This is a genomic window from Cytobacillus oceanisediminis, assembly GCF_003182355.1.
GTDB classification, from domain to species: Bacteria; Bacillota; Bacilli; order Bacillales; family Cytobacillaceae; genus Cytobacillus; species Cytobacillus oceanisediminis_A.
Genome location: NZ_QGTW01000010.1, coordinates 1 through 57,671, shown reverse-complemented (window position 1 = coordinate 57,671; position 57,671 = coordinate 1). Strand labels below are relative to the sequence as shown.

The following is a 57,671-nucleotide window of genomic DNA, read 5'->3' as shown; positions in this document are numbered from 1 at the left end:
AAGATTTACTGTAACAAGAGCATATTTCGGGTTTTTATAAGGAAAATAACCCGCAAACCATTTATTATGGAGCTGCTTGCCAGCCACTATTCTTCCTGTCTCGGCAGTGCCGGATTTGCCGGCTACCTCATATGGAAGTTCTTTGAACCATTTGCCGGTTCCATCCTCATTGATTACTACCTCTCTGAGAAGCTTTTGAAGTTTCATTGCCGTATAAGGTGCAATCGTTTCTCCGTCCAGCTTTTTCTCCTTAAACTCCAAAAGAGATGTACTGTTTTTATATTCTATTTCTGAAGCAACCCGGACCATGTCCTTCTGTCCGCCCCGCGCTATAGTTGCTATCATATTGGAAACAGCAAGGGGGGTTGCTCTGACTTCATGCTGGCCAATCCCTGTCAGGGCAACAAAATTGCGGTCCTTTTTGGCATCTTCTGATAAAAATACACGGCCCTTTTCTTCGTCCTGAAGCTGCCTGAAGTCATTGAAATGGTATATATCGCCTTGCCAGCCCACAGGCCCCGTCAGCGATAACTTCTTTGCATAATCTTCCAACACTTCAGAATCAATATCTTTTAATTCTTTTGCTACAGTTGCAAATGTATTATTACAGCTTCTCGCAAAGCTATCATTGAAATTTAGCATTCCATGCTGGTACTTAGGGTCTGGCTGCCCATTAATTTTCTTACTGCAATCAAATTGCCTTGCAGGATCATCCAGTCCATGATCAATGGCTGCTGCGGCGACCACAGTCTTGAATACAGACCCCATAATTTGCTGTTTTATCATCTGATTAACCGCTCCGCCGCTTTCTTTATCAAAAGGATTATCTTTATTAACGGATGGACGCGATACCATTGCCAAGACCGTATTCGTCTCAATATCAAGGAGAACAATTCCTCCTTTTTTGATGCCATGCCGATCAGCCAAATTTTCAGCCATCATTTGCAGATCATAATCCAAGGTTGTTTTGATATTGACAGGATAGAAAGGATTAGCAGGCTCTACATATTTCACATTGATGCCAAATAAGGGGCCTCCAGTTGCATCCACATGATAGACAAGCTTAGAAGCACCTTCGGGAAGCAAAAATTCATCGAAGCTCTTCTCCATTCCGGTTATGCCGACCATTGTGTTAATGGATAGCTCTTTATCAGGGTATCTTTCCTTAACGAGATTTTGATTTTCTCCGGTAATTCCGATTAACTGTGCAGCGGGACTCTCTAAAAGGTTGTACTTCTTCTCAACAGCAAAAACTCCTGGAATCTTCAGAGCATTTATTTTCTCCATTTGTTCCTCAGTCAGCTGGAGCGGTTCAGGCTTGCCAAAAGCAAAAGGCTCCTTGGCGTTTTCAACCGAATATCGGAGAGAATATTCCGATGCACCTGTAATTTCCGAAACCCTTTCTATATCCCAATCCATTTTTGCCAGAAACGGAAATAAAATAAGGACAGGAATATTCTTATGAGTTAGGGGCCTGCCGCTGCGATCCAAAAAGTTTCCCCTGCCAGTATCTATGACCATTTCCTGGGATCTCTGGCGAACGCTTGCTTCAAGCAGGTTTATTTCCCTGTCTGTAAAATGTTCAGTTGAAATGAGCTGAAGCTGAATCAGCCTTCCTACAAGCAAACATAAGACCGTAAAACTTATTATAAGCCAGCCAACTGCTCTTTTTCTCCACATAAAAAACACCTCGTCAAAAGTCTTGACGAGGTTTTCTGATTTCAAACTATTCGAATTTAAAAATATTATTTAATGGAGACAATACGTACGTTCATTTCTCCCCCAGGTGTCTGGACGGTTACTTCGTCCCCAACCGTACGGCCAATCAGGCTTTTTGCAATTGGAGAATCATTTGAGATTTTGCCTTCGAAAGGATCTGCCTCTGCACTTCCTACGATTGTATACGTTTCTTCGTCTCCATCTGGAAGTTCAACAAAAGTAACAGAACGGCCAAGTGCAACAGTATCTCCAGCCATTTCTTCCTCTTGGATGATTTTCGCATTGCGGATCATATTTTCAAGTGTTGTAATACGGCCTTCTACAAAAGCCTGCTCTTCTTTAGCAGAATCATACTCAGAGTTTTCGGATAGATCGCCAAAGCTTCTAGCGATTTTTATACGTTCAACCACTTCTTTACGTTTAACTGATTTTAAATACTCAAGTTCCTGCTCAAGCTTTTCTTTACCTGCTTGTGTCATAGGGAAAACTTTTTCTGTAGCCAAAAACCTTCACTCCTTCGAATTACACATTCCTTTACGGTTTGTGTTTCTATAATGTATGTATTTCTTTATATCAAAATTTTAGGAAAATGAATAGGAGCGCGTCCTCGGTTAAAGGGCGCGCATGTAATCTTTTTTCGGCTTTGTTAAGTTTGCCTGTTAATCTCCGCTCCAGGGGCTCAGCGACCCGCGGGCGATCCGGGAGCCTCCTCAGCGCATTCGCGACTGCGGGGTCTCCTTTAACTCGCTTCTCCCGCTGGAGTCTCGCCCCTTCCGCTCTTATCAACAAGGTGCCAAAATCAGCAAAAAGCTTTAACACTGCCTGATTTTAAAAATAATGAATCCTATTGAACATTTTCTATGCTATTGTTTCATAAAAATGACTTTTGTTCAAGAATTGTTTGAATTTTTGTGACCATTAAATCGATCGCGACATAATTATGTCCGCCTTCAGGGATAATGATATCCGCATATCTTTTCGTTGGTTCAATAAATTGATTATGCATCGGACGGACCACATTTACATATTGCTCAATGACTGAGTCCATCGTACGTCCGCGCTCTTTAATATCTCTAAAAAGGCGGCGGATAATCCGCAGATCAGCGTCCGTATCGACATATAATTTAATATCCATCAAGTTACGGAGCCTTTCATCCTCCAGGACAAGGATCCCTTCAAGGATAATGACATCCTTTGGCTCGACTTTAATTACTTCTTCGGATCTTGTATGCATTGCATAATCATATACAGGCTTGTTTATCGGTTCATACCTCAGCAGGCTTTCAACATGCTCTATCAGCAAATCATTATCAAATGCAAGCGGATGGTCATAATTAGTCTTCAATCTTTCTTCAAAGGGCAGATGCGTCTGGTCTTTATAATAATAATCCTGTTCGATCATCAAGATAGAATGCCCTTTAAAGCGATCGTAAATCGATTTTGTTACACTCGTTTTTCCGGAGCCGGAACCGCCGGCTACCCCAATTACAACGGGTTTGCGTTTCATTCGGTTAGAGCTCCTTTCGCATCATGTTGTTAGGGTATACCGGCTTTTCAACCTTGAATTGAACTATTTGGAGCGGGTGGCGTGCTGCATCCAATACATTGCCTTTTTCATCCCAGATTTTATCGATGACTTGTGTAAAGTTCTCAATTTCCGGACCAAAAAACTCGACTTCCTGCCCAGGTTTAAAATTATTTCGCTGCTGAAGAGTAACCATCTGCGTCTCTGAGTTGTAGTCCAGGACTAAACCAACGAAATCAAAATTCGTCTTTTTGCTATGATTTCCAAACATTTGCTCTTTATACCCTGGAACCCCTTCAAAGAAGGCAGGAGCAGTTTCACGATTAGCACACTTATCCAATTCTTCAAGCCATTCCTGCTTAATTTTAAAGTTTTCAGGATCTGCACAATAGGCATCAATAACTTTCCTGTAAACACTCACAACCGTTGCAATATAATGGATGGATTTCATGCGCCCTTCAATTTTCAGGCTGTCGATTCCCAGTTCGATCATGCGGGGAATGGATTCGATTAACTTTAAATCTTTAGGGCTCATGGCGAAAGGAGCATCCCCTTCCCTGTATAAAGGAACCTCGTTTTCTCCCTCCAGCTGATACAAATCATAATCCCAGCGGCATGACTGGCAGCAGCCGCCCCGGTTAGAATCACGGGCTGTCATATGGTTGCTGAGCGTACAGCGTCCTGAATAGGCTATACACATTGCACCATGGATGAAAGTTTCGATTTCAATATCAACCTTTTCCTTCATTTCTTTGATTTCTTCTGCACTTGTTTCACGAGCAAGAACGACACGCTCCAAGCCTTCTTCTTTCCAGAACTGGACAGCTTTCCAGTTGGACAAGGATTGCTGCGTGCTTAAATGCACTTCGATTTCAGGAGCAACACGGCGGCATGTTTCAATAATTAGCGGATCCGCTACAATAATTCCTGCAACTCCCGCTTCTTTAAGTCCGAGAAGGTAACCCTCCAGGCCATCAATATTTTCGTTATGTGCAAAAATATTTGTTGTAACATAAATCTTTGCTCCATATTTTTTGGCGAACTCAACGCCTTCTTTCATTTCCTCGAAAGTGAAATTGCCGGCGTTTGAACGCAGCCCGTATTCCTGCCCGCCAATAAACACAGCGTCGGCACCATAGTGCACGGCAATTTTCAGCTTCTCAAGGTTTCCTGCCGGAGCAAGCAATTCAGGCTTCTTTACAATAACCCTTTTACCATTGACAATTTCGGAAATAGTATCTTTTACCGCTGTCATAAAGCTGCCTCCTCTTTCTTATAGTTTTATTTAAATTACTATCGCTGTCCAGCTAGCAGATTAATATACTGTTTCTTTGAAGAAGAACCCTGTATCAAGCGGGCGGTTGGCCGGCTGAATCTTTTCAATTTCTGCTAAAAGATCATCTTTTATTTCATCATATTGATCCGGGTCTTCGGCACATGTTTCGATTGCTTTTCTATATAGTTTTGTAACTTCAATAATATATCCGGGACTCTTTAATACCCCATCAATTTTAAAGGAATCAATGCCTGCTTCCATCATATCCTGCAGTTCATCAATAATGCAGATATCATTTGGGCTCATAATATGAGTGCCATTTTCGTCCTCGAAAATCGGATATTTATTTTCACGTTCTTTATCATGAAGGAACATATTCTGTTCCTGTTTGCGATTCTCTACTTCCATTGCCTTACCCTGATATTCATAATAATTCCCAAGAAGTGAACGCTTGGATTGGAACATTGCTGTCATACCGTGAACCTGCACTTCAATTTCAACTTCAGCATTTTCTTTTATTTCAATGATGGCATCCATGTTAATTTCCCGTGCAAGAATAGCACGGGTTGCACCTTTTCGGCCCCAGTAGTTGCATGTATACCAGTTTGTTGCCGTTGTTTCAGTATTCCAATGCAGTTTCATGTCAGGTGCTGCTGAACGGGCAGCCATTAATACAGCTGGATCTCCAAAGATAATCGCATCAGCCTTTATGTCTTTTAAAAAGCTGATATATCCCTCAAGCTCTGGCACTTTATCATTGTGAAATAAAGCATTCATGGCTACATATACTTTTTTACCATGTCCATGTGCGATTTCTACAGCTTTTTTAACATCTTCTCTTGAAAACTCACCTGCTAGCCGCAAGCCGTATCGCTGTTCTCCAACCACAAAGGCGTCGGCACCTGCAGAAGCCAATGGAAGAATATCTTCAACACTCGTTGGTGTTACTAACAGTTCAGGTTTTTTCATTTCTTTCACCTCTTTTTACTAATTGCCACTCCGTCCCCTACTGGCAGTATGACTGTGTAGTATTCAGGATGACTCATTAACCATTTATTAAAACCATCAATCTTTTTTACCAGATTTCGGATTCGCTTATTTTCGATTTCCGGCTCACACACAAGGCCCTTAAAAAGGACATTATCTGTAATAATCATCCCATCCTTGGCCAGATAGCGGGAATACATTTCAAAAAAGCGCTGATATTGACCTTTTGCCGCATCAATAAACATGGCATCATATAACCCATGTTTCTTAACGTCTTCCTCGACTTCCAGAGCATCTCCTTTTATAATCAGGATTTGCCCATTTTTACCCGACTCATTTATATACTGCTCGGCAAGCTGATAGCGTTCAGCATCCCGTTCAATCGTGACAATTTTACTTTCAGGCAGCGCATATGCCATTCTGAGTGCTGAATAGCCAATTGCTGTGCCTACTTCTAAAATCGTTTTTGGCTTTTGTATGCGCAAAAGCTGAAGCATCGCCTCTATTCCCGCCAGCTCCATAATTGGCACATTATGTTCTCTGGCATAGTGCTCCATTTTGCTTAACAATTCCGGCCTTTCCGGTATTATTTCCTCTATATATGCATGCAGCTTATCATTCATCAAGCTGGCATCACCTCAATCCGTTATGGATTTTAATATATTATCAGCGAAGGGGAACCCGTTCTTCCTTTTAAGCGGGCGCTCTACGCTTTTCGATTTAGACATGAAAAAATAGCGTTCACAGATAGGATGTCAAAATGCGCAGTCCTGCATTCCGGCTGCCTGAGCCTTGATCCATGCTTGTCCGTGATTCACGCTATTGCAATGCTCTATTAAAACACCTGATCTATTTTACCATAATTAAAAGGGGAATGCTATATTTCAGCGTTCCCCTTTTTTTGCATCTTAATTGTTAGTAATATGCTGTGATTTCTTTTGATTATGTTCATCAAGTGTCTTAGAGAATAAGACATCTCCTGTAGAGGTGGCAAGAAAGTATAAGTAATCCGTTTCGGCCGGCAGCAATGCTGCTTCAATAGATGAAGCCCCGGCATTTGCAATAGGTCCTGGTGTCAGGCCTGGATACTTATAAGTGTTGTATGGAGAGTCAATCTCCAAGTCTTTATATAGAACCCTTGATTTGTGTTCTCCCTGGGCATAAAGGACAGTTGGGTCTGTCTGCAGCGGCATGCCCGTTTCTATACGATTATAAAACACACTGGCAATCTGATCGCGGTCAACTTTTTCTGTTGCTTCTTCCTCGATCAGCGATGCCATTGTCAATAATTTATGTGGAGTGAATTCCTGCTCTTCCATGTCGCCACGGTATTTATTGATGACTGATTGTGTTTTATCAAGCATTACTTTTACAACTTCTTCTAATGTCGTGTCTTCTTTATAGAAAGGGTATGTTGCAGGAAATAGATATCCCTCCAAAGGATATTTAACGTTTTCTGCAAGAATTTCTTCTGTGAGCAAATCGGGATATTCAGCCATTAAAGATTCCACAAAAGCCTTATCATTAAGCTTCTTGAAGACATCTTCAGGCTTCTGGTCAAGTTTTTCGCCAATTATGCCGGCTATCTGCTCAAGCTGTTTCCCTTCTGGAATGGTGATCTTAAAGACCATATCCTTTATGACTTTCCCTGTTTTTAAACTATCCAGAATTTCCGGCATAGTCATGGAAGGTTTCAATTCATATTCTCCAGCCATGAATCCTGCTTCATTTTTAAATTTCACATAATATTTAAAGACACGGGCATCTTTTATGATTCCATTTTCCTCGAGAATATTAGCGATTCCTGTAACAGAGGAACCTATGGGAATCTCCACTTTCTTTTGCTGATCGCTTTCCGGATCAACAGGCTTTAAAGCAGAATTAATATAAAAATAACCTCCGCCGATAATAGCAACAGCTGAAATAAATAAAATAATGGCAACAATCAGGACAATTTTCCGGACAACTTTCGCTTCACTTTGTCGCTCTATCATTTTCTCGCGGATGACTTCCTTCTTTCCTTTTTTCTCTTCTGTCGACATTACAATTCCCCTCCGTTCCATAGACGTTGGCTCTTATCTGCAAAAGACAGGCTACATCCTTATCTCTTATATTTTCCAGTAAAAATCAGCCGGTATGCTTGCCAACAGGCCTAAGAAAAACTGCGTATAGTTCTCTTTGTTTTCTATACATCTCGGATTATTATACTATATTTTCTTTTTGAAGTCGCAGGATACAACAAAAAACCACACAATTCGCCAATTTTTTCCACGAGTATTATATAAATTCACCTTAAATAAAAATAAACTTGCCTGTTGATTTTCTCTCCAGCGTACGCTTTCCGCGGGCGGTCCAGGAGCCTCCTTCACCAAATGACACGCATACGGTGTCTCCCTTTTCCTGCGGGGCATTGAACCATCATCTTCTAATAAACACCGTACGAAGGAAATGCGAATGCGTTTTCGCGATAGTCACCAAATCACAAAGTGCAAAAATCAACGTTAAGCTTTACCATAGCCAAAAAAAAACTGGCCCGCAGGCCAGTTTTTTAGTCTTCTTGCTCTTCAAGGAATGTGTTAAGCATTTCTTCAATCAAGTCCCATTCCTCTTCTGTTTCGATTGGCTGCAATTCTCCGTCCTTGCTGTCTTCGCTTGGACTGAAAGCAGATGCGTGGATTTCGATTTCTTCGTCATCATTTTCATCTGCCCCAACTGGATAGTAAAGGACGTATGATTTTCCGAATTCGTCAGAATCAAACGTGAACAATACTTCACACAGCTGTTCGTTGCCTTCTTCATCAATTACTGTAATGTTGTTGTCTCCGTGGTTCATTCTTTTCACCTCATTAAATTTGGCTATTTAAAAAGCCTTGTAAAATCATGACGGCTGCCATTTTATCAATGACCTTTTTCCGTTTTTTGCGGCTGACATCAGCTTCAAGCAAAACTCTTTCAGCTGCCATAGTTGATAAGCGCTCGTCCCATAGCACAACTGGCAGGCCAAATTGTTTTTCCAGCTCTGAAGCATAGAACTCGCTTGCCTCTCCGCGTGGACCAATGGTTCCATTCATGTTTTTAGGCAAGCCGACGACAATTTTACTGACTTCATGCTCTTTTATTATTTCACCAATTCTTTCAAAACCAAACTTTTTTTCTTCTTCGTTGATTTTGATGGTTTCCAAGCCCTGCGCTGTCCATCCCAGCGCATCACTTAGAGCGACACCGACTGTTTTAGAGCCGACATCCAATCCCATAGTCCGCATGTTTATCCCTCACGCTGCTGTTTTAAGTATGATTTAACCAATTCTTCGATGATCTCGTCCCGTTCGAGCTTGCGGATAATATTACGTGCATCCTTATGGCGGGGAATGTAGGCTGGATCCCCGGACAACAGGTAACCGACAATTTGGTTAATCGGGTTATACCCTTTTTCCTGAAGTGCGCCATAAACCTGAAAAAGGACTTCATTCACATCTTGTTCGATTGGTTCTTCAGGAAAATTGAACCTCATTGTTTTATCAAATGAGCTCATTTCTTACACCTCGCTTTTCTGTATGAAGGGTTAGACTAGCCTAATTCCACCGGATTTGTTTCCACGACTGCATTGTCCGGTGCCCAGCTTGTCAGCTATTTAAACATCCATGCCTCTTCATAACGGTTTGGCCTGTTGAAGCCGCTTGAAAATACAGAGCGATCATTAATGATTTTGTCCTGACAGGAAAACATAGTGAAGAACAAGCTGTCATTTCCTGATTTTGAACAATCTCTCATGGTTACCTACATTTTACACTACTTTTCCGGGATATCAAATGGATTTAACCCATTCTTCTACAAATTGCAGTGCACTTTCAAGTTTTTCAGGATCTTTGCCGCCAGCTTGAGCCATATCAGGACGGCCTCCCCCGCCTCCGCCACATCGGGTAGCCACTTCTTTAACGGCTTTGCCGGCATGGAAGCCTTTCTTAATCAGGTCCTCTGTTACTCCTGCAATGATATTCACTTTGCCCTCATTTACGGTGCCCAATACAACTACCGCTGATCCCAGTTTTTGTTTTAAATCATCAGCCATATTCCGAAGGCTGTTCATATCCGCTGCCTGCACCTTTTCAGCAAGAACAGTTATGCCATTGATTTCCCTGGCTTTTGATACAAGGCTTCCTGCTTCAATATTACCCAATTTTGCTGCTAATGATTCGTTCTCACGCTGAAGCTGTTTAATTTCTCCCAGCAATACGTCAATTCTAGAAGACAAATCTTTTGGATTTGTTTTAAGTTTACCAGAAGCATCTTTCAAAATATTGATCTGGTCATTCATCAGCCTGTATGCAGCTTCACCTGTTACTGCCTCAATTCTGCGTGTACCTGCTCCAATTCCGCTTTCTGATTGAATCTTAAACAATCCGATTGCCGCTGTATTAGGAACATGGCATCCTCCGCAAAGCTCAAGGCTGTAATCTCCTACCTGTACAACACGGACAATTTTTCCGTACTTCTCACCGAATAGAGCCATTGCTCCCATTGCCTTTGCTTCTTCGATCCCTTTGTAAGCAATATCTACATCAAGGCTTTGCCAAATTTGCTCATTAACGATTGCCTCAATTTTTTCAAGCTCTTGTGCCGTAATTTGGCCAAAATGAGAGAAGTCAAAGCGCAGACGGTCCGGACCAACCAGTGAACCTGCCTGGTTTACATGGCTGCCCAAGACATCCTTTAAAGCCTGATGAAGCAAATGGGTAGCTGTATGATTCTTAATTACCTTAGAACGTATTTGCTCATTAACGGAAGCATACACGGATGCAGAAGTTTTTAAGGTACCTTCTTGAACTACTGCCCTATGAAGATTTTGACCGTTTGGAGCTTTTTGAACATCCTTTATGGCAACTCTTAGACCCTCTGCTTCAAGAGTTCCCTGGTCGGCAATCTGTCCGCCGCTCTCTGCGTAAAATGGCGTTACGTCAAGAATAAGCTGAACTTCTTCCCCTGCCTGTACTTCTTTTATTAATTGGCCATCAACAATAATTGCTGCCACTTTGGCTTCTGTTTGAAGCTTGTCATATCCTACGAACTTACTTTCCGTTTTCAATTCTCCTAAAACGCCGCCTTGAACTTGCATGGAATCTACATCCTGCCGTGCAGAACGCGCGCGTTCACGCTGTCTTTCCATTTCCTTTTCAAAACCTTCATGGTCGACCTTCATTCCTTCTTCCTCTGCATATTCCTCTGTCAGTTCAACCGGGAATCCGTAAGTATCATAGAGGCGGAAAACATCTTCACCTTGAATGGTGTCGTTTCCTTTTTCCTTTTCTTTCTTTATAACAGTTGAAAGAATGGCCAATCCTTCATGAAGTGTTTCATGGAAACGCTCTTCTTCGTTCTTGATTACCTTCTGGATGAACTCTGTTTTTTCTTTTACTTCCGGATAATAGTCATGCATGATTTCACCTACTACAGGAACGAGCTCAAACATGAATGGTTCATTAATATTTATTTGCTTTGCATAACGTACTGCCCGGCGCAACAGTCTCCGCAATACATACCCGCGCCCTTCGTTTGAAGGCAGTGCACCGTCTCCGACTGCAAAGGCTACAGTACGGATATGGTCGGCAATTACTTTAAATGCAACATCTGTTTCTTTTCCTGCACCATATTTTTTGCCGGAGATTTCCTCTGTTCCGCGGATTATCGGCATAAATAGGTCTGTATCAAAGTTAGTTGGCACATTTTGAACAACTGATGCCATACGTTCAAGCCCCATGCCTGTATCAATATTTTTCTTTGGAAGAGGCGTATAAGTACCATCAGGATTATGGTTAAATTCCGAAAACACAAGGTTCCAGACCTCTAAATAGCGTTCATTTTCCCCGCCAGGATATAATTCGGGATCCTCAGGGTTATCTCCGTATTCAGGTCCGCGATCATAGAAAATCTCTGTATTTGGACCGCTTGGACCTTCACCGATATCCCAAAAGTTTCCTTCCAGGCGGATAATTCTCTCTTCTGGCACTCCAACCTTTTCCTGCCATATTTTAAAGGCTTCATCATCTTCCGGGTGAATCGTGACAGAAAGTTTTTCTTCATCAAATCCAACCCAATTTTTATCCGTCAGGAACTCCCATGCCCAAATGATTGCTTCCTCTTTAAAATAGTCGCCAATCGAGAAATTCCCGAGCATTTCAAAGAAGGTATGATGTCTAGCTGTCTTGCCGACATTTTCAATATCGTTTGTACGGATTGACTTTTGCGCATTTGTAATCCTTGGATTTTCAGGAATAACACGCCCGTCAAAATACTTTTTAAGGGTAGCTACCCCACTGTTTATCCAAAGCAGGGAAGGGTCATCATGCGGAACAAGTGATGCGCTGGGTTCAACAGCATGGCCTTTCTCCTTGAAAAAGTCTAAAAACATTCGGCGTATTTCTGCACCTGATAATTGTTTCATATGATCCATCCTCCTAAAAATTATGTACTGGTTTTTGCACATGCCTTGAAAAAAGGCAACAAAAAAAGCCCTAATCCCTGGACAGGGACGAGAGCTTGCTCGCGGTACCACCCTGATTATGGAAAAAAGCGCATGTACCCTGCAGGCTCAGTGCTTCTGTTCCATCTCTCAGATCCTTAACGCGGATAAACGGCAGGTATTAACTGCACTCAGGATTAGCTTTCTGTTATCCTTCATCTGGGAATTCTTTCAGCCTGGGGAACTCCCTCTCTTGTGTGAATGCAAAAACTTATTCGCAAACACGCAGATGGTCTATAACATACTGATTCCGTCTACACATTTTCAATAAATAAAATTACTTATAGACGCATTATAGCGACTTTACAGGAACCTTGTCAATACAGCCATTAAGATCCTGTAATATTGGGTTCCGGCCTCTTGGAAAAATGTTTTCTTGCATGTATGAGACTTACTTTCAAGACAGCTAATATCGGGACGGCAATAATCAGCCCCAGTATCCCTCCTGCCTCTCCCCCCGCCAGCAAAGCCAGCATGATCAAAAGCGGATGCATATGAAGGCTCTTGCCCACAATTAATGGCGATAGTATATTTCCTTCAAGAAATTGCAGGACAATAATAATTCCCACAGTAATCACAATCATTTTAACAGATAGTGTCGTCGCGATGATGACAGCCGGTACTGCTCCAATAATAGGTCCGAAATATGGGATAATATTGGTTACCCCAATAATTAAGCCGAGCAGAAGCGGATAACGCATGCCAAAAACCCAAAAAAGCAGGGAAGAAATCGTTCCTATTGCTGCACATACCAATAGCTGCCCCCTGATATAACTTCCAAGGGATTTATCAATATCCCTCAAGAATAATACCCCTTCCTTTCTCCAACTCCTTGGCGTCAAATACCAGACCGCCTTCTTCATAATCGTAAAGTCCTTTAGCAGGTAAAAGGAGATAAAGGGAATTACAGCAATAATCACAGCATAATTTAATATATTAAGCAAAGAATTGATAACTCTTGAAAGCAGACTATCCAATGCCCCTTCCACAGCAAAAATCCCATCATCAATCCGGGTTTGAATTCCATCCGGCCATGTTGAAGTCTTTTCCTGTATGACATCGATCCATCCCCGGTATTGATTCGCAAACTGGGGAGCATTTTCTGCAAGATCCCTTAATTGATGGATAATGGCTGGTATTCCTTTATATAAAGAAAAGCCCGCACCCCCAAAAAACAAAAAATAAATAATAAAAACGGCTATTCCTCTATGGAGACCTGTTTCATGAAGTTTCTCCACTACAGGATGCAAAAGATATGTAATAAAGGCTGCAATAATAAAAGGGATAATAACCGACAAAAGGATGTTCAGAACAGGCATCCATAAAGCCTGGAGCTTTAAAAAAACAAATATGACAATAAGCAAGAGAAGCAGAAATCCAAGCCGGTAAAACCATTTCAATCGAATATCCAATAGGGTCCGCCTCCTTGTTTTTATTGTGAGAGCATCTTGGGAAATTATGCATAAGGACTGCCAAAAGCTATAATAACCAAAAAAGCTGGCCCTCGTTTCCGGCGGACCAGCCTAAAATTTAAATTTAGTTTAGAATAAGGCTCTCGTTATTCTTTTTTGCATTCGTTTCATCTGTCGCCCAGACATCAGGTTATTTTTTTGAGCATAATTATAAGCAGCCATGCCTGCACCTATTAACATTGCAGAGGTTAACATTCTGTTCAATCGTCTCACCTCTTTCGTCCAGATTCACGAAAGATACCGGCGCTCATTTTCTTCAAACAAATCATCAAGGGAGCTAAGTGTTCCGTCTTCCTCAACTTGATGGGTATTGATGACTCCTTTAGACAAGGAAAGTTCAATAAAGCAATTCCAGCAATAGAATTGATTAATACCGATTTTCCCGATATCCTTGCTTTGGCAATTTGGACATTTTAGCATGGAAAAGACACCTCACTATTTTACATTTACAATGATGGCATCCTTTCCAATTGCAGGCGGTTCATCGGTTTTTATAACACGTTTTCCTTCCATAACATCTGAAAAGAAGCCATCCGACAGTTCATACCCTACAATCGTCCCCAATTCTTCCATAAAATATACATCCTCCAGTAATCCAAGCCGTTCCCCTTCTCTGCTCATCATCATTTTTCCTGTTAAACGGTTATGGCTTTCAAATGTATATTCTTCAATTTTGGGAATTGCCCTGAGAACAGAGGAATCTTCAATCATCACGCCATCCCAGCCAAATGAGGTTACGTCCTTGATCCCAATCAGATAGTTTTTTTTCAATAGAGCGCCCTTTCGCAGAAGTAAACCCTTTACTTGCCCATTGCCTGAAATGGATAAATCACAAACTTCGCCTATCTTATTGCCTGTTTTTACATCAAAAACAGGCATCCCTTTTAATAAAGAAAATGTCCGCAAGGAATGTCCCACCTTCCCGAACATTTATAGTTTTCACTGTCCTTTAAAAAACATAACGGAAAACCATTGCCATAAGAGCCAAAAAGTTTTTTGGACCATGTGAATCAGGCTTCATAGGTTTTTAGCGGCCATTATATCTGGGTTTGTTAAATCGATCGTTCCGTTCTCTTCCGTCCGAAAGTTCTTCGGAGAACTCATATTCCTGCTGTTTCGGCTGATTATACCGCTTTACTCCATGGAGATTGAGAAGCGAGCTTCTTTTTTTCTTTTCCACAATAATCATTTCTCCTTTTTTGGTTTCTATTGTTAAAGTACAGAACTATACTGTTCTTCTATTGCCAGGGCTCAATTTTGCTTCCCCGCCGGAAGCATGGTTTTTCTCGTTTGTTTTTTCCTGCCTAGTATTCGAAACAAGATTGGATGCTTCCAGTTCTTCCGATGCCATATTATTATTTGGTGCTGCTTCTTCATTCCATTTGCCCATAACTGTACCCCTCCAACTGATGGTATATAAAAAAGAACAGCCTGTATTTAGACTGTTCCTTTTTAGCTATATTCTGTTTCCATAAAATCATACGGTGTTATATTTCCCATTCCGATCATGGGGTCGGTTTGAAGCAGTCTTTTTTCGAGTGTGAGTGTTTCCTCTAATGAAGCATCCCCGGCTTCATCCTTTTGAAACCCACCCTCTGCTGGGATTGCTTCTCTAAGCTTCTCGGAAAGAGTTGTTAGGCGCGCTTGTTCTTCTGCCCGCTCAACACCAATTTTCAATGCTTCCTCTTCACCGCATAGAATTAAAAATTGCTTGCTGCGGGTGATCGCAGTATAGAGCAGGTTTCTTCTCAGCATCCGATAATAACTTTTAACAACGGGCAGAATAACAATCGGGAATTCACTCCCCTGGGATTTATGAACAGAGCAGCAGTATGCATGTGTGATTTGGTTTAAATCCTGCCTGGTGTATGTAGCTTCTGCACCATCAAAGGAAACAACAACCATATCCTGTTTTTCCGTATTTTCTTTTGCATAAAAGATTGAAACAATTTCACCCATATCTCCATTGAAGACGTTATTCTCCGGCTGGTTAACGAGTTGAAGGACTTTATCGCCAATGCGGTATTTAACATCGCCAAACGCAAGCTCCTTCCTCGTTCCGTCCGGATTGGGGTTAAGGATCTCCTGCAATATTTCATTAAGTTTATCAATGCCTGCAGGCCCTCTATACATAGGGGCAAGCACTTGTATATCCCTTGATGAATAGCCTTTTTTCTTGGCATTTAAAACGACCTTTTCAACAACATCCGAAATTTGGCCCGGGTGGCATTTAATAAATGAACGGTCAGCCTGCTGTGCGGAAATATTCACAGGCAGCTTGCCTTTTTTCATTTCATGGGCAAGCTCGATGATTGACGAGCCTTCCGCCTGGCGGTAAATATCGGTTAAACGGACGGTTGGAATACATTTCGAGCGGAGGAGGTCCTTCAACACCTGGCCAGGTCCAACTGAAGGAAGCTGATCCTCATCGCCTACCAGGATCACCTGCATATTTTCAGGCAAAGCTTTGAAAAGCTGGTTGGCAAGCCATACATCGACCATTGAAGTTTCATCAACAATTAATATCTTTCCTTCCAAAGGGCTTTCTTCATGGCGGTCGAAACACTCTGTCCCATTCCAGCCCAGCAGCCGGTGAATTGTTACAGCAGGCAGACCCGTAGACTCTGCCATTCGTTTTGCAGCCCGGCCAGTAGGGGCAGCCAGCAGGAACGGGAATGGCTCTTCTTTTTTATAATCCTTCGGCTCCAGCGAACAGCCATGCAATTCAGCATAAAGTTCAACAATCCCTTTGATGACCGTTGTTTTTCCGGTACCTGGACCCCCTGTTAGAATCAGCATTGGGGACATTAGGGCTGTTTGGATCGCTTCTTTTTGGGTCGGTGCATATTGGACGCGAAGACGCTCTTCCAAGTTGCCTAGGGCCAGCAGAAACTCCGACTCCGGAAACTGTTCATCATACTGTGTTTGCTTAAGGATGCGTTTAATATTTGTTACAAGGCCTTTCTCCGAAAAATAAAGGGATGGAAGATATAATTTTTGCCCTTCAGCCTTTATTTTTCCTTCTTCTTCAAGCTTAATCAGTTCATTAGAAATTTCTCTATATTCAATCGAGTCCCGCTTATTTTCTTCCAGCAGTTTTTTCACGCTTTGCAGCAGAACCTTTGCTTCCACAAAAACATGGCCTGCTTGCATGCTTTCCATTTCAAGTATGTACAGACAAGCTGCTTTAATCCGATCAGGGTGGCTGCCCGCAATGCCCAGCTGATAGCCAAGTTCGTCTGCCCGCCCAAACCCGACACCTTCAATATCCTCTACAAGTCTATATGGATTGTTTTGTACAACTTCAATCGTTGATTCTTTATAAACCTGATAAATCCGCATAGATAGCTGAGGGCCGAATCCATATTGATTTAGTGAAATCATGGCTTGTTCAAGGCCTTGATGCTCCATTAGCGTCTCGTAAAGCAATTTAGCTTTATCAGGTGATAGCTTGGGAACCTGATCAAGAAGGGAAGGCTGGTTTAGGATCCGGGAAATGGCATCTTCTCCAAGTGTCTCAACGATTTGCTCTGCTGTTTTCTTTCCGATTCCTTTAAATAGTTCACTTGATAAATAATTGGCCACACCCTGTTTTGTTTGGGGAAGGTCTTTCCGGTAATGGCTTGCGTGAAATTGGACGCCGAATTTTGGATGATCTTTGAATTCACCGTAGAAAATATAGGTTTCATGCTCATGCATCTTTGGAAGATAGCCGGTAATAACCGCCTCTTTTTCCTCATACGATTCATTTGTTTCATCAACCCGAATTCGCAAAACCGTATATAAATTTTGCTCATTATGAAATATGGTGACAAGATGTCTGCCTTTTATAAATTTTCCCTGTTCGGCAAAAAGATCCATGGAGTCCTGCTTTTCCATCATTTATCCCCTCCCCTTAAGCAAATCTATCTTATTTCGATTCGGTATCGCCTTTTTCAATAAGCTTTTTCCCATAACCAGCCAAAACATGGTCCGGCTGAATCTCAAGTGCCTTATTGAAGTGGGCAAGCGCTTCTTCTTCCAGTTCCTTAAAACCATATGCTACACCAAGGTTATAAAAGGCATCTGCATGTTCTGGCTCTATTTCAATGCACTTTTTCATTTGCTTAATGGCTTCATCAATATAATTTAATTGCGCGAGGCATAAGCCATATTGAAAATGGGCTTCCGCATCGTTTTCATTCAATTCTGCACTTCGCTGCAAATAGGGTAAAGCCAGTTTTCCCTGATCGAGTGCCGCAAGCGCCATCCCGAGCATGAAAAAGTTATCCCCAGTTTCCAGCCCTTTTTTCATAGCTGTTTCAAACATTTTTTTTGCCTCGTCAAATTGCTGCATTTCATAATAAAGGTTACCTGCGCTATAATAAGCAGCTCCGGCATTTTCATCAAGGCCTATTGCTTTTTCATAAAACTTCAGGGCCTTTTCATTCTCTCCTACAGCGGATAGCACGTTTCCAAAATTAATATACGAGACCGGATCCGAAGGATTTTCCTCGATCGCTTCCATAAAAATCTTCGCTGCTTCTTCCCATTTTCCTTCTTGCATATATTGAATACCGATTTGGTTTTTATCCATGATTGATCACTCCATTCAAATGAAAGTATAGCATATTTTTGACTGCTCTTTTACAAGCGGAGTATACCAAAATTAAACCCCGACTCTGTGAAAAAGAATCGGGGCATTTAATCTTTTACAGCTTTTTCAGCAAGCAATGCTTACCCAACATAATCCAGCTGTTTTCCATCCTTATATATTTCGTCAATTGTACCGCCTCCAAGGCACTCATCGCCGTTATAGAAGACAACAGCCTGTCCAGGAGTTACGGCTCTGATTGGCTCGTCAAAAATTACTCTAACCTTGCCGCCTTCCAGAATTTCAACTTTTACCTTGCTATCATCCTGGCGGTATCTAAACTTCGCTGTACATTCAAAGGCTTGTGGCTTTTCAGCATTTGATACCCAGCTATTATTAACAGCAACAATGGAATCAGAGTAAAGCTTGTCGTTATGGAAGCCTTGTCCCACATAAAGAACATTGCGCTTCAGATCTTTCCCGATTGCGAACCATGGCTCACCTGCCCCGCCGATGCCAAGGCCGTGGCGCTGCCCGATCGTATAATACATCAGGCCATCATGCTTGCCGACAACTTCTCCGTCCATCGTCTCCATATTTCCAGGCTGCGCAGGCAAGTAATTTCCTAGAAACTCCTTGAAATTGCGCTCGCCTATAAAACAGATACCTGTACTATCTTTTTTGGCTGCTGTTGCCAAACCGGCTTCCTTTGCCAATTCGCGTACTTTTGATTTTTCAATATCGCCAATTGGAAACATAACTTTCTCAAGCTGTTCCTGTGTTAACTGGTTCAGGAAATACGTTTGGTCTTTGTTTTCGTCAAGGCCTCTAAGCATCTTATGCTCACCGTCCCTGAATTCTACACGGGCATAATGCCCGGTAGCCAAATAATCAGCTCCAAGGTTCATGGCATGCTCAAGGAATGCCTTAAACTTAATTTCCTTATTGCACATAACATCAGGGTTCGGCGTCCTTCCTGCTTTATATTCCTCAAGGAAATATGTAAACACCTTATCCCAATATTGCTTTTCAAAATTAACTGCATAATAAGGAATGCCAATTTGGTTGCAAACCCGGATTACATCGTTATAATCTTCTGTGGCTGTACAAACGCCGTTTTCGTCGGTATCATCCCAGTTTTTCATAAAAATGCCTATTACATCATACCCTTGCTCCTTTAAAAGAAGGGCTGCAACAGAAGAATCAACGCCCCCGGACATTCCAACCACAACTCGTGTATCCTTCGGTTCTTTTTGCATCTATATTTCACCTCAATTCCTTAAGAAAGAACATGCATGAACCAGATCACTAAATGCCATGCATTTGTTTTTCTCAACTATATCATCTATTTAGCCAGCCGCTTTACGATTTTGGCTGTATCTTCCGCTGCTCTGCCGACTTGATCATTTGTGTTAAAAAGACCAAAGCTGAAACGGATAGAATTTTGCAGCTTCTCTGACCCTTTTCCAAACATGCTTACAAGAACATGAGATGGATCTATGGATCCCGCTGTGCAAGCAGATCCGCTTGATGCTGCTATTCCTGACAAATCAAGATTCACAAGCATAGCTTCCACGTTTGTTCCGGGAAAGCTTAAGTTTAGAACATGGGGCAGAGAATAATCAAGCGATCCGTTTTGCTCAAATTCCACTTCTTCCTGTTTAAGCTTATTCATAAATAACATTTTATAAGCCTTGTATTCTTCCCGTTTGGAATCTATTTCCTGCTGCGAAATTTGTACCGCTTCCTGGAAGCCTGCAATCGAAGGAACATTTTCTGTCCCTGCCCGGCGCTTCCTCTCCTGTTCTCCTCCATACAGCCGGGAAGAAAGCTTTACATCCGGATGGGCATACAAAAAGCCAATTCCTTTTGGCCCATTAATTTTATGTGCGGATACAGACAGCAAATCAATTCCCAATTCATTGACATCAATTCTTTCAAGACCATAAGCCTGCACTGCATCCGTATGGAATTTTGCAGGATGGCCAGCCAGCAATTCTCCAATTTCCTTAATTGGCTGGATCGTGCCTACCTCATTATTCCCATACATGATCGTCACAAGTATTGTTTCATCCCTTAAAGCTTTGGAAACATTCTCTGCAGCAACTCGCCCATCTTGATCCACAGGCAAATACGTTACTTCATAGCCTTGCTTCTCAAGCTGTTCGCATGCATGCAAAACTGCATGGTGTTCAATTTGTGTTGTGATGATATGCTTCCCTTTTTGCCGATACGATTCCGCTACTCCGAAAATAGCATGATTATCGGCTTCCGTTCCGCCGCTCGTAAAAATAATTTCATTAGCCTTTGCACCAATGCTTTTGGCTAAATCTGCACGCGCCTCATCAATGATGTGGCGTGCACTCCGTCCAAAAAAGTGGATGCTTGACGGATTGCCGAACTCGGTTTTCATCACCTCTGTCATCCGGTCTATCACTCCCGGGTGCATGGGAGATGTTGCTGCATGGTCAAGGTAAATTCGTTCCAATCTATTTCACCTACTTATTTTCGTCCTGCTACTTGCATTTTTCCTATAATAATAGGAATTATTCTCATTATCAGCCGAATTCTTTAAGACGCTGCCAATCTGGCTGTTTTGTTTTGATTTTATTAAATATAAGCTCTGTTACACCTGCCTGTTGAGTTCCGCCCAAATCAGCATGGTGCCAAAATCAGCAATAAGATTTAACTAGCCTAAATATAAAACATATAAGCATCCGATTCGCCTGCGTCTGTATGGCTCGCAAGATCTTCAAGAGTCGTGTTATCGAGCACATCTTTAACCGCATCGCGAATGCGCATCCAAAGCTCTCTCTTTGCAGGCTCTTCATCTTCAATGCCTTCTACCGGACTGATAGGCCCTTCCAGAACCCTGATAATGTCACCCGCTGTTATTTTTGTTGGGTCATTTCCCAAAATATAGCCTCCATAAGCTCCGCGGATACTTTTAACAAGCCCGGCGTTTCGAAGCGGAGCAATGAGCTGCTCCAGGTAATGCTCAGACAAGTCATTTGTTTGGGCAATAGATTTCAAGGAGGTAGGACCCTCTCCATGTTTTTTTGCTAATTCAATCATAATGGTTAACCCATAACGGCCTTTAGTGGATATTTTCATCAACTGGCACCTCTATTCTTTTCTTTCAACATTCGATTTATATAGATTTCCCTATCATCTTTAAGCTTTGCCAAAAATCGGTCGGTTAAAGCCTGGCACTGCGGCAAAGCAACCCCAACAATCGGGCCAACCAATAAGCTGAGCACAACAGTGCCCCAAAAAACAGGCCCGCCAAGCTGCCATCCAATGACCAAAACGATAACCTCCATTAAGGCTCTCACATTCCTGACCTTCCAGCCAGTCTTTGCAGTTAACGCGATCATCAGGCTATCCCGAGGGCCTGCACCCAGCTGTGCTGAGATATACAGCCCCATTCCATAACAGTATGTGACAATTCCGAATGAAAACATGGCTATCTTACCGCCCCATGCATTCGGTGTATGCATAAATGGCAATAGTAAATATAAGTCAATAAATAACCCAATGAGCACCATATTCAAAAAAGCCCCAACCTGTGGAAATTCTTTTAAAATGAGTGCGGCAATCGTTAAAATCAAGATCCCTACAACGATTGACCAGCTTCCAATTGTCAGCCCAAGCTGGTAGTACAATCCGACATGGAGTACATCCCAGGGAGTTGCCCCTATATCAGCCATAATTAATAAAACAATCCCAAGGCTCATGACGAGCAGCCCGATTAAATACACCAAAAACCTTGGGCCAATCTGCCCTTTATTTTTCAGAACCATGTGCCTTACGCTCCCCGCCGGACATGTATATAAAATTTTTTTCCTTAGTAATATTATAGACTTTTGACATTATAGCATATTTTAGGGGGAAAAGGGGCGGGAGTGCACTGACCGGGCATTATTACACCCCTAAGGCTATATTCATTTTGCAGTGAGATATATTATGGTATCTTAAATTATAAAGCGAAAGAGCTCACCAGCTATTTTGCCTGCTGAGTATTAAAGAATGAATAGGTTAAAAGCCTGTTAAAAGTTGGAGTGATTACTTTGAGCATTAAGCCTCTCGCATTTCGCATGCGGCCGAGAACGATTGAGGAAATCATTGGACAGGAGCATCTTGTTTCTGAAGGGAAAATCATATATCGAATGGTACAGGCCAAACAGCTGTCCTCCATGATCCTATATGGACCGCCGGGAATTGGAAAAACCTCCATTGCGAGCGCCATAGCAGGAAGTACAAAATATGCTTTCCGAACATTAAATGCTGTTACCAACAATAAAAAGGATATGGAGGTTGTTGCAGCTGAGGCAAAAATGTCGGGCAAGGTTATTCTTTTGCTGGATGAAGTCCATAGGCTGGATAAAGGAAAACAGGATTTCCTGCTTCCCCATCTCGAAAACGGCAGCATCACGTTAATTGGAGCCACTACAAGCAACCCATATCATGCCATAAATCCGGCGATAAGAAGCAGATGCCAAATTTTTGAACTGAAGCCGTTATCAGTTGAAAATATAAAAGAAGCGCTGACAAGAGCATTAAAGGATAAAGAGCGAGGCCTTGGCGATAGAGATACCGTGATAACCGACGAAGCTTTAACCCATCTTGCAACTGTATCCAATGGCGATGTCAGAAGCTCGCTAAATGCTTTGGAACTTGCTGTTATGTCTACAAAAGCTGATGAAGACGGCATTATAAGAATTGATTTGTCTATTGCTGAAGAGTGCATTCAGCGTAAAAGCTTCACCCATGATAAAGATGGAGATGCCCATTATGATGTATTATCCGGTTTCCAAAAATCCATCAGGGGAAGCGATGTTAATGCGGCCTTGCATTATCTAGGCAGATTAATTGAAGCCGGCGACCTCCAGAGCATCGGCAGACGCCTGCTTGTCATTGCCTATGAAGATATTGGACTCGCCTCACCGCAAGCTGGAGCCAGGACCCTGGCAGCCATTAAAACAGCGGAAAGGATCGGTTTTCCGGAAGCTAGAATTCCGCTCGCCAATGCTGTGATAGAACTTTGCCTTTCCCCTAAATCCAATTCGGCCTATAAAGCATTGGATGCAGCCCTTGCAGACATTCGGGCAGGAAAAAGCGGTGAAGTCCCTGACCACCTAAAGGATGCACACTATAAAGGTGCAAAAGAACTTGGAAGAGGCATTGATTATCTATACCCGCATGACTATGAAACCGGCTGGGTCAAGCAGCAATACCTGCCTGACAGAATTAAAAACAAAATATATTACCAGCCTAAGAAAACAGGAAAATTTGAGCAGGCTTTAGCTGCAGTATATGATAAGCTTTTAAAATCTTAGGTTCTGTTAAACTTGCCTGTTGATTTCCGCTCCAGGCACTCAGCGAACCGCGGGCGAACCAGGAGCCTCCTCGGCGACATGCGCCTGCGGGATCTCCCTTTGATCCGCACTCCCGCAGGAGTCTCGCATCTTCCGCTCCAATCAACAGGGTGCTAAAATCAACATTTAGCTTTAACACAGCCAAATCATAAAAAGAGTCTGGCGGACGCCAGACCCTTTTTTGGATGTATATATCATTTTCCTGATAAAATTGGTTTTTACTTAAGAATTGAATGAAATACTTAATTATTTTTGCAGGCAGGTCAAATTAAATAATCTTTCAAGCGAATAAATGGGAGAAGAGTATAAAAAGCTTTGATTGAACACTCACTTCTTGCAGTTAATGAAACTTATCATCAACTCCGCCAATGTATCTTCTACTCACTACAAATATCATCAACTTAACCAAAAAAACATTTTATCGAGTCAGGATTTTTGCTGGCATCACATACCTGCCTCTCAATAGGTCCAAATCGTTAATACAGCATTCCCTTTCTTTTACGCAGCGACATCCCTCTTTTTAAACACATAAAAAGCAAGAGCCTGGAAAAACAGAAAATATATGAAAATCATCATGATCGAAAAGCCTAGTGTCATACCTTGTACCATAGGAACTCCTTCAAAATATTGCAAAAGATCAGTATTGGCAAATAGGCTATACTTTGCCCAGTCAAATTTCATTGAAATCAGCCTTGTAACCTGACCTCCCATAAACATAAGAAATAAGGAAAGTCCAATCGCAAGTGAACTGTTTCTAAAAACAGCTGAAATCATAAAGGCCATCGTTGCAAGCATAAGCATATTAATTGATTTCAGGCCGTAGAAGATAATCAAATGAATAGCCATGCTTTGTTCTTTAACGGTACCATTGTAATAGTTCAAATAAGGCGCTGCTTTCTCCGGCATTCCAAAAAGAAGCACCCCAAGAATCGCTGAATACGCAAAGAGGATGAACAGCGTCATTAAACCGAAAAGTACAACAGTTATATACTTTGACGCCAGGATCTTCCCCCTTTTTATCGGCCTGATTAATAATAGCTTAATGGTTCCCCAATTAAACTCACTCGCAACGATTCCGCCGGCGATGATAATTGTAAACAAACCTGCAAATTCAATAAGCTGTGAGGTATCTGTCACAAATCCCCAAATTGAGTAATCCTGGTTAGGGGAAATGTCATTCTCTATCCTGTATTCATTAATGGCTATTTCTCTTTGATATTGTTCCTTCATTTCTCTGGGAGCCATTTCCCCCATTTCATCAAGCTGCTTTTGATAGCTTTCATTTTGTGTTTGCAGCCCTCTTTTCCATTCGGAATTATCCGGGACTGTCCCACCGCTTTCCTGATATTTGATAAATGCACCGGCAACAGTCGTCATGATTAAGAGCATGCCTAACATAACATATGTGCCTGAACGCCTAAATATTTTCATCCATTCATTTTGTATTAGCCTAAGCATTGCCGGCATCCTCCTTGTATTCCGTTACTTCCAGGAAGCGATCCTCAAGTGTTCTAGCTACTTCACGGACAGCAAATATATTAATATCTGCTTGAACAAAATTCTTAATCAGGTTCGGTATATCATCACGGACAAGAGGCAGAAGCACACTATTTTCTGTTAGCTGGACAGAAATGTGAGGCTGTGCACCTTTTAATAAACTGACGGCTTTCTCAGGATGGTCCACTTCTATTTCATAAATCTTTTCTTCTCCCTGTACAAAATCATTGATGTGCTGAACATCAATCAGCTTTCCATTTTGAATAATGCCGATCCGATCACACATCATTTCCATCTCGGATAATAAATGGCTTGATACGATGACTGCCATATCACGTTCCCTTGCCAGCATCCTTAAGTGATCCCGAATCTCTCTTATTCCAGCTGGATCCAGCCCATTTGTAGGTTCATCCAATATAAGGATTTTAGGATCATGCAATAAACATTGTGCCAATCCAAGCCTCTGTCTCATACCAAGAGAGTAGGTCCTAACCTTATCATGTATACGATCAGTCAGACCCACCAGCTCAACCGTCTCTTCTATCTTCTCCTTAGTAACTCCTTTTGACAGCCGTGCATAATGGACGAGATTCTGATAACCCGACAAAAACTTATACATTTCAGGATTCTCTACAATCGCTCCTATATGAGAAATTGCTTTTTCAAAATCAGTTTTGATGCTGCTTCCAAGTATTTTAATATCACCTGATGTAATGCCTATCAAGCCAACCATCATGCGAATGGTTGTCGTTTTACCGGCACCGTTGGGACCCAGGAACCCAAATACCTCACCTTTTTTCACTTCAAAACTGACAGAATTAATTATCGTCCTCCTTTTAATTACTTTTGTAACATCCTGTATTTCCACGAGGGTATCCATTTATATTCTCCTCTCACTCTTTAAAGTTCGGCTTTTCAGATCACTTTAATATAGGGAAAATCACTTCATTTTACTCTATTTGCTATTTTACCTTTCACCTTCTGAGAATGGAATATTTTCATTTATAAGGGTGACGATAAGCCTATAGTTATAATCGTATTTTCGAGGTGGTGAATGGAATGAAGGAACGGAAAGACTTATGGAAACCAGAGGAGGATAAGTTTTTAAAAGAAACGGTCCTTGAGTATACATCCAATGGCGATTCTAAAGCATCAGCTTTCAAAAAAGCGAGCAGTGAACTCGGACGGACAGTTTCGGCATGCCAATATCGCTGGAACGCTGTATTAAAAAGAGAAAGTTCTTTACCAGCAGCTGAAGTTGATTCAAGCGGCAATACGGTCAAGCAGTCAAGCAATGATTTCAAAACTGCTCCCCTTACAAGCTTGGACCAAGTCATTCGCTTCTTAAAGAATTTTGCAAAAACACAGCCCGATTCTGAACTGCTTAAACAAAATAAACTGCTGAATGAAGAACATGCCCAATTAAAGTTGTTGAATGAACAGTTAAAAATCAACCTTGATGATAAGAGAAAAGCATTTGAAAAAGAGCTTCTGCAATACGAAGAGATGACCGGGATCCTGAAAGAAGCCGATCATTTGCTTAAACAAGAGGGTATAGAGGATAAAAGAGCTGTTCATTAAAAGAGCTGGATATTTTCAGGGGGAATGTTCCGAGGGATCGTTTTCTTTTCGGGCGTGAATTTCTGGATTCATTCCAAGGTGGCTTTATTTGCTGGCTGAGTTCAACAATTTTAGGCGCGGATTTTTTCCTTTGCGGGCGGATCTTTCCTTTTTACGCGCGTCGGCTTCGTTTGTGCGCGGAGATCAGCAAGCTAGGCGTGGGCTCTTCCTACTTACGCCCGGGTTATCCCTTTTACGCGCTAGTTTCTGGTCATTACGCGCGGATACTATGTTTGTGAGCAAGATCAAAAAATTTAGACGCAGACTCTTCCTGCTTGCGTATGGGGTTATCCTTTTTATGCACGTTTACGTGCGCAAGCTGCTTCGGTTATGTCCAGCAACTATCATGTGCCCTATTGGTTTAGCCTCCAAAACTCCATACTAAAACTCTAGCCCTTCACAAAAAGACCGGCTTACCCAGCCGGTCTTTTTCAGTCATTCACACGTGAAATTTTAATATCCCTTAATAGCTGTCTTACTACATAGCTCGCCATGATTAGTCCAGCGACAGATGGGACAAATGCGTTTGAAGATGGAGGCATCTTTGCTTTTCTGATTTCGGCATCATCTTTTCCGACTGTTTTACGGACATCTTCTCGGATGACGATTGGGCTTTCATCTGAGAATACAACCGGGATTCCTTTGCGGATTCCTTCTTTTCGCAAGCGTGTCCGGATGACCTTCGCAATTGGGTCAGTATGCGTTTTAAATATATCAGCAACCTGGAACCTCGTTGGATCCATTTTGTTTGCAGCACCCATGCTGGAAATCATCGGAATATTCCTATTCAGACATTCTCTAATTAAATGAATTTTGTAAGAAATCGTATCAGATGCGTCTACCACAAAATCCAAGCCATAATCAAAGAATTGCTCATAGGTTTCCTCAGTATAAAACATTTTCAGAGCAATCACTTCACAGTCAGGATTAATATCCATAATTCTTTCCTTCATCAATTCAACTTTTGGTTTTCCTACGGTTGATAACAAAGCGATGACCTGCCGGTTAACATTTGTAATATCCACATCATCTTTGTCTACAAGCACAAGCCGGCCAACCCCGGAACGGGCTAGTGCTTCAGCTGCAAAGGAACCTACCCCTCCGATTCCAAGGACAGCAACCGTACTGTCTTTCATAATTTCAAGGCCTTCCTTGCCAATAGCCAATTCATTTCTTGAAAATTGGTGAAGCATTTATATCAACTCCATAACAAGTTATTAAAAAGTAAAGCATTCATTATCTATTACCCGATAATGAATATATCATACTTCAATATTAAAACAAGTAGTTCTATAGGATTAATAATGATAAAATAACCCAAATTTAGTCATCAAGTTATATGACTAGGTAATAAAAGTCACATCTTTTTTTAAAATTTAATGCTAAGATGCCCTCAGACGTACTAATAAAATTTAGAAAAGAGGTTGAACAATGAATCTGCCACAATTACAAATCGGCCATATGAAGCCCAGGGTTCCCATTCTTCAAGGAGGCATGGGGGTAGGCATCTCTCTTAGCGGACTTGCATCAGCAGTTGCGAATGCGGGAGGAATTGGAATTATCTCCGGTACTGGCATTTCCACAGAAGAATTAAGAATGCATATAAAAAAGGCCCGGAACCAATTAAAAACGGAGGCTGGCTATATAGGTGTAAATGTGCTATTCGCCATGAATGATTTTGCAGAAAAAATGAAAGCCGCATTGGAAGAAAAAGTCGATTTCATTATTTCGGGCGCAGGTATCTCACGTGACATGTATACATGGGGAAAGGAATATGAAGTGCCGGTCATTTCGATTGTTTCTTCTGCAAAGCTTGCACGGCTTTCGGAAAGGCTGGGTGCATCGGCTGTGGTAGTGGAAGGGCACGAGGCAGGCGGACATTTGGGAACAGACAAGCCATTATTTGATATTCTGCCAGAGGTTGTTAAAGCAGTAAATATCCCCGTCATTGCAGCCGGTGGTATTTTAACAGGAAAGGATCTTGCAAAAGCCCTGGATATGGGAGCTTCCGGTGTACAAATAGGAACGCGGTTTGTTGCAAGCGAGGAATGTGATGCCCCATTATCATTTAAAGAAAGATATGTAAGTGCCCAGGAAGGCGATACTGTACTGGTAAAGACCACTGTGGGACTGCAGGGAAGAGCCATAAAAAACAAGTTTACAAATCTTATCGCCGGTACAGATAAACTGAAAATACACAAATGCCATGATTGTTTAAAAAACTGCTCATACCGTTTTTGTACACTGGATTCACTGCTAAAATCCGTTGGCGGCGACGTAGAAAACGGCCTGGTTTTTGCCGGCTCCCGCGTTGCGGAAATTAAAGAAATTCTCCCAGTTCAGGATATTATAAATAATATTGCCTCTGAGTTTCGCAAAGCAAAATCGTAGAGATTAAAAGCCTGCCACTTCGGCAGGCTTTTAGAATACACAAAAAATCCATGCAGTCGATGCATGGATTTTAAATCGTATGTATTAAAGAGTCCCAATCGTGCCGTCGCTATTGATGCCCTCGTTTTGAACCCGCACTCAGCAGGTGGGTGTCCTGTTTCCTGCGTTTGTAAGTCCTCATCCATGAGGCATTTACGCTGCTGGAAAACTCCGGACTCCCGAAGGAATAATGTTGGTCAAAATTTCAGGTTTTACAACGAACACATCAGGACTCTTTATTTATTATTTGTCTTGATCATACCATATGGCCTCTGCTTTTTCAAGCTGGAAAAGCTGAGCAAACACCCTCCCCTTATCCATTTTTTTCCTCAACTTACGGAAAATAAATCGAAAATCAGGAGCATCTTCCCAGTTTATTTTTCTGGAAAGTTTATTATTTATTTACTTGTCTGGATTGTGTAGGACATTACTCACTTTTTTTAAAATTAAGTGCCAAATTCAGCTCATTAAGCTGAGCTTTACTTACTTCACCTGGCGCGTCTGTAAGGATACAGCTTGCACTAGCTGTTTTCGGGAAGGCAATGGTATCGCGAAGATTTGTTCTGCCTGCCAGCAGCATAACAAGTCTATCCAAGCCAAGGGCAATTCCTCCATGTGGAGGGGTTCCGTATTCAAAAGCTTCCAGCAGGAATCCAAATTGTTCAACTGCTTCTTCCTTAGAGAACCCGAGAATACTGAACATTTTCTCTTGTACTTCTCTTTCAAAAATACGCAAGGAACCTCCGCCTAGCTCGTATCCATTTAATACAAGGTCATATGCCTGAGCGCGGACCTGGGAAGGATCTTTATCAAGCAACTCCAAATCCTCTCTAGCCGGCATAGTAAACGGATGGTGGGCTGCATAATAGCGCCCTTCTTCCTCATCGTACTCAAGGAGCGGCCAGTCGGTAACCCAAAGGAAGTTAAACTTGCTATGGTCAATAAGATCAAGCTCTTTTCCCAGCTTTAACCTTAAAGCGCCAAGTGCATCTGCCACAACATTTATCTTATCTGCCACAAATAACAAAAGGTCACCAGGTTCTACAGATAAAGCAGCGTAAAACGCCTTCTGTTCTTCCTCAGTCACGAATTTAGCAATCGGTCCTTTTAATCCGTCTTCTTCTGCCTTTAGCCAGGCAAGCCCTTTTGCTCCATAAACGGCAACAAATTCTGTCAAAGCATCAATATCTTTTCGTGAATACTTGCCTGCGGCATTTTTTACATTAATCGCTTTTACTTGTCCGCCTGAAGATACTGCTCCTGCAAATACTTTAAAGCTCGACTCTTTTACGATTTCTGATAGGTCGGTTAGTTCCATTCCAAAGCGGGTATCCGGCTTGTCGGAACCAAAACGGTCCATTGCATCTTGATAGGACATGCGAGGGAATGGCAATTGCACATCCATGCCTTTGACTTCTTTCATGATCTTTTTCATCATGTTTTCCATTAAGCCTATGATTTCATCCTGGCTCATGAAGCTCATTTCGATGTCGACCTGAGTAAATTCAGGCTGGCGGTCTGCGCGCAAATCTTCATCCCGGAAGCATCGCGCAATTTGATAGTAACGTTCAAATCCTCCAACCATTAAAAGCTGTTTAAAGATTTGCGGAGATTGTGGCAATGCATAAAATTCCCCCGGATGCACCCGGCTTGGAACTAAATAATCACGTGCGCCTTCCGGTGTGCTTTTTGTTAAGATAGGTGTTTCGACATCAAGGAATTCTTCGCTATCCAGGAAATCCCTCATTGCTTTTGTTACCTGATGACGCATCTTAAAGGTATCAAACATTACTGGCCTTCTTAAATCCAAGTAACGGTATTTAAGCCGGACATCTTCCGAAACATCTGCCTTATTATCAATCACGAAAGGAGGTGTTTTTGCTTCATTAATAATGGTGATTTTCTCAGCTTGGATTTCAATGCGGCCTGTTTTAAGGTTCTCATTGAAAGTGCCTTCTTCACGTGCAATAACTTTCCCCTCTATATCAAGCACAAATTCATTTCTTACTTTTTCCGCTGCTGCAAGTGCCTCTGGTGAAACCTCTGGATTGAACACAACCTGAACGATCCCTGTACGGTCGCGAAGATCGATAAAAATAAGTCCGCCCAAATCGCGGCGTTTTTGTACCCATCCTTTTAAGTTAACTTTTTCTCCAATTGCCTCTTCTGTTACTTCCCCGCAAAAATACGTTCGCCCAAACATTCTTATTCCTCCCATACTGTTCTTAAGACGCTGAATTTTATGATTTATAAAGCCCTGTAAATTTCTCTATAAATGAATCAAGTTCAACCTCTGTTTGTTCACCTGATTCCATTGATTTTACATTGATTTTATTAGCTTTTAGCTCATCCTCGCCCAAAACTGCAACGAACTTCGCATTGGCACGATCTGCAGCTTTAAACTGAGCCTTTATTTTCCGGTCCAGATAATCTCTTTCAGCAGAGAATCCCGCTATCCGGAGCTTTTGCAGAAGGCCAACTGTATAATCCTTCGCTTCTTCGCCCAAAGATACAAGGTAGCAATCAACCCCCTTATTTAGTGGAAGCTCTACCTTCTCGGCTTCAAGTGCTGCAATAAACCGCTCAATACTCAAGGCAAACCCAATCCCTGGCGCTTCCGGACCGCCGATTTCCTCTGTAAGGCCATTGTAACGTCCGCCGCCGCATAGAGTCGTGATTGCCCCAAAGCCTTCTGAATCGCTCATGATTTCAAATGCGGTATGATTATAATAATCCAGTCCTCGAACGAGATTAGGGTCGACATTGAAGTCAATGCCGAGGTTCTGCAAATATTTTTGGACCTTTTCAAAATAAGCCTTGGAATCATCGTTTAAATAATCAATGATTGAGGGCGCTGATGTCATCAGTTCATGATCACGGTCCTGCTTGCAGTCCAGGATGCGCATTGGATTTTTCTCAAGGCGATTCTGGCAATCGGAGCAAAACTCTCCGATTCGAGGCTGAAAATGATTTATTAATGCTTCCCTGTGTGCAGTCCTGCTTTCTTTATCGCCAAGGCTATTTACGATCAATTTCAGCTTCTTTAAGCCCATGCTCTGATATAGTGACATAGCAAGTGCAATGACCTCTGCATCAATTGCAGGATCGGCACTCCCAATAGCTTCTACACCGAATTGTACAAACTGGCGGAAACGCCCTGCCTGCGGCCGTTCATAGCGGAACATCGGCCCCATATAATAAAGCTTTACAGGCTGGTTCGCATCACCATGCATCTTATGTTCCACAAACGATCTGACAGTTGAGGCTGTTCCCTCTGGCCGAAGTGTGAGACTGCGCCCTCCGCGATCTTCAAAGGTATACATTTCTTTCTGGACGATATCGGTTGTATCACCCACACTGCGCAAAAATAATTCTGTATGTTCAAAAATTGGCGTCCTGATTTCACGGTATTGAAACCTTTCACAAAGCTCTCTGGCTTTATCTTCAATCAGCTGCCATTTTTCTACTTCCCCTGGAAGAATATCCTGAGTTCCTCTCGGTATTCGAATTGACATAAAAATTTCCTCCTAATGCAAAAATGATAAAATTTATGTATTTAAGGAATGCGTTCAAAAAGGAACAAAATAGAACCTGATTGCTATTTCCCCAGGACTTTTTGAACATCCTCAAAAATAAGGCTCTGTTAAATTTGCCTGTTGATTTCCGCTCCAGGTACTCAGCGAACGCGGGCGGTCCGACGCTCCCCGGTGCATTCGCACCTGTGGGGTCTCCCGTTAACACGCTTCTCCCGCATGACATTGAATAAGCTTCCTCGAATAAACACCGCACGAAGGAAATGTGTCAGCATTTCCGAGGATCTCGCACCTTCCACTCCAATCAACAGGGTGCTAAAATCAACAATAAGCTTTAACACAGCTAAAAATAAAAAAACTCCCGCCTCCTTGTATATAAATACAAGGGACGAGAGTTTGGAATTCCCGTGGTGCCACCCTAGTTGAAGACCTATTAAAAGGACTTCCTCTTTTACAGTTAACGCCTGTTAACGTTCAGCTCCTACTAGAGGCAATGCCTGTTTCAGAGAGAAACCTACGAAGTGTTCTTTCGTTAAATCATCATGTGAAAATGCTTTCAGCCAGCGGCATCTTCTCTCTATTCATGTGGGGTTTAACTACTCTTCTCCATCAATGGTTTATCGAAAAGCGGAAGCGCCTTGATAAGGGGCGGCAAGCATAAGACAAGCCAGCAGGAAGGTTGTACTTTACCATCTTGCTGGATTGACTGATGACCTCGAACCCCTAGGCGCTGCAGCTAAACATTTAATTGTTATATGTCATTTTATTTATATTATAATACGGAGCATCTTCATCAATGTCAAGACTGAATTATATTAAGAGCGCTCCAGCTTCTTTTTCAGCTTTCGGACATCCTTCAGAGTTAAACCAAACTCAGAGGCAAGCTCAATCATATTCGAGCTTTGCTCTTTCTGGATAAAATCATGGAAATCAACTCCAAAAAGCTGATTTTCCCCTGATTGAGCCGACATTCCTTTATCTCCAAATCTCATAGCATTCACCCTTTGTTATGTAGTCTGCTATATTCTTTCCATTTATAAAAGAAATGTTTCATAATCCGGCAAATTTAATCTCTGCTAAAATTGCCGACTTAAAAACCGATAAAAAAAAGGAATTAATACTCGAAGCAGAAGTAATTTTAGGAGCAGGAAAAACATGATTAGTACCAAAGATATCTTGACTATCAGAGTCTTGTTTGTTTTTCTTTTAGATAAGGAAAAGTAAAAAAGTTTTTGATAGTAACTGAAATTATTGCGAAAGGAGGAAATGTATTGCAGAAAAGGAGATCAATCATTCTGGCAATTTGCATTATCCTTATGTCTGGATTAATACAGCTGGAAGAACCGGTAAAGGCCGAGGGAACAGCTGTAACGATCAGCACTCATAATCTAAATGTTCGTCAAGGCCCTGGCTTAAGTTACCCTATTTTAGGACAGGCCCAAAAAGACGACCGATTTAACATACTTTCCCAAAAGGGAGAGTGGATTGAAATCGGTTTTCAAGGAAAAAAAGGCTGGGTAGCCAGCTGGCTCGTTTCCTTAAATGCTTCCAGCCAGGGAACTCCAGCAATGGACGGAAATAGTTCACAAGCATTGGTCACAACAGATGGCCTAAGGGTGCGAAAAGGCCCTGGTACCGGTTATGCTGTTTTGGGAACAGTACATAAAGGAGCTGCCTATAAGATACAAGATAGTAAAGGCAGCTGGATTAAGCTCCAAACACCCTATGGGGATGGATGGGTTTCCAGTGAATACGTCCAGGTCAGCAGCAAAAAGAAAAATACTTCAAATGTCAGCACCGGCAAAACCGGGAAAATTACTGCAAACTCGCTTAATATCAGAAGCAAACCTTCGCTTCAGGGCAGTGTAATCGGGAAGCTTAATACTGGAGACATCGTAACAGTTACTTCGCAAAATGGCAGCTGGACGGAAATTTCATTTTCAGGAAATACCGGCTGGATCAGCAGCCAATATATTAAGGTGCAAAGCTCCCAATCAGGGGGAAGCAATACGAAACAGCCTAATACCGGTCAAACAGGCACGGTTACCGCTACGGCTTTGACAGTCAGAAATAAAGGTTCATTAAACGGGAAACCTATAGGTTCTGTTTCAAAAAGGCAATCCTTTACCATTCTTGAGGAAATGAACAATTGGTCAAAAATAGAGTATCAATCCGGATCTTACGGCTGGGTAGCAAGCTGGTTTCTTGAGAAAACAGCAGCGGAAAAATCCAGTTCTGCCCAGCATCCTGTAAACGGGAGTACTGCAGTTATTTTACATAATGGATCAAACATCAGAAAAAGCGCCAGCACCCAATCTTCTGTCATCCACAGGGCAAATAAAGGAGATAGCTTCGATATTATCAGACTGCAAAATGATTGGTACGAACTAAGTCTTCCAAACGGCGAAACCGGTTTTGTGGCCGGATGGATTGTATCTGTGAATGGTTCGGCTCCTAAAGTGGAGAAGCCGGGTGCAGAAATGCATTTAAAAAATAAAACTATCGTCCTGGATCCAGGCCATGGCGGCAGAGATAACGGGACTACAGGAGCTAGAGGAACACTTGAAAAGACCCTAACGCTAAGAACGGCACAACTGCTCTACGATAAATTAAGGGCTGCAGGAGCGAATGTCATTCTTACCAGAAACAGTGATTCTTATCTTCCTCTTCCCTCAAGAGTAGGTGTCTCCCACTACTATAATGCCGATGCTTTCATCAGCATCCATTATGATAGTATCGCGGATCGTACTGTAAGGGGAATGACAACCTATTATCATCATTCCTTTCAAAAGAATCTGGCAGCCAATATCCATTCCAATGTAACCTCCTTGACAAACTTAAGGGATCGGGGTTACCGGTTGGGAGACTATCACGTGATAAGAGAAAATAAGCGTAATGCTGTGCTTCTGGAGCTTGGTTACTTGAGTAACCCTGCCGAAGAAATCCTTATCACGTCAGGTCAATATCAACAATCTGTTGCTGCAGGAATTTATCAGGGACTTGCACGTTATTTTAAAAATTAGAACTAAAAGCCCCGGCCAAATTGGCCGGGGCTTTTGCTGTAAAAAAAACAGCTCTATGAAAGAGCTGCTGAAATTAACGCAGTCTACTGGGCAATAAGCCTCCATACTAAACGTAAAGCAATCCAAATTCAAAGGGAGGGAGCACTGCCAGTTTTGACAAAATCGGTTCAACTAGCAATCAGTTTAAAAGACGCAATGATTACAGTTTCAGCTTATTTGCTTTCAAGAATCAAAGTAACAGGGCCGTCGTTGGTCAGCTTAACATCCATCATGGCGCCGAATTCTCCGGTTTCTACCCTCAGGCCTTTTTCTTCTAAGAACCTGTTAAATGCTTCATAAATGATTATAGCATGATCGGGCTTTGCCGCTTCCATAAAATTCGGGCGGCGGCCTTTCCGGCAATCACCATATAATGTGAATTGGGAGACTGAAAGGATTTCACCCTCCAGATCCAGAAGGGATAAGTTCATTTTCCCATTCTCATCTTCAAAGACACGGAGATTGGCAATTTTATCAGCTAAAAAAGCGGCATCTTCTTCACTATCTTCATGGGTGACTCCAACGAGCAAAACAAACCCTTTTTCGATGCTCCCAACGGTTTTGCCGCCAACTGTTACGCTGGCTTTTTTGCTTCGCTGCACTACAACACGCATGCTATCTGCTCCCCCTAGTTCATTATTCTTCTAACGGCATATATGTCAGGGATTTGTTTAATCCGATCAACAACCTTTTGCAGGTGGCTAACATTGTGAATCGCGATAGACATATTGATCGTAGCCGCTTTATTGCGGTCAGATCGTCCAGATACAGCAGATATATTGGTTTTTGTCTCATTTACTGCCTGCAATACTTCATTTAATAATCCCCGGCGGTCATATCCGGTAATCTCAATTTCAACATTATATTCTTTCCGGTCATTTAATGCAGTTTCCCACTCTACCGGTATTAGCCTTTGTTTCGCATCAACTGTATCGATATTTGGGCAATCAGCACGGTGGACGGACACCCCTCTGCCCTTTGTAATAAATCCGACAATTTCATCCCCCGGAACCGGATTGCAGCATCGGGAAAGGCGAATCAGCAGGTTATCAATGCCTGATACCCTGACGCCGGATTCGCGTTTTTTTGCAGACGGGAACGTCTTCAGCTCGGAAACAGCATTTGTAATACCAGAGGTTTGTTCAAGATCGCGTTTTTTGCGCCATTTCTCGGTAAGCCTATTTGCAACCTGCAGAGCTGTTACCCCGTTATAGCCAACAGCAGCGTACATATCTTCCTCGCTGGCAAAATTGAACTTTTCAGCAATCTTTTTAACATTATCAGGTGTTAAAATCTCCTTCAAATCAAAATCCATATTTCGGATTTCTCTTTCAACAAGCTCTTTCCCTTTTTCTACATTTTCTTCTTTTCTTTGCTTTTTAAAGAAGGTCCTGATTCTGTTTTTAGCCTGGGTTGTCTGTGCAAGCTTAAGCCAGTCCTGACTAGGTCCGTAGGAATGCTTCGATGTCAATATTTCGATGATATCGCCTGTTTTCAGCTTATAATCAAGAGTTACCATCTTGCCATTCACTTTGGCGCCAATCGTCTTATTTCCTATCTCCGAGTGGATTCGATAAGCAAAATCGATCGGCACTGAGCCAGATGGAAGCTCAATGACATCCCCTTTCGGAGTAAATACAAAGACCATATCCGAAAATAAATCGATCTTCAGTGATTCCATAAACTCTTCAGCATTTACTGCGTCATCCTGGAATTCCAGTATTTCGCGGAACCAGGTCAGCTTTTCCTCAAAGGAAGATCCTTCATTTACTCTTTTGCCTTCTTTATAAGCCCAATGAGCAGCAATACCAAATTCTGCAATTCTGTGCATATCAAAAGTACGGATTTGAACTTCAAGAGGATCGCCTTTCGGGCCAATAACCGTAGTATGAAGAGATTGATACATGTTCTGCTTAGGCATGGCAATATAATCTTTAAAACGGCCGGGCATAGGCTTCCAGCATGTATGGATAATGCCAAGCACTGCATAGCAGTCTTTTATGCTGTTCACAACAATACGGACTGCCAGCAAATCATAAATCTCATTGAATTGCTTGTTTTGAAGGGCCATTTTACGGTAAATGCTATAAATATGTTTGGGACGGCCTGATATTTCGGCTTTAATAGAAACTTCAGCCATCCTGCCCCGCATGACATTAATAACATCATCCAAATATTCTTCACGTTCCGCTCTTTTCTTCTTCATCAGATTAACGATCCGGTAGTATTGCTGCGGATTTAAATATCTAAGAGCTGTATCTTCCAGCTCCCATTTAATTTTTGAAATTCCCAGCCTGTGGGCCAGGGGAGCGAAAATCTCAAGCGTCTCATTGGAAATGCGGCGCTGCTTTTCAGCCGGCAAATGTTTAAGAGTCCTCATATTATGAAGGCGATCTGCGAGCTTAATCAAAATAACACGAATATCCTGCGCCATCGCTACAAACATTTTCCGATGGTTTTCAGCCTGCTGCTCTTCCTGGGATTTATATTTAATTTTTCCTAGCTTTGTTACTCCATCGACAAGCATTGCCACTTCGGCATTGAAGGCTTCCTTAATATCCTCTAATGAGACTTCGGTATCTTCAACCACATCGTGAAGAAAACCGGCTGCGACCGTAGATGGATCCATCTCCAAATCTGCCAGAATCCCGGCCACTTGAATGGGATGGATAATATAAGGCTCACCGGATTTTCTATATTGTTCACGGTGGGCATGCTTGGCAAACTCGTATGCTTTATTTACAAGCTCTGCATGCTCATCGTTTAAATATTCTTTTGCCCTGTCGATGACTTGCTCGGCGGTCAGAACTTGATCGTTCGCCATGGAATCACCTTTATCTCACTAAATTTTATGCAAATGCATAATGCTTTTTCTCTTAAAAAAAATTATATAAAAAAATTTTATAATTAATAAAAAATTAATGATTGCTACTATTATCGAAAAAAAAAGTGCAGATGTAAAGGGATAGACTGTTATTTTTATGGGAATAGCAAAAATTTTGTCGTATTTTGTTGGAAATTCTTTTTATATTTCCATTATTGGCAATGAAAGCCCTTTATATTGGGCATTAAAAATTAAATTAAATTAAAAAGAGCGCCCGTTTCGTCCGGCGCTCTCCTGAAGTATAATTGGATGGTTTTAATATTGCATTAATGTCAGGATATCGTAGTTATCCAGTTTTTTACGGCCATCTAAGTATGTTAATTCGATTAGGAATGCAATCCCTGCTACCACTCCGCCAAGCTCTTCGACAAGCTTAATTGTTGCATCAATCGTTCCGCCTGTTGCCAGCAGGTCATCAGTGATCAAAACTCTTTGTCCAGGTTTGATTGCATCTTTATGAATAGTTAACACATCTTTGCCGTATTCAAGGCCATAGTTTACCTTGACCGTTTCGCGCGGAAGCTTGCCTTCCTTACGAACAGGCGCAAATCCCACTCCCAAAGAATAGGCTACCGGACAGCCAATAATGAAACCGCGGGCTTCTGGCCCGACAACCAGGTCGATTTGTTTTTCACGTGCATATTCAACAATCTGGTCAGTCGCATATTTATAAGCATCGCCATTATCCATTAATGTTGTAATATCTTTAAACTTAATTCCTGGCTTTGGCCAGTCCTCAACAATTGTTACAAACTGTTTTAAGTCCATTTTTCTTCCTTTGCCTCCTCAAATTTAACAGCCCCTTGCATAATTTCATCAAACCAGTCTTTGAGCTGCTGAAAGGATGAATAGAGCAAATCGCTCTCAAGAGTATATTGTGCCTGTTTTTGCTGATAAGTTCGTGAATCAGCCAAATCACGTTTATTCGATGTATTGGTTAAGGATATAACACCATTGTTTATTTTAACAAAATCCAATTCAAAAAACACTTGTGACATAAAATCTACCGTTTCTCTGCTCCATCCCTTATGCTTGGCAATATCATTGCCATACCGCTTTATATCAATGGGCCCCTTTTTAGCAAGCAAAGCAAAATACCATTTAAAATGGTCCCTGGTCGGCAAAGTACTAAAATAATCGCTGTCTTCTTTATAAAAATGCGCATAAATTCTAGCAGGAATTTTACCCGAGAATAAATTGGACAGCACTTCTTTTGAAGGAGGCAAGTCTGCCAAAACAATATTTGCATGATCCAGCTCTATAGAAGAAGCTTCCTCTATAGAATTTATTTTGACCATTTTATGGCCGGCATATGTCCTAAATTTGGGAATGTTTTCATCATTGAAGAAGATCCATATTGTGTTTTGCTCAGGAATAACGCTTTGAAGCCTTTCAAGCCGCTTTACACTGCGTATGTCGAACAGCTGCCAAGAGTGTACTGCCATATCCTGCAAAAAGATTTGCGGCTTTTTGTTATTATTCCATTCATTAATCGATAACTCACCAATAACAGATAGCTTGGAATAAGGTGAAATGTGTTCATATAAATGCCCGAGTCCAAAGCCAATCCCATCTAGGGAAGAGCCTTCGTTCTCAATTGTTACTTTAATATGATTCTGTTCGGAACCGATTTTTCTTATGCCAGCAATATTTGCATCTTTAATCATAACTTTCGGCTTGGGGTTTCCCATGCCATATGGAGAAAGCAATTGCATTTCTTCAATTGAGGACAGACTGATATCTTTGAGATCAATGACCCCATCCAGCGTTGTTACCGGGATAAAGTCTTCTTCTGTAAGCTGGTCATTTGCAAGTTTATTCAGCCTGCTGCGAAGCTCATCAACTGAGTTAAGTTCCAGCGTCATCCCGGCAGCCATAGGATGCCCTCCAAAATGGGGAAGAATATCCCGGCATTCAGATAGATTTTTAAATAAATCAAAACCTTCTATGCTTCGGGCAGATCCCTTTGCCTGCCCTTTTTCAGAATCAAAGCTAAGGACGATTGTAGGCCGATAGAACTTTTCTACAAGCTTGGAGGCTACAATTCCGATAACTCCAGCATTCCATCCTTCCTTGCCTACAACAATCACAGAATTTTCGCTGATTGGAAATTTGGTTTCAACTTCATTAATAGCTTGTTCTGCGATATCATTGACAATAGCTTGTCTTTCTTTATTTAACTGTTCAATTTCCTCGGCAATTGTTTGAGCTTCATAAGGATCATCAGTCAATAGCAAGTCGACTGCAGGGTCTGCGCTTTCCAGCCTGCCAACTGCGTTAAGGCGCGGTGCAATCGAGAAGCCGATGGTTTCTTCCGTAATGGCGGGAAGCTCTACCCCTGCTACTTTAAATAAGGCATTTAATCCAATATTTTGAGTCGAATTAAGCTTTCGAATCCCTCGCTTGGCAATCAGCCTGTTTTCCCCTTTAAGTGAAACAAGGTCAGCAATTGTACCTATGGCAGCGATTTCCAAAAGGTGGGCTGGCATTTCCCCATATAACGCATGAGCAAGCTTAAATGCTACTCCAACACCTGCCAATTCCCGAAAAGGGTACTTGCTCTCAGGATGTTTCGGATGGATGATCGCCAATGCTTCAGGAAGCACTGGCCCGGGCTCATGATGGTCCGTTATGATTAGGTCCATTCCCAGCTCTTTTGCGGCTCTCGCTTCATTAACTGCTGATATCCCTGTATCTACCGTTATAATTAAACCAATGCCTGTCTCAGCGGCATGTGTAAAGGCTGGTATATTAGGCCCATAGCCTTCGGTAAAACGATTCGGTATGTAGAATTGGACATTGGCCCCCAGGTCCTTTAGTGCCATCATCATGACAGAGGTACTTGTAACGCCGTCCGCATCATAATCACCAAATATTAAAATTGGCTCCTGTTTGTCAATCGCTTCTTTTATTCGGGAGACAGCTATTTTCATATCTGTCATTAAAAAAGGATCATGAAATTCCTGGTCTTTATCCAATAAAAAATACCGTGCTGATTCAACGGTATCCATTCCGCGATTTATTAATAACGACGCAACAAGAGGAGCAATATTCAATTCTTTAGCAAGCTGCTGTACTTTGTCTTCCTGTGTTTGCCGAACAATCCATCGCGTTCTTGAATGTAACATACGTTCACCCCTCAGCTTATTAATTATACAAGAGGGGGACTGGCGTTTCAATAAAAGAAAATCGTGATATTCCATACATTTTTGGAAAAAGAAAAGTGGGAGGGGAAAGTGTGGATTGGGCCTGTTGCGGCTCAGCTGGACTATTTCTTCAGGAACTGCAGGCTAGTCCTCTATAAATACTATAAAAAAGTATACTTTACTTCAAAAATCGTAAAAATCTCTAAAAGAATTGCAAAAGCAATAAAGCATTCACTCACTGAAATTAACATGTTTATTTATTGAAATCATCAACTTTAGAAGAAATATCAACAACTTCCATAGTATCTCATCAAGTTTGGTTATATATCAATAACCTTTAAAATATATCATCAGCTTCCCCAATTTAATGGCCACTAAAATTCTAAAAAGGGCTTGAACTAATAGTCCAGGCCCTCCCCTCAACTAATGAATATCCCTGTCCAATTCTTTTTCCAATTTTTCTTTGCGGCTATCTTCCGGTTTGTCCTGTCCCGCTTTTAGTTTGTCATTTTCTCTTTTAAGCAATTTCACTTGCCTTTGCAAGGAGTACATGCGAACAATGCCGACTGAGCCGACAATGAGTCCGCCCATCAAAACTGAACTTAAGATCACCAGAATTAATGGCCATTGGCTTTCCCCAAATAAATAATTTACAGTTACATCATCGACATTGATGACTGCAAATACTGCTACTATTAAGGCAAATAAAAAACCAAATAATAAAGCCCATTGAAATTTCATAATCCTCTCCCCTTACATTTGTCTCTAGGTTACCCCTCTTCGCTATACGGGTTAATATGGACAAAGACATTTTGGACATTTTCGAGCTCAAGCAATTTGCGTTTAACCTCTTTGCCAACCCGGTGGCCATCCTCTACACTCATATTAGGGTTAACAGACACTTTGATATCAACAATCACATAGTGACCGTGTTCTCTTGCATGCAATTCGTCTATTCTTTTTACATGGTTTACAGATTCGGCAGTTTTGCGCATCTCAATCGTCTCTTCCTCATGGAGGACATGATCAAGAGTGCTGTGTATTGACTCTTTGCCAAGATGCCATGCCATTTTAATAACCATGAGCGAAACAATAATCCCAGCTACAGGGTCTGCATATTCCAGCCATCCAATACCCATTTTTCCGCCTATGACAGCACTGCCAATCCCTATTAGGGCTGCGATAGAAGAATAAACATCCGACCGATGCTCATAGGCATTTACAATTAAAGCATCGCTATTTAACTTCTTTCCCAAATTGAACTTATACCGAAACATCGCTTCCTTTACAATTATTGAAATTATAACCGCAACAATCGCAATGGTCTTAGGCGGTTCAATCGGTGAAAAAAATGCTTCAAATGATGATCTGCCTATTTCTATCCCTACCAGGAACAATAAAACGGCAACGATTATGGCTGCGATCATTTCAGCCTTTCCATGCCCATATGGATGGTCCTCATCAGGCGGCTGCTTTGCGGCCCTTAATCCCAAATAAACGGCAAAGGAACCTGCGACATCCGAGGCAGAATGTACAGCATCCGCTACCAATGCCTTACTTCCCGAATAAACACCAATTCCCCATTTGAGAGCAGCAAGCGCAATATTGCCAACGATGCCAATCATCGCAGCAAATTCAGCTTTCTTAAAACGATCATTTTTTTCCAACGTTAAACTTCCTTCCTCCCTGGACTTGTTGTTAGTTTATCCTATTTTACGGAATCATTAACCTTTTTTGCTAAACAGCAGCCCTAAAATGCTTCTATTTTGCCAGCTTTAAATTGTATATATCACTAATCCGCATAAGCAAAAACCCCAGGTTTTTAGCCTGAGGTTTTTCTAATGAAGATATTAAACTTGCGGTTCGTCACTGATTTTCCTTTTTTCTTTAACAGTTTTAATAACGCCTTTTTTCTTCAGTTCTTTACCTTTCCAAACGGCCCATAATTGTGCTGCAAGGAATATGGATGAATACGTACCGGCAATCAAACCGATAAGGAGCGCAAAGGAGAAATTTCTGATCGACTCACTTCCAAAAATAAGCAAGGCCACAACGGCAATTACAACCGTCAATACTGTATTAATGGAACGGCCAAGCGTTTGACGCAGGCTTCGGTTTACAACATCAGCAATATCCTCAAATGTCTTGAGCTTTTTCTTTTTCTGCATATTTTCCCGCATCCGGTCAAAGGTAACGATTGTATCATTAATCGAATAACCAACGACGGTCAATACTGCGGCAATAAATGTTAAATCCACTTCCATCCTCGTAAAACTAAAGACAGCGATGATAAAGAATGCATCATGGAGTAAAGCTATAACCGCCGCGATCGCCATGTAAATTTCAAAGCGGATAGTAACATAGATTATAATGCCAACTGATGCTATTACTAACGCGATTAGCGCATTTTTGGCAAGTTCTTTTCCGACAGTAGGAGAAACCGTGCTGACATTTGGTTCGGCACCGAACTCTTCCTTGAAGTGTGACTTCATATCAGCAATCTCGTCTTTTGTAAGGACATCCTTTATTCTGGCTACCCCAATTTCTTTGTCGTTCCCGGAAATGACAATATCATCTGTTACAAGACCAACTTGAGACAGTTGTGTTTGCACTTCTTCTTTAGTCAAAGAATCATTTGCAAGCAATTCAATACGTGTTCCGCTTGAAAAGTCAATTCCAAGATTCAAACGAAAAACAGCAAGAATGATTATTCCAGCAGCAATCAAAGCTCCAGAAATAATAAAGAATTTTTTTCGGTGTGCAACAAAGTCGAACTTATCATACTTTGTAGGCAAATCAAGTGTGTCAAAGTTCTCAGCAATATCCTTCATTTCGTTTTTCTTGACACCAAACCATCCTGGCTTATTATTTAAGAATTTGCTATTTACCCATAATCCAAGCAATAACCTTGATCCATATACAGCTGTGATAAAGCTTGCCAGAATACTAATAATAAGCATGGTTGCAAACCCCTTTACAGAGCTTGTCCCATAAAGGAATAATACGGTAGCGGCAAGTATGGTTGTGATATTGGCATCAAAAATTGTAGAAAGGGAATTTTTTCCTCCAGCTTGGAAAGCTGATTTAATCGTCCTTCCCACTTTCATTTCTTCCTTGATTCTCTCGTATGTGATGATATTCGCATCGACAGCCATACCCACCCCTAAAATAAGTGCGGCGATACCTGGCAAAGTCAATACCCCATTCATCCAGTCAAATATAAGTAAGATGAGATAAATATAAAATGATAGTGTGATTGTTGCGATAAGTCCTGGGAAACGATATACAGCAATCATGTAAAGGAATATAATGGCTATTCCAATTATACCGGCAAGAATGGTCTTATCCATTGCCTGTTCCCCAAATTTTGCGCCAACCGATGTGGAATATACTTCATCAAGCTGTACAGGCAGAGAACCAGCATTCAATAAGTCTGACAGCGTTTGAGCTTCATCAATAGTAAAGTTTCCGACAATGGAAACCGTATCCTGGTTAAAAATTTGACTTACTTGTGGTGCAGATAAATATTTTGGATCTTCTTTCCCGGCTTCAGCTTGGAAGGAATCTTTGCCTTCCTCAAAATCAAGCCAAATAACAAGCAAGTTATTAGGAGGTCCCATATTGACAATTTTTTCGGTTACTTCTTTAAATTTGCTTGCACTTTTCAGTTTCAAGGAAACACTAGGTTTGCCATTTTCGTCAAAGGTTTGCTTTGCTCCGCCTTCTGCAAGGTCGGATCCATCCATCATCTTCTGGTCATTTACGTCCCTGAACGAAAGATTTGCTTCCGTGGAAAGGATCTCCCGGGCCTTGTTTTGATCCGTTACTCCTGCAAGCTGTACCCGGATTCTATTATCACCCTCAATTTGGATATTGGGTTCACTGACCCCAAGGACATTTATCCGTCTATCCAGAGCTTCAGCAGTACTTGCTAAAACTTCTTTATCAATCTTTTGGCCATCTTCAGCAGGAGAAACTTCATAGAGCACCTCAAAGCCACCCTGCAAATCAAGGCCAAGCTTAATATTTTTTAAAATGTTGTTTGTCGTTGCCCCTGCCAAACTTCCTATCAATACAACAATGAGGAAGAAAGCAACGATACGGCTGCGCTTTACCATTATGTATAAATCCTCCTTAGCTACTCGCCCGCTACAGGCATATAAAGTGAAACTCAATCATTGGGGGGCTTACTGCCCGTTAATGCAGGATAAAATGAAACTGGTATCATAGCAATTTTGCCATTATGTTTTTGTAGAACGGGCTTACAAAGACAATCGCATTACAAACTTAATGCAACCAGGCATTCAAAAGACTCCCTCGTTTCCAGCCAGGGCCTTCTTTCGCCATAATCGTTCACACTTGCATATATGTGTTTATAGTTAGATTGATTGTTCAGGCCATTAAACTCCACGTTTAATTATGAAACAGATTGCAAAACCTGTCAATTTGTCTTAGTTTATGTTAAAAATTGAAAAAATATGGAACATCCAAATTATTTCAAAAGTTCTCTTCTGTCTTCTTCGCTATCCAAAGCAAAGCCCGTCCCTTTAAAAGCTTCAATTGTAGCATAATGGATGTATTCACTTACTTTTACAGCCATTATCTCCTCAACAATTTTGAATAGCCTGACATTTCCGTTTGGTTTTTTCCACTTTTTCTTGATAAGGTATTCCCATAGCTCCTGCTCTGTCACTTTTTCATAGCCAAGCAGTCGAAATTCATCTAATTTACTCTCCAACGCTGGCTTTACTTCAGTCCGAAAATAATCATATTCATGGCCGATCTTCATTTTCAGCCGCCTCCCCGCCAATTTCTTTCTATTGAACTCACGGAAATTATCCTAGCTTGTCATGCTCTGTCCACTCTCTTGCATATAGTTAATTGTATATGATATCACCCATTTTGAGAAGGCAGGGAGTTGAATGTCCAAATTTCTGAAAGGTACCATGATCCTGCTGGCTGCAGGCCTGGTGACCAGGGTCTTGGGATTTATAAACCGGATTGTTATTGCCCGCTCTATAGGCGAGGAAGGCGTCGGCCTTTATATGATGGCTTTTCCTACAATGATACTTGTTGTCACCATTACTCAGCTCGGGCTGCCGGTAGCAATTTCAAAAAATGTTGCCGAAGCGGAGGCACGGGGAGACACAGCAAAAATAAAGAAAATATTAGTTGTATCATTAGCAACTACTATCTCACTTTCTGTTATTTTCACTCCAGCTTTAATTCTGCTCGCTCCACTTTTATCAGAAACGCTATTTACCGATAACCGCACTCATTTGCCCTTGATGGCCATAGCGCCAATTGTACCGATCATTGCCATTTCCTCTGTAATAAGGGGATATTTCCAGGGCAGGCAGAATATGAAGCCGGCTGCATATTCCCAGGTCATCGAACAAATCGTAAGAATCAGCCTGATTGCCCTTATGACAAAGGCATTTCTGCCATATGGGATTGAGTATGCAGCCGCGGGAGCTATGTTAGCAGCTGTTATAGGGGAGCTTGCATCTTTAATTTATTTATTGACCACTTTTAAACTAAAAAAGAAATTTAGAGTAAGGAAACAATTTTTTAAATATGTTCAGTCCGGCAAAAGTACATTTAACGAATTGATGACCGTTGCCCTTCCGACAACCGGAAGCAGAATGATCGGTTCTGTCGCCTGGTTTTTTGAGCCGATCGTTGTTTCCCAGAGCCTTTCCATAGCCGGTGTAGCTGCAATAACTGCTACGAAGCAATATGGTGCGCTAACTGGTTTCGCTATGCCGCTTCTCATGCTTCCTTCTTTTATTACTTACTCTCTGTCAACCTCTCTTGTTCCGGCAATAAGTGAGGCGAACTCTAAAAATAATATGAGCCTTATTGAATATAGACTTCAGCAGGCACTTCGGTTTGCATTCATTACAGGGGGATTGGCAGTTGTGGTTCTGTATGTCCTTTCCGATCAATTGATGGAGGTTATGTATGGTTCCTCAAGAGGTTCACATTTTATTAAATTAATGGCTCCATTCTTTCTTTTTTATTATTACCAAGGACCTCTTCAGGCTACCTTGCAGGCATTAAACCTTGCGAGAGCAGCTATGATCAACAGCTTGATTGGCGCAATCGTAAAAACAGCTGTCATATTTCTGCTGGCGAGCCAGCCTGCATTCGGCATTAACGGAGTAGCAATGGGAATCCTGGTAGGGACAGTTCTGGTTACGATGCTTCATTTTGCAACCGTTCTAAAAGCGATATCTTTTACATTTTATGTTAGAGACTATTTAAAAGCGTTTGTTGCAATGGGTTTATCAGGAGGCTTAGGCTTCTGGCTCCTAAGTGAAATACTTCCTCAAACCATGAATACAGCTATAAGGGTTATTCTTATTTCAGCTGCCATTGTTGCCCTTTATTTATTGCTATTGTTAATTTTTGGATTAATTAAAAAGAATGAGCTTATTCGGATTCCATTGGTTGGAAAATTACTTTCAAAATTCGCATTTAGATAATGATAATTTCTGTACATCAATGGCCAGCTCAAAGATATTGGTTCACACCTTTTGGGCTGGCCATTTTAATGTGTAAAATTAATTATTTGCGGTGGTCAAGCAAGTCTACATAAAATTGGCCATTTTCAAAGCTGCAGAACGAGATCTTGGATATCTCTTTATACCCTTGCTTTCTTAGCTCTTGCCGCAGCCAAAAGTCGCTCTTGTTAATTTTTTCGAGATTTGTTTTTTGAACAGTGCCATCAATAATCAGTGGTATTGTAATGCCGCCGACTTGACTGTCTTTTTTTTCAAACACGGACAAAGTTCCAGACGATTCAAGAATGGCAAATTCGACATCAGAGATTTTGGCAATATCTTTCTCCCTTAGCTGGAGCAGCAGGTCATCAAAATTATATCTTTGCTTTCTCATCGCATTTTCATCTATTTTTCCCTTGTTAATAATGATGGTTGGCTTACCATCAACCACATCGCGGAATGTTTTGCTTTTAAGAGAAAAAATGGCGAGTATAATCTGTACAATCATCAAAAGGAGCATTGGCAAAACATTTTTTAGGATTTGTGAATCAGGATTTTCAATTGCCACTACCGCGAGCTCTGCTATCATGATATAAACCACCAAATCCAAAATGCTAAGCTCCCCAATCTCCCTTTTGCCCATTAATCTAAATATAAGGAGAATTATTGCATATAGAAATAATGTCCTTATAACAATTATTAAATATTCTTCCACTACCACAGCACCCCTTTTGATGCAATCTGTATTATTCTTTCGCACCGGCCGATTATTTATGAGACTTTTTTCTAAATCCCTTACACTGCTTAAACGTTGTAATTTTTAGATTCTAAATTTTCTTTGTGTGAATATGCTTGTACTAGGGAAAAAGCTGGACAGCCGTGGGGCTTAGAGGCTATTCCGATTTATTTTCAGAAGGGAGAGGGTCAATATAGAGGAGTCAAAGAATTTTGGAAGTGCCGTGCTCTATGGGATCATTGCGATTTTTGCAATCGCCATCGCCGGCAGCCTTATTTTTTCGCTGCTGCTTCGTTTTACATCACTTCAGGAGTCATCCTTACAGTATATTATTACAGCTGTATCATTTGTTTCCCTTTTTGCGGGCGGGTTCATTTCCGGCGGAAAAGGAAAGCAAAAAGGCTGGCTGCTTGGAGGCCTGACCGGCCTTATTTACTCGGTGATTATTTTCCTTTTTCAATATTTGGGGCATGATAGTCTATTTTCGATGGAACAAATGATTTACCATACGTGTTTCATGCTCACGGCCATGATGGGCGGAATTCTTGGTGTAAATCTTAATTCCAAAAGAACAGCATAAAAAAGAAGGTCCGCAGTGGACCTTCTTTTTTGATTTCTTGTGTTGTCTAGTTTCAGCGCCTATCCCCTCTAGGTCACAAGTTTGTCTTGTGCTTGTTCCGAAGGCGCTTACGTATTTCTAATTAAGATTTAGCTAATGCATCTCCTGTTGATTGCGTCACTTCGCGAATTGCTGCGCGATCGTATGTAAGACGGCTGCCGTCACCGCATTTAATGACTACTTTGTCTTCGTCGATGGCATCAACGAATCCATGAAGGCCGCCGATAGTTACCACCTTATCTCCCTTTTTCAAATCGTTCTGCATTTGCTGAACTGCCTTTTGGCGTTTCTGCTGAGGACGAATTAACAGGAAATAGAATAAAACAAACATCAGCAATAATGGTCCTAGTGTTCCCAATAACTCCATTGTTTTCCCCCCTTTCAATGGTTGTCCGCTTATAGAAAAATAAGCAATTTAGCTCATTTTCCATCTAATTGAACACTCACTTTTTAAATATTGGCTCTGATAAACTTGAATGTTGATTTCCGCTGCAGGCACTCAGCTAACCGCGGCATCGTGCGCCTGCGGATTCTCCCTTGGGTACGTTTTCCCGCGGGACATTGAACCAGCACCCTCGAATAAACACCGCACGAAAAAATGTGAATGCATTTTCAAGGAGTCTCACGCCTTCCGCTCTAATCAACACAGTACTAAATCAAATAATTAGCTTTAACCAAAGCTTAATTATTAAAAGTTTTTCGCATTTGGTTTATTGAATCCATACCGCTCGAAAAACTCTTCTCTGAAGTCACCAAGTCGATCTTCTCTGATCGCTTGTCTGACCTGCTCCATTAATTTTAACAGAAAATAAAGATTATGGTAAGTTGTAAGTCTAATTCCGAATGTTTCATCACAGCGGATTAAGTGCCTTATATATGCCCGGCTGTAATTTCGGCATGTATAGCAATTGCAGTTCTCATCAATTGGTCCAAAATCTCTGGCATACTTCGCATTTTTTACGACTAAGCGGCCATTGCTTGTCATCAATGTTCCATTCCTTGCAATGCGTGTAGGAAGTACACAGTCAAACATATCTATACCTCTGATCGAACCATCAATTAAAGAGTCCGGAGAGCCTACTCCCATCAGATATCTTGGCTTATCAGCAGGCAAAAGGGGTGTTGTGAACTCCAGCACACGGTTCATGATATCCTTAGGCTCCCCTACTGATAACCCTCCTACAGCATATCCAGGGAAATCAAGCGAGGTTAAGTCTTTCGCGCTTTGCTTGCGGAGTTCCTCATATTCTCCTCCCTGCACAATTCCAAACAGACCCTGATCATTAGGACGCTTGTGAGCTTTTAAGCAGCGTTCAGCCCAGCGTGAAGTTCTCTCAACAGACTTCTGCATATATTCATATGAAGCTGGATAAGGTGGGCATTCATCAAACGCCATCATAATATCAGAGCCTAGCGAATTTTGAATATCCATTGCTTTTTCCGGAGAAAGAAACAGCTTGTCTCCATTCAAGTGATTGCGGAAATGAACCCCCTCTTCTTCGATCTTGCGGAATTCACTCAAGCTGAATACCTGAAACCCTCCGGAATCCGTCAGGATCGCACGGTCCCAATTCATAAACTTATGGAGACCGCCAGCCTCCTCAACGATTTCCTGCCCCGGGCGCAGCCAAAGATGATAAGTATTGCTCAGAATAATGCCTGCCCCCATTTCCACCAATTCTTCAGGGGACATGGTTTTTACTGTAGCAAGTGTACCAACCGGCATGAAAACCGGTGTTTCAAAAGATCCATGCGGTGTATGAACACGGCCCAGACGGGCACCAGTTTGCTTGCATGTCTTAATTAATTCATAACGAATTGCAGTCAAGTTGTATGTTCTCCTTCCATGTGAAAAGCGGAAAGCCCCGGCTTGACGCCGGTAGCGCTCGCAGCTTAACAGTTATCGAAGTTCAAATAGTAATTTCTTCCCTTAGTTACAAAATCAGCATTGCATCTCCAAAACTGAAAAAACGGTAGCGCTCCTCTACAGCCTTATTATAGGCATTCAATACATTTTCCCTGCCGGCAAGCGCGCTTACCAGCATGATAAGCGTCGATTTTGGCAAATGGAAGTTGGTAATCATGCCGTCAATAGCTTTAAATTTATAGCCAGGGTAGATGAAAATATCCGTCCAGCCGCTCGCTTCTTCAAATCGGCCATTATAGGCAGAGGCTATTGTCTCCAATGTCCTTGTGGAGGTAGTGCCCACACTGATAATCCTCCCGCCCTGCTCGCGCACCTCATTTAACAGCCTTGCTGTACCTTCTGTTACTTGATAAAATTCTGCATGCATCTCATGCTCATTTAAGTCCTCCACACTGACAGGCCTGAATGTTCCAAGTCCAACGTGCAAAGTAATGAAAGCAACGTGCACACCCATTTCTTTGATTTCATCAAGCAGCTGTTCAGTAAAATGAAGACCTGCCGTCGGCGCTGCCGCAGACCCGCGTTCGCGGGCAAAAACTGTCTGATAACGCTCCCGGTCATCAAGCTGTTCCTTGATATATGGAGGCAAAGGCATTTCCCCTAATTGCTCAAGCACTTCATAGAAAATCCCTTCATATCTAAACTCCAGAATCCTGCCGCCATGGTCAGAAGTTCCCGTGCAAACAGCAGTCAAACTGCCATTGCCGAACGTGATCTCTGTTCCTTCTTTTACCCTCTTGGCTGGCTTTACCAGCGTTTCCCAGGCATCGCCTTCAAGCTGCTTGAGAAGGAGCACCTCTATCTTTGCACCTGTTCCTGTTTTTTCGCCGAACAGCCTGGCAGGAAGTACTCTTGTGTCATTCAATACGAGGCAATCTCCTGCCTTTAGATGATTTTTTAAATCTTTAAAAACGCCGTGCTGTATATCACCGGTCTTTTTATCAAGGACCATCAGCCTGCTGCTTGTCCGATCAGCCAAAGGCGTCTGTGCGATTAATTCCTCCGGCAAATGAAAATCAAATAAATCTACTTTCATGATGTCACCCTATCTGTTATTCATACTTAGAGCTACCGGAACCTGCCAAGAAAATAAAAGATGGCAGATAAAACAACACTGAGCAATATCGACGTCACTATAGGAAAATAAAAAGTCGTATTGCCTTTCTTTATTACAATATCCCCCGGCAGCTTGCCAATATTAAAAAATTGGCTTAAAAATCCGATTGCAAAAATAATTGCACCAATTATCATCAGCCATTTACCACTCATGTCCAGCTCCAGCTCCTTCTAAACGAGTGGCTTCCGCTTTTCTTTTCCCGCTCAATCAGCAGGCACCTCCATTTGAAAATGGCGGTACACCAGATCCGTTACGACTCTGCCTCTAGGTGTCCGCTGAAGAAAACCAATCTGCAATAAATATGGTTCGTATACGTCCTCAATTGTATGTGCTTCTTCCCCAATCGTAGCTGCAATCGTTTCAAGGCCTACAGGGCCTCCACGGAATTTTTCAATAATCCCTCTTAATAATTTATGGTCAATATGGTCGAGACCTAAACGGTCAACCTGCAAAAGCTCCAATGCTTCTTTGGCAAGCTGTTCATCAACAGTGCCATCTGCCTTAACCTGAGCAAAATCCCTGATTCTGCGAAGAAGCCTGTTTGCAATTCTCGGCGTGCCTCTTGACCGTCTCGCCACCTCTATGGCAGCTTTCCCATCTATGCCTGTATCCAAAACTTCAGCCGTACGTACAACAATGTCCGTAAGCTGCTCCTCTGTATAGTATTCAAGCCTGCTAAGAACTCCAAAACGGTCCCTTAATGGAGCAGATAGTGAGCCCGCCCTTGTGGTTGCGCCAACAAGAGTGAATGGAGGCAGGTCAAGCCTTACGGACCTAGCACTTGGCCCTTTTCCTATAACAATATCCAGGCAAAAATCCTCCATGGCCGGATAAAGAACTTCTTCAATGGAACGGGGCAGACGATGGATTTCATCAATAAACAGGACGTCACCTGGTTCCAATGCAGTCAGGATTGCCGCCAAGTCTCCCGGCCTTTCAATGGCAGGTCCAGCAGTAGTCCTAATATTCACACCCATTTCATTCGCGATAATGGCTGCAAGTGTGGTTTTTCCCAATCCTGGAGGGCCATATAAAAGAACATGATCTAAAGTTTCCTCGCGAATCCTGGCTGCCTTAATAAAAATCTCGAGGTTTTCCTTTACTTTATCCTGTCCGATATATTGTTTAAGTGATTGCGGGCGCAGACTCTGTTCAAAGGAAATATCTTGAATATCTGCCTCGCCGGATATGATCCGCTCTTCCATTCTTATCTCACCTTCTTTATGTATCAGCATAAGGCAAACGGGCCGGTTCCGAACTTTTGATTTGAATCAAAAAAATAAACGCTTTATTTTAAAAGTTTCTGAAGCGCCTTCTTTATGTACTGGTCTGTTGCAAGCTTTTCCTTTTTCAGATCTGGTGTTATTTTTTTCAGTTCCTTATCTGAGTACCCCAGCGCTTTCAGTGCCAGCAGAGCTTCTTCAAGATCGGCTGCAGCTCCGCTTTGCTCTGGCTGGATTTTATCTGCCGAAAATAAATTCGGGAAAAAGTCAGGTACAATATCGGGAAGTTTTCCCTTTAGATCGAGAATCATTTGCCTTGCCGTTTTCTTTCCAACTCCAGGAAACTTAACAAGAAATGCTTCATCTTCATTTTCAATCGCCTGGACCACCTGTTCCGGCTCCCCGGATGCGAGGATTGCAAGTGCACCCTTCGGCCCAATTCCCGTAACATTCAATAGCTTTGTAAATAGTGTTTTTTCTTCCCTTGATTGGAAACCATACAGAGCCATAACATCTTCTCTTACATAATGATAAGTATAAATTCTGACTTCCTTTCCAAACTCTTGGGTATAGCTGAATGGATTGGGCGTTAAAACTTGATAGCCGATTCCATTATTTTCGATTACAACATATTCCGGCCCAATGTATTCCACTTTGCCTTTTATAAATTCAAACAATACCTTTCGCTCCCCTGATTTAACTGTACCTCATTGTATCATACAATAATTTGGGTACGAAGAAAAAAGTTGCGATATTTATTAAAATTTGAATATAATTATAGAGGTTTCAAACAAATTGACTTTAGGTCATATAATGAAAAGATTTTTCGCACTTTTTACCATCTTCTCACTACCAATTCCCGCAGCAGGCTGTAAACAAAAATAAAGACCGGCGTAAGCCAGTCTTTAATCTTTTATTAATTCGCCTCTCCTGTAGAATAATCTTTAAATGTTTCAAGGACCTTAACATAACGATCCTTTGTCATAATGGGAATACCCTTCTTCAGTTCCTCACACTTTGTACTTTCCAGTCTCCCTAAATCAATTTGAAAAAAAGACTGGATTATATTCGTTTTATGCGGCCTCCCATTAAATATGGTTAAAGTGCCATCTTCGGTAAGCCCAAAATAACCATTTGTTTTTAATAAAGGTGAGATATCATCCATTTGCCGGCGGAACACCATATAGTCTGTGTCCATATCAACAAGTTGCCATTGATCATATTTAGCCCAAAAATCCTCCATTGCCCAAATGGTTTCCTCGATTGATTCCTGGCTCACTTCTCCGTCCAAGTATAATCGTTCCAAAATGACCTTCATATGCAGCGGTCCTTCTATGGGATTATCCTTGCTCTCTTTTTCCAGGGCATATACAGTTTCACCCTTTTCGTGTCCAATGCTGCTTTCCCCTGCAGTAAAAATTGTGATAAAAGCAGCGGTTAATACTACAATGATTAATCCCCATTTGGTTCTCACCTTCGATCACCTCGATTAAAAATGTAACTTCGGCCATTTGCATCCATTACGCAATTATCTATCCCTGTTCTTTATTATTAGTGTGACCAATATTTTCTTGTTTATCCTGTACTTAATGAATGAGGTCTAACGGATATATGAACAAAAAAGGAACAAAGCGCAGCGGCTTTGCTCCTTTTGCTATATCCATTTTATCTTTCTCTACGGAACAGATTTTTTAAATCCCAGTCAATTTGTTCTCTAGGGCCACCGTCGCGCAGGTTGTTATCGATGTTTCGAAGACGGCTGAAAGTTCCTTCATCCGTTACAACCTTAGTCGATCTTCCGCGAAGATATGGCTGTACCGCTTCATGAATGGCGGCTTTTGTTTCCTCTTCCTTGCTATAATCCGCGAGGTCTACAGCTATCAAAACATCGCTGCCATAGGTAACTGAGCGAACATCCTCAACATTTGGAACAGATGCTGTTACATCACCAATTTTTTCAGCAAGTTCACCTTCATAAGCTTGATAGTAAGAACTCTTTGCATTGCGTGTATTGTCATCCAGATGCCCATGGTAATTCGCATCACTATGGCTGAAACGGTTGTCTTTTTGGAAGAAGTTCCGGTCCCTATCAGCTAGAGGGACTGTTGGATTTCCGGTATTGATATCTTCGTCCCTTACTTGAAGTGTATTTCTATTGTTGTTTCTATTGTTTCCGTTGTTTCTTCCTTCCCCGCCAAAGGTATGATCCATCATTTCAGTCAATGGGCCATCATTATCTGTTCCATCTTCAACCCGGGCATTTCCTCCACGGTTTCCATGGTTTTCATTCGAATAATAGCCCATCGGCTGAACCTGTTCGTTGTTTCGATCCTGAACAGCAGTTTCATCATTTGTTCCGCAGCCTGTTAATCCCATTGACATTAAGGCAGCCAGCGGCACTGCAATTAGTTTCTTGTGCAAGCGAAAAACCCCCCTCGCTAATATTACAAGCTTTGAGCATATATGCTCCTTCTTAGCTTGTGAGCGAAGAGAGGCTTTCATCCTGTCATTTACGTCCAATTTTACGATAAAAAAAATTCTTCTTAATCCTCTGCTGCCTTTTTTAAGTCTCGAATAAACCGTTGTCTTTCTGCAAATTGTCCTACCGTCAAATCCAGGACAGGACGTATTTTGACCGGGTCCAGGTAGGACCTTTCTCTGATGACTCTATTCCATTCCCTAAAAATATCAGTAGGAAAGGCAAGAGCATACTTGAATCCTTTTTCTTCCATATACTGCTTTATGATTGGAAATCTTAATAAATCGTCAAAAGACCATCTCAGAAAAGGCAGGATCCGGTTAGCATACTGAAGGTAATCAGAGTGCGGAGTGGCTTTTGCAATCAAATCAAAATCAAGCAGGTACAAGGTTTTATTCTTTGCCCTGAGAAAATTGTGGTGTGCTACATCACCATGGAGAATAACCTGCCTTCCTGACTGAAACAGCCAATCTTCTTCCTCAATCCCTTTTAGGGACCAATCAGCCCACGATAATAGTTCATTAATAATTTCCTTCTGGACAAAGTATCTTATAACAGGAAGATTATTAAGAAAAAGCGAGGCCCTTTCCCTCCATTTTTCCGCTTGCCTGAATGCTGGGACAACCGTTTGATAGCGGTTAACCAGCTTTTCCGAAGTGTCATGAAAAGCTTGAAGCAGTTCAAGCCCCTCTAATCGATCTCTTTTCAAATGATAAGAAAAAGAATCTGGTGATGGATGTATATATTCCAGGCACCCGTAATAGGTTCGATCGTATAAGAGAGGCGGTTCTTTTGCAAATTCATAAAAAGTATAAGTCTTTGCAAACCCTTCATTTATTAGGGATGCTGTAAAGGCTTCCTGGAGTTTTAATCGGTGATATGAGGAAAATCCTTTTAAAATAAATACTCGTTCCTGTGCTCTAACTAGATAAACTTGTTTTCTAATGGGTTTAATTTCATCAATCTTAAAGGGAAACTGTTCTTGCAAATAGGAGAGGAGACGATTTTTAAATAAATCGTCTCCCCCACTTTTAACCGTCGTATTCACTGCTTTCATCAAAATTTCTCGGCATTCCAAATGTCTGCCCGCCCATTGGGCCGTAACCAGGACCTGCTCCAAATCCTGGGTCTGCTCCAAATCCTGGGCCTGCTCCAAATCCTGGGCCTGCTCCAAATCCCGGACCTGCTCCAAACCCTGGGCCTGCTCCAAATCCCGGACCTGCTCCAAATCCCGGACCTGCTCCAAATCCCGGACCTGCTCCAAATCCTGGGCCTGCTCCAAATCCTGGGCCTGCTCCAAACCCTGGGCCTGCTCCAAATCCTGGGCCGTATCCTCCAGGTCCCATTTGCGGTCCTCCGCATCCACAGTCATCTGAAGCACCCATTACTCCTGGCGGCATTTGATGCGGCATCTGCTGGCCATACTCGGCACCCATCACTCCTGA

General features: G+C 41.8%; 53 protein-coding genes, 1 other RNA gene, 1 pseudogene and 1 other annotated feature (1 of these 56 running past the window's edge). Of the genes and pseudogenes, 6 read left to right on the top strand and 49 right to left on the bottom strand.

Annotation, left to right across the window (positions count from 1 at the left end):
- The 23 genes from DFO73_RS17875 to DFO73_RS17770 form a co-directional block, all read right to left on the bottom strand.
- Positions 1-1,680 carry the 5' portion of a peptidoglycan D,D-transpeptidase FtsI family protein gene (locus tag DFO73_RS17875; protein ID WP_110066079.1) on the bottom strand. Its footprint begins 114 nt before the window's first position, so the window shows 1,680 of its 1,794 coding nt (coding positions 1-1,680); it begins with the start codon at positions 1,678-1,680; its stop codon lies beyond the left edge, outside the window.
- 65 nt (positions 1,681-1,745) lie between these two features.
- Entirely contained in the window at positions 1,746-2,222 is a 477-nt protein-coding gene (gene greA, locus DFO73_RS17870; protein WP_110066078.1) for a transcription elongation factor GreA, read from the bottom strand.
- A gap of 368 nt (positions 2,223-2,590) precedes the next feature.
- A complete protein-coding gene (udk, locus tag DFO73_RS17860; protein ID WP_110066076.1) occupies positions 2,591-3,226 on the bottom strand; it encodes a uridine kinase in 636 nt (211 codons plus the stop codon).
- A 4-nt stretch (positions 3,227-3,230) separates the two neighbouring features.
- Positions 3,231-4,499, bottom strand: a complete 1,269-nt coding sequence (locus DFO73_RS17855) for a peptidase U32 family protein (RefSeq protein ID WP_110066075.1) — start codon at positions 4,497-4,499, stop codon at positions 3,231-3,233.
- 60 nt (positions 4,500-4,559) lie between these two features.
- Positions 4,560-5,489 (bottom strand): peptidase U32 family protein, encoded by a 930-nt coding sequence (locus tag DFO73_RS17850; protein WP_110066074.1) that lies wholly within the window; start codon positions 5,487-5,489, stop codon positions 4,560-4,562.
- 5 nt (positions 5,490-5,494) lie between these two features.
- Positions 5,495-6,130, bottom strand: a complete 636-nt coding sequence (locus tag DFO73_RS17845; protein ID WP_110066073.1) for an O-methyltransferase — start codon at positions 6,128-6,130, stop codon at positions 5,495-5,497.
- Between the two features lie 285 nt (positions 6,131-6,415).
- Positions 6,416-7,549 (bottom strand): endolytic transglycosylase MltG, encoded by a 1,134-nt coding sequence (mltG, locus tag DFO73_RS17840; protein WP_110066072.1) that lies wholly within the window; start codon positions 7,547-7,549, stop codon positions 6,416-6,418.
- 506 nt (positions 7,550-8,055) lie between these two features.
- The gene (locus tag DFO73_RS17835; protein WP_026583774.1) at positions 8,056-8,340 is read right to left on the bottom strand and encodes a DUF1292 domain-containing protein; all 285 of its coding nucleotides are present in this window, start codon (positions 8,338-8,340) and stop codon (positions 8,056-8,058) included.
- A gap of 13 nt (positions 8,341-8,353) precedes the next feature.
- On the bottom strand, positions 8,354-8,770 hold the full coding sequence (gene ruvX / locus DFO73_RS17830) for a Holliday junction resolvase RuvX (protein ID WP_181396052.1): 417 nt from the start codon (positions 8,768-8,770) through the stop codon (positions 8,354-8,356).
- 2 nt (positions 8,771-8,772) lie between these two features.
- On the bottom strand, positions 8,773-9,039 hold the full coding sequence (locus DFO73_RS17825) for an IreB family regulatory phosphoprotein (protein ID WP_009333061.1): 267 nt from the start codon (positions 9,037-9,039) through the stop codon (positions 8,773-8,775).
- A 273-nt stretch (positions 9,040-9,312) separates the two neighbouring features.
- Complete coding sequence (gene alaS, locus DFO73_RS17820; RefSeq protein WP_110066071.1) at positions 9,313-11,946, bottom strand: alanine--tRNA ligase; 2,634 nt, start codon at positions 11,944-11,946, stop codon at positions 9,313-9,315.
- A gap of 407 nt (positions 11,947-12,353) precedes the next feature.
- Positions 12,354-13,436: an AI-2E family transporter gene (locus tag DFO73_RS17815; RefSeq protein WP_110066070.1), complete on the bottom strand. Its 1,083-nt coding sequence runs from the start codon at positions 13,434-13,436 to the stop codon at positions 12,354-12,356.
- A 129-nt stretch (positions 13,437-13,565) separates the two neighbouring features.
- Positions 13,566-13,691, bottom strand: a complete 126-nt coding sequence (locus DFO73_RS17810) for a YrzQ family protein (RefSeq protein WP_258309595.1) — start codon at positions 13,689-13,691, stop codon at positions 13,566-13,568.
- Between the two features lie 33 nt (positions 13,692-13,724).
- Positions 13,725-13,916 (bottom strand): hypothetical protein, encoded by a 192-nt coding sequence (locus tag DFO73_RS17805; RefSeq protein WP_110066068.1) that lies wholly within the window; start codon positions 13,914-13,916, stop codon positions 13,725-13,727.
- 15 nt (positions 13,917-13,931) lie between these two features.
- The gene (locus DFO73_RS17800; protein WP_110066067.1) at positions 13,932-14,402 is read right to left on the bottom strand and encodes a PRC-barrel domain-containing protein; all 471 of its coding nucleotides are present in this window, start codon (positions 14,400-14,402) and stop codon (positions 13,932-13,934) included.
- A 121-nt stretch (positions 14,403-14,523) separates the two neighbouring features.
- Positions 14,524-14,676 carry a hypothetical protein gene (locus DFO73_RS28780; RefSeq protein ID WP_181396051.1) on the bottom strand — a complete coding sequence of 51 codons (153 nt, stop codon included), beginning with the start codon at positions 14,674-14,676 and terminating at the stop codon, positions 14,524-14,526.
- A 45-nt stretch (positions 14,677-14,721) separates the two neighbouring features.
- Positions 14,722-14,886, bottom strand: coding sequence for a hypothetical protein (locus tag DFO73_RS28775; protein ID WP_181396050.1), 165 nt, complete (start codon positions 14,884-14,886; stop codon positions 14,722-14,724).
- Between the two features lie 62 nt (positions 14,887-14,948).
- On the bottom strand, positions 14,949-17,375 hold the full coding sequence (gene recD2 / locus DFO73_RS17795; RefSeq protein ID WP_110066229.1) for an SF1B family DNA helicase RecD2: 2,427 nt from the start codon (positions 17,373-17,375) through the stop codon (positions 14,949-14,951).
- A gap of 31 nt (positions 17,376-17,406) precedes the next feature.
- Positions 17,407-18,072: a tetratricopeptide repeat protein gene (locus DFO73_RS17790; protein ID WP_110066066.1), complete on the bottom strand. Its 666-nt coding sequence runs from the start codon at positions 18,070-18,072 to the stop codon at positions 17,407-17,409.
- 140 nt (positions 18,073-18,212) lie between these two features.
- Positions 18,213-19,328, bottom strand: a complete 1,116-nt coding sequence (mnmA, locus tag DFO73_RS17785; RefSeq protein ID WP_110066065.1) for a tRNA 2-thiouridine(34) synthase MnmA — start codon at positions 19,326-19,328, stop codon at positions 18,213-18,215.
- Between the two features lie 86 nt (positions 19,329-19,414).
- On the bottom strand, positions 19,415-20,557 hold the full coding sequence (locus DFO73_RS17780; RefSeq protein ID WP_110066064.1) for a cysteine desulfurase family protein: 1,143 nt from the start codon (positions 20,555-20,557) through the stop codon (positions 19,415-19,417).
- A 206-nt stretch (positions 20,558-20,763) separates the two neighbouring features.
- Positions 20,764-21,183, bottom strand: coding sequence for a cysteine metabolism transcriptional regulator CymR (gene cymR, locus DFO73_RS17775; RefSeq protein ID WP_110066063.1), 420 nt, complete (start codon positions 21,181-21,183; stop codon positions 20,764-20,766).
- Entirely contained in the window at positions 21,183-21,872 is a 690-nt protein-coding gene (locus DFO73_RS17770) for a YczE/YyaS/YitT family protein (protein WP_110066062.1), read from the bottom strand. Before DFO73_RS17770 ends, cymR begins: the two co-directional genes overlap by 1 nt.
- Before the next feature lie 267 nt (positions 21,873-22,139).
- On the opposite strand from DFO73_RS17770, the gene DFO73_RS17765 reads away from it, so the two are divergent.
- Positions 22,140-23,408, top strand: coding sequence for a replication-associated recombination protein A (locus DFO73_RS17765; protein ID WP_110066061.1), 1,269 nt, complete (start codon positions 22,140-22,142; stop codon positions 23,406-23,408).
- Between the two features lie 537 nt (positions 23,409-23,945).
- Here the strand turns inward: DFO73_RS17765 and DFO73_RS17760 are convergent.
- Positions 23,946-24,905 carry an ABC transporter permease gene (locus DFO73_RS17760; protein WP_110066060.1) on the bottom strand — a complete coding sequence of 320 codons (960 nt, stop codon included), beginning with the start codon at positions 24,903-24,905 and terminating at the stop codon, positions 23,946-23,948.
- On the bottom strand, positions 24,898-25,824 hold the full coding sequence (locus DFO73_RS17755; RefSeq protein ID WP_110066059.1) for an ABC transporter ATP-binding protein: 927 nt from the start codon (positions 25,822-25,824) through the stop codon (positions 24,898-24,900). Before DFO73_RS17755 ends, DFO73_RS17760 begins: the two co-directional genes overlap by 8 nt.
- Before the next feature lie 179 nt (positions 25,825-26,003).
- Between DFO73_RS17755 and DFO73_RS17750 the strand changes: the two genes are divergently transcribed.
- Positions 26,004-26,525 carry a hypothetical protein gene (locus DFO73_RS17750; RefSeq protein ID WP_110066058.1) on the top strand — a complete coding sequence of 174 codons (522 nt, stop codon included), beginning with the start codon at positions 26,004-26,006 and terminating at the stop codon, positions 26,523-26,525.
- Between the two features lie 470 nt (positions 26,526-26,995).
- Here the strand turns inward: DFO73_RS17750 and DFO73_RS17740 are convergent, their stop codons facing one another.
- Positions 26,996-27,757 carry a tRNA threonylcarbamoyladenosine dehydratase gene (locus DFO73_RS17740; RefSeq protein WP_110066056.1) on the bottom strand — a complete coding sequence of 254 codons (762 nt, stop codon included), beginning with the start codon at positions 27,755-27,757 and terminating at the stop codon, positions 26,996-26,998.
- 238 nt (positions 27,758-27,995) lie between these two features.
- Between DFO73_RS17740 and DFO73_RS17735 the strand changes: the two genes are divergently transcribed.
- Positions 27,996-28,955 (top strand): NAD(P)H-dependent flavin oxidoreductase, encoded by a 960-nt coding sequence (locus DFO73_RS17735; RefSeq protein ID WP_110066055.1) that lies wholly within the window; start codon positions 27,996-27,998, stop codon positions 28,953-28,955.
- Positions 28,956-29,042: 87 nt separating this feature from the next.
- Here the strand turns inward: DFO73_RS17735 and ssrS are convergent.
- From ssrS to DFO73_RS28770, 4 genes are all read right to left on the bottom strand, one after another.
- Positions 29,043-29,230: non-coding RNA, 6S RNA (gene ssrS, locus DFO73_RS17730), on the bottom strand.
- Positions 29,231-29,421: 191 nt separating this feature from the next.
- Positions 29,422-31,197: an aspartate--tRNA ligase gene (gene aspS, locus DFO73_RS17725; RefSeq protein WP_110066054.1), complete on the bottom strand. Its 1,776-nt coding sequence runs from the start codon at positions 31,195-31,197 to the stop codon at positions 29,422-29,424.
- Between the two features lie 37 nt (positions 31,198-31,234).
- Positions 31,235-32,509 carry a histidine--tRNA ligase gene (gene hisS, locus DFO73_RS17720; RefSeq protein ID WP_110066053.1) on the bottom strand — a complete coding sequence of 425 codons (1,275 nt, stop codon included), beginning with the start codon at positions 32,507-32,509 and terminating at the stop codon, positions 31,235-31,237.
- Between the two features lie 399 nt (positions 32,510-32,908).
- Positions 32,909-33,149: a binding site (T-box leader), on the bottom strand.
- A gap of 193 nt (positions 33,150-33,342) precedes the next feature.
- A complete protein-coding gene (locus tag DFO73_RS28770; RefSeq protein ID WP_181396049.1) occupies positions 33,343-33,519 on the bottom strand; it encodes a hypothetical protein in 177 nt (58 codons plus the stop codon).
- A gap of 279 nt (positions 33,520-33,798) precedes the next feature.
- Between DFO73_RS28770 and DFO73_RS17715 the strand changes: the two genes are divergently transcribed.
- Complete coding sequence (locus DFO73_RS17715; RefSeq protein WP_181396048.1) at positions 33,799-35,550, top strand: SH3 domain-containing protein; 1,752 nt, start codon at positions 33,799-33,801, stop codon at positions 35,548-35,550.
- Positions 35,551-35,762: 212 nt separating this feature from the next.
- On the opposite strand, the gene dtd is transcribed toward DFO73_RS17715, so the two are convergent.
- The 8 genes from dtd to DFO73_RS17670 all read right to left on the bottom strand — a co-directional run bounded on the left by dtd (position 35,763) and on the right by DFO73_RS17670 (position 46,408).
- Complete coding sequence (gene dtd, locus DFO73_RS17710; protein WP_110066052.1) at positions 35,763-36,203, bottom strand: D-aminoacyl-tRNA deacylase; 441 nt, start codon at positions 36,201-36,203, stop codon at positions 35,763-35,765.
- A gap of 14 nt (positions 36,204-36,217) precedes the next feature.
- The gene (locus DFO73_RS17705) at positions 36,218-38,413 is read right to left on the bottom strand and encodes a RelA/SpoT family protein (protein WP_110066051.1); all 2,196 of its coding nucleotides are present in this window, start codon (positions 38,411-38,413) and stop codon (positions 36,218-36,220) included.
- A 315-nt stretch (positions 38,414-38,728) separates the two neighbouring features.
- Positions 38,729-39,241, bottom strand: coding sequence for an adenine phosphoribosyltransferase (locus tag DFO73_RS17700; protein ID WP_110066050.1), 513 nt, complete (start codon positions 39,239-39,241; stop codon positions 38,729-38,731).
- A complete protein-coding gene (recJ, locus tag DFO73_RS17695; protein ID WP_110066049.1) occupies positions 39,232-41,601 on the bottom strand; it encodes a single-stranded-DNA-specific exonuclease RecJ in 2,370 nt (789 codons plus the stop codon). Before recJ ends, DFO73_RS17700 begins: the two co-directional genes overlap by 10 nt.
- A 441-nt stretch (positions 41,602-42,042) precedes the next feature.
- Positions 42,043-42,360: a LapA family protein gene (locus DFO73_RS17685; RefSeq protein WP_110066047.1), complete on the bottom strand. Its 318-nt coding sequence runs from the start codon at positions 42,358-42,360 to the stop codon at positions 42,043-42,045.
- A gap of 29 nt (positions 42,361-42,389) precedes the next feature.
- Positions 42,390-43,286: a cation diffusion facilitator family transporter gene (locus tag DFO73_RS17680; protein ID WP_110066046.1), complete on the bottom strand. Its 897-nt coding sequence runs from the start codon at positions 43,284-43,286 to the stop codon at positions 42,390-42,392.
- 183 nt (positions 43,287-43,469) lie between these two features.
- Positions 43,470-45,737 (bottom strand): protein translocase subunit SecDF, encoded by a 2,268-nt coding sequence (secDF, locus tag DFO73_RS17675; protein ID WP_110066045.1) that lies wholly within the window; start codon positions 45,735-45,737, stop codon positions 43,470-43,472.
- 374 nt (positions 45,738-46,111) lie between these two features.
- Entirely contained in the window at positions 46,112-46,408 is a 297-nt protein-coding gene (locus DFO73_RS17670; protein ID WP_110066044.1) for a post-transcriptional regulator, read from the bottom strand.
- Between the two features lie 133 nt (positions 46,409-46,541).
- Between DFO73_RS17670 and spoVB the strand changes: the two genes are divergently transcribed.
- Positions 46,542-48,107, top strand: coding sequence for a stage V sporulation protein B (gene spoVB, locus DFO73_RS17665; RefSeq protein ID WP_110066043.1), 1,566 nt, complete (start codon positions 46,542-46,544; stop codon positions 48,105-48,107).
- A gap of 82 nt (positions 48,108-48,189) precedes the next feature.
- Here spoVB and DFO73_RS17660 read toward each other — a convergent pair whose 3' ends face one another.
- On the bottom strand, positions 48,190-48,840 hold the full coding sequence (locus tag DFO73_RS17660) for a DUF421 domain-containing protein (RefSeq protein WP_110066042.1): 651 nt from the start codon (positions 48,838-48,840) through the stop codon (positions 48,190-48,192).
- Positions 48,841-49,084: 244 nt separating this feature from the next.
- Between DFO73_RS17660 and DFO73_RS17655 the strand changes: the two genes are divergently transcribed.
- Positions 49,085-49,441: a TIGR04086 family membrane protein gene (locus DFO73_RS17655; RefSeq protein ID WP_258309563.1), complete on the top strand. Its 357-nt coding sequence runs from the start codon at positions 49,085-49,087 to the stop codon at positions 49,439-49,441.
- Positions 49,442-49,562: 121 nt separating this feature from the next.
- Here DFO73_RS17655 and yajC read toward each other — a convergent pair whose 3' ends face one another.
- The 10 genes and pseudogenes from yajC to DFO73_RS28765 form a co-directional block, all read right to left on the bottom strand.
- The gene (gene yajC / locus DFO73_RS17650; RefSeq protein ID WP_026585343.1) at positions 49,563-49,847 is read right to left on the bottom strand and encodes a preprotein translocase subunit YajC; all 285 of its coding nucleotides are present in this window, start codon (positions 49,845-49,847) and stop codon (positions 49,563-49,565) included.
- A 321-nt stretch (positions 49,848-50,168) separates the two neighbouring features.
- Positions 50,169-51,308 carry a tRNA guanosine(34) transglycosylase Tgt gene (gene tgt / locus DFO73_RS17645; RefSeq protein ID WP_110066040.1) on the bottom strand — a complete coding sequence of 380 codons (1,140 nt, stop codon included), beginning with the start codon at positions 51,306-51,308 and terminating at the stop codon, positions 50,169-50,171.
- A 106-nt stretch (positions 51,309-51,414) separates the two neighbouring features.
- Positions 51,415-52,443 carry a tRNA preQ1(34) S-adenosylmethionine ribosyltransferase-isomerase QueA gene (queA, locus tag DFO73_RS17640; protein ID WP_110066039.1) on the bottom strand — a complete coding sequence of 343 codons (1,029 nt, stop codon included), beginning with the start codon at positions 52,441-52,443 and terminating at the stop codon, positions 51,415-51,417.
- Positions 52,444-52,475: 32 nt separating this feature from the next.
- Complete coding sequence (locus DFO73_RS17635; RefSeq protein ID WP_110066038.1) at positions 52,476-52,676, bottom strand: DUF2905 domain-containing protein; 201 nt, start codon at positions 52,674-52,676, stop codon at positions 52,476-52,478.
- Between the two features lie 51 nt (positions 52,677-52,727).
- Positions 52,728-53,729 (bottom strand): Holliday junction branch migration DNA helicase RuvB, encoded by a 1,002-nt coding sequence (gene ruvB / locus DFO73_RS17630; protein WP_110066037.1) that lies wholly within the window; start codon positions 53,727-53,729, stop codon positions 52,728-52,730.
- A gap of 83 nt (positions 53,730-53,812) precedes the next feature.
- The gene (gene ruvA / locus DFO73_RS17625; RefSeq protein WP_110066036.1) at positions 53,813-54,424 is read right to left on the bottom strand and encodes a Holliday junction branch migration protein RuvA; all 612 of its coding nucleotides are present in this window, start codon (positions 54,422-54,424) and stop codon (positions 53,813-53,815) included.
- Positions 54,425-54,663: 239 nt separating this feature from the next.
- Positions 54,664-55,221, bottom strand: a complete 558-nt coding sequence (locus tag DFO73_RS17620) for an intercompartmental signaling factor BofC (protein ID WP_110066035.1) — start codon at positions 55,219-55,221, stop codon at positions 54,664-54,666.
- A 191-nt stretch (positions 55,222-55,412) separates the two neighbouring features.
- Positions 55,413-56,168, bottom strand: coding sequence for a YhcN/YlaJ family sporulation lipoprotein (locus tag DFO73_RS17615; protein ID WP_110066034.1), 756 nt, complete (start codon positions 56,166-56,168; stop codon positions 55,413-55,415).
- 122 nt (positions 56,169-56,290) lie between these two features.
- Positions 56,291-57,304, bottom strand: a complete 1,014-nt coding sequence (locus DFO73_RS17610) for a phosphotransferase (RefSeq protein WP_258309562.1) — start codon at positions 57,302-57,304, stop codon at positions 56,291-56,293.
- Positions 57,258-57,671 (bottom strand): annotated as a pseudogene (locus DFO73_RS28765) (hypothetical protein); the annotation flags it as partial. The gene DFO73_RS17610 and the pseudogene DFO73_RS28765, both read right to left, overlap by 47 nt.

What these genes read in the sequence shown, in the direction of transcription:
- DFO73_RS17670 (WP_110066044.1), bottom strand. Translation starts at nt 46,408, where the DNA reads ATGAAGATCGGCCATGAATATGATTATTTTCGGACTGAAGTAAAGCCA.
- DFO73_RS17755 (WP_110066059.1), bottom strand. Translation starts at nt 25,824, where the DNA reads ATGGATACCCTCGTGGAAATACAGGATGTTACAAAAGTAATTAAAAGG.
- DFO73_RS17805 (WP_110066068.1), bottom strand. Translation starts at nt 13,916, where the DNA reads ATGCTAAAATGTCCAAATTGCCAAAGCAAGGATATCGGGAAAATCGGT.
- udk (WP_110066076.1), bottom strand. Translation starts at nt 3,226, where the DNA reads ATGAAACGCAAACCCGTTGTAATTGGGGTAGCCGGCGGTTCCGGCTCC.
- aspS (WP_110066054.1), bottom strand. Translation starts at nt 31,197, where the DNA reads ATGTTTGGGCGAACGTATTTTTGCGGGGAAGTAACAGAAGAGGCAATT.
- DFO73_RS17845 (WP_110066073.1), bottom strand. Translation starts at nt 6,130, where the DNA reads ATGAATGATAAGCTGCATGCATATATAGAGGAAATAATACCGGAAAGG.
- DFO73_RS17850 (WP_110066074.1), bottom strand. Translation starts at nt 5,489, where the DNA reads ATGAAAAAACCTGAACTGTTAGTAACACCAACGAGTGTTGAAGATATT.
- recJ (WP_110066049.1), bottom strand. Translation starts at nt 41,601, where the DNA reads ATGTTACATTCAAGAACGCGATGGATTGTTCGGCAAACACAGGAAGAC.
- DFO73_RS17700 (WP_110066050.1), bottom strand. Translation starts at nt 39,241, where the DNA reads ATGGACTTAAAACAGTTTGTAACAATTGTTGAGGACTGGCCAAAGCCA.
- DFO73_RS17760 (WP_110066060.1), bottom strand. Translation starts at nt 24,905, where the DNA reads ATGCTTAGGCTAATACAAAATGAATGGATGAAAATATTTAGGCGTTCA.
- DFO73_RS28775 (WP_181396050.1), bottom strand. Translation starts at nt 14,886, where the DNA reads ATGGGCAAATGGAATGAAGAAGCAGCACCAAATAATAATATGGCATCG.
- queA (WP_110066039.1), bottom strand. Translation starts at nt 52,443, where the DNA reads ATGAAAGTAGATTTATTTGATTTTCATTTGCCGGAGGAATTAATCGCA.
- spoVB (WP_110066043.1), top strand. Translation starts at nt 46,542, where the DNA reads ATGTCCAAATTTCTGAAAGGTACCATGATCCTGCTGGCTGCAGGCCTG.
- DFO73_RS17855 (WP_110066075.1), bottom strand. Translation starts at nt 4,499, where the DNA reads ATGACAGCGGTAAAAGATACTATTTCCGAAATTGTCAATGGTAAAAGG.
- DFO73_RS28770 (WP_181396049.1), bottom strand. Translation starts at nt 33,519, where the DNA reads ATGAGATTTGGAGATAAAGGAATGTCGGCTCAATCAGGGGAAAATCAG.
- alaS (WP_110066071.1), bottom strand. Translation starts at nt 11,946, where the DNA reads ATGAAACAATTATCAGGTGCAGAAATACGCCGAATGTTTTTAGACTTT.
- mnmA (WP_110066065.1), bottom strand. Translation starts at nt 19,328, where the DNA reads ATGCAAAAAGAACCGAAGGATACACGAGTTGTGGTTGGAATGTCCGGG.
- DFO73_RS17770 (WP_110066062.1), bottom strand. Translation starts at nt 21,872, where the DNA reads ATGGTTCTGAAAAATAAAGGGCAGATTGGCCCAAGGTTTTTGGTGTAT.
- DFO73_RS17790 (WP_110066066.1), bottom strand. Translation starts at nt 18,072, where the DNA reads ATGGATAAAAACCAAATCGGTATTCAATATATGCAAGAAGGAAAATGG.
- ruvB (WP_110066037.1), bottom strand. Translation starts at nt 53,729, where the DNA reads ATGGAAGAGCGGATCATATCCGGCGAGGCAGATATTCAAGATATTTCC.
- secDF (WP_110066045.1), bottom strand. Translation starts at nt 45,737, where the DNA reads ATGGTAAAGCGCAGCCGTATCGTTGCTTTCTTCCTCATTGTTGTATTG.
- DFO73_RS17705 (WP_110066051.1), bottom strand. Translation starts at nt 38,413, where the DNA reads ATGGCGAACGATCAAGTTCTGACCGCCGAGCAAGTCATCGACAGGGCA.
- mltG (WP_110066072.1), bottom strand. Translation starts at nt 7,549, where the DNA reads ATGTCGACAGAAGAGAAAAAAGGAAAGAAGGAAGTCATCCGCGAGAAA.
- DFO73_RS17810 (WP_258309595.1), bottom strand. Translation starts at nt 13,691, where the DNA reads ATGTTAACCTCTGCAATGTTAATAGGTGCAGGCATGGCTGCTTATAAT.
- hisS (WP_110066053.1), bottom strand. Translation starts at nt 32,509, where the DNA reads ATGTCAATTCGAATACCGAGAGGAACTCAGGATATTCTTCCAGGGGAA.
- dtd (WP_110066052.1), bottom strand. Translation starts at nt 36,203, where the DNA reads ATGCGTGTTGTAGTGCAGCGAAGCAAAAAAGCCAGCGTAACAGTTGGC.
- DFO73_RS17835 (WP_026583774.1), bottom strand. Translation starts at nt 8,340, where the DNA reads ATGAACCACGGAGACAACAACATTACAGTAATTGATGAAGAAGGCAAC.
- recD2 (WP_110066229.1), bottom strand. Translation starts at nt 17,375, where the DNA reads ATGGAAAAGCAGGACTCCATGGATCTTTTTGCCGAACAGGGAAAATTT.
- DFO73_RS17635 (WP_110066038.1), bottom strand. Translation starts at nt 52,676, where the DNA reads ATGAGTGGTAAATGGCTGATGATAATTGGTGCAATTATTTTTGCAATC.
- ruvX (WP_181396052.1), bottom strand. Translation starts at nt 8,770, where the DNA reads ATGCGGACTATGGGATTGGATGTCGGCTCTAAAACAGTCGGTGTCGCT.
- DFO73_RS17750 (WP_110066058.1), top strand. Translation starts at nt 26,004, where the DNA reads ATGAAGGAACGGAAAGACTTATGGAAACCAGAGGAGGATAAGTTTTTA.
- cymR (WP_110066063.1), bottom strand. Translation starts at nt 21,183, where the DNA reads ATGAAAATATCCACTAAAGGCCGTTATGGGTTAACCATTATGATTGAA.
- DFO73_RS17685 (WP_110066047.1), bottom strand. Translation starts at nt 42,360, where the DNA reads ATGAAATTTCAATGGGCTTTATTATTTGGTTTTTTATTTGCCTTAATA.
- DFO73_RS17735 (WP_110066055.1), top strand. Translation starts at nt 27,996, where the DNA reads ATGAATCTGCCACAATTACAAATCGGCCATATGAAGCCCAGGGTTCCC.
- DFO73_RS17740 (WP_110066056.1), bottom strand. Translation starts at nt 27,757, where the DNA reads ATGCTTCACCAATTTTCAAGAAATGAATTGGCTATTGGCAAGGAAGGC.
- DFO73_RS17825 (WP_009333061.1), bottom strand. Translation starts at nt 9,039, where the DNA reads ATGAGCTCATTTGATAAAACAATGAGGTTCAATTTTCCTGAAGAACCA.
- yajC (WP_026585343.1), bottom strand. Translation starts at nt 49,847, where the DNA reads ATGGAGTTATTGGGAACACTAGGACCATTATTGCTGATGTTTGTTTTA.